We start from the raw sequence: 56660 nt of genomic DNA on the forward strand, positions 1-56660 counted from the left end.
TCACATGCTGTGCGTATTTCCGTTCGAAACCGCATTGCTGGAGAAAGCGGGCGTGGGGGGGGGGGTCGTGGGGGGTCGGCGGCGCCCCGCCCAACCCCCCCCCCCCCCGCTCCATGCAGGCTATCAATGTTCGCTCTTCGCCGATTCCTTCTTGTTTTCGGCCTTCGCTGCGCTTTTCTTTGCGGCCGGCTTGGCTTTCTTTGCGTCGAGCTTGGTGAATGTGACCTTATCGGTTTCCTTGTCGAAGCTCACGTCGACCGTATCGCCGGACTTCAGCTTGTCGCCGAGGATCTCTTTTGCAAGCCGCGTCTCCAGTTCCTGACGAATCTGGCGTTTCAATTCACGCGCGCCGAACTCGGGGCGATAACCGACATCGGCGAGATGATCGATAACCGATTCCTGAACCTTGAGCGTAATGTCTTGCGCCGCTGCGGTGCGCCTGACGCGATCGATCTGGATCTGCACGATCGAGCGGATGTTCTCGCGCGAAAGCCCATGAAACACGATGATTTCGTCGATACGGTTCAGGAACTCGGGACGGAAATGGCCTTTGAGCACGTCCATCAATTTCGCGCGCATCGCCTTTTCCGAGTCGCGTTCCTTGTCGCTCTTCTCGAGGTTATCCATGATGATGGACGCGCCGAGATTGCTCGTGGAAATGATGATCGTGTTGCTGAAATCGACGACGCGGCCTTTGCCATCGGTGAGCCGGCCATCGTCGAAAACTTGCAGCAGTACGTTGTTCACGTCGGGATGCGCTTTTTCGATTTCATCGAGCAGGATCACGCTATAGGGACGGCGGCGCACGCGCTCGGTCAATTGACCGCCTTCGTCATAACCGACATATCCCGGCGGCGCGCCGATGAGTCTCGCCACGGCATGCCGCTCCATGTACTCCGACATGTCGATGCGAATCACCGCCTGTTCGTCGCCGAACACGGTTTCCGCGAGCGCCTTCGCGAGCTCGGTCTTACCGACGCCGGTCGGCCCGAGGAAGAGGAACGTCGCGATCGGCCGATTCATCTGACCCATGCCCGCGCGCGACAGGCGCACCGCATCGCTGACGGCGACCACGGCTTCGTCCTGCCCGACGACGCGCTCACGCAGCTTGTTTTCCATGTCGAGCAGCTTCTGACGTTCTTCCTGCGTGAGCTCGGTGACGGGAATGCCCGTGAGACGCGACACGACTTCCGCAACCGATGCGACCGTCACTTCGAGCGTCTCCGACCCGGTCTTGCGCTGCCACGCTTCGGTCAATTCATCGAGCTTCGTCTGCTTCTCGTTGATGCGCTCCTCGAAGCCCTTCGCCTGATCGAAGCGCTTGCGCGACGCTGCATAATCCTGCTCGCGCTTCAATTGCGCGATCTCCGCTTCGAGTTCCTGAATCTCGGGCGGACGCGATTTCGAACGGATACGTACCCGCGCTGCGGCCTGATCGATAAGATCGATAGCCTTGTCCGGCAGATAACGCGACGTGATGTATCGATCCGATAACTCTGCGGCCGCGACGAACGCATCGTCGGCGAAAGTCACCTGATGATGTGCTTCGAGTTTGTCGCGCAAACCGCGCAGTATGACGATGGTCTGCTCGACCGTCGGCTCGGGCACGAGAACCGGTTGAAAGCGCCGCTCCAGCGCCGCGTCCTTCTCGATGTACTTTTGATATTCATTGAGCGTCGTTGCGCCGATCAAGCTCAACTCGCCGCGCGCGAGCGCCGGCTTCAGTACATTTGCGATATCGAGTCCGCCTTCGCCGCCGCCCTGACCCGCGCCGACGATCGTATGCAGTTCGTCGATGAACACGATCAACTCGTCCTGCTTGGCCGTGATCTCGTCGATGAGCTGCTTCGCGCGCTCCTCGAATTCGCCGCGATACTTCGCGCCCGCGACCATCGAGTTGATGTTGATCTCGACGAGCCGCTTGTTGCGCAGGTCCTCGGGCACGTCGTCATTGACGATGCGTTGCGCGAGGCCTTCGACGATCGCCGTCTTGCCGACACCCGGCTCGCCGATCAAAACAGGGTTGTTCTTCTTGCGACGCGCGAGCACTTCGATCGTGCTCTCGATCTCCTGCGCGCGTCCGAGCACCGGATCGAGCTTGCCTTGCCGCGCCATCGCGGTGAGATCGCGGCCGAACTTGTCGAGTGTCGGCGTGCCGGTGGGGGTATCGACTCGTCCGTCTTCAGCGCCCTTGCCGACGATCTTCACGACCTTCTGACGCAAAGCCTCGGACGTGACGCCGTATTTCTTCAGCAGCGTGCCCGCGATGCTGTCGGGCACGGACGCGAGACCGATCAGCACATGCTCGGGGCCGACATAAGAATGGCCGAGCTCGCGCGACGCCTGAAATGCATATTGGAACGCCTTCTTGAGGCGCGGCGAGATCGTCATCTTCTCGACGGGCGCGTCGGGATCCGCTTTGCCTTTCTGCGCGTGCTCGTCGATATAGCGCTTGATGTCGTCGGGCGATAGCTTCAGCTCTTTGAAGAGCGCCTGAACGACGTCCGTATCGGCGAGCACGTATAACACTTGTTCCGTGTCCAGCTCGGTCTTCTGCAGTTCGTGTGCTTTTTCCGCTGCGCGCTGCAGCAGTTCCATCGTCTGCTCGCTGAAGGCGTCGGTGACATCGACGGAATCGCGCGGCACCGAAGCCACCATGTCTTCTTCGTCGTCTTCATCGCCGGCATCGGGCATGCCGCCCATCAGGCGCGACAGGCCGCCGCCGCCCAATAGCGAATCGAACGGATTCAACATGCTTTGATGCCGCATCAACTGGCGGTAGTCGTATTCGCAGATCGACATCGACTTGCGTTGGCCATTCTGCACGACGGTCACCTGCGCAACCGCGGGCCGGGCACGACAAATTTCGCAAAGGGCAGCCATGATCGATTTTCTCCATGTTCAGGACGGTCGATGCCCGGCCTGAACGATCACGCGCCCTACGATGCAATCGTCGATTTCAGGCCGCACCACCGCCAGATGAGCAGTGCATTCCCCTCATAGGTCTTTTATTGGACTGTTCTTCTGATGCGGCTATTCGCCGGCCGCGATGGAAACGGAAGCCTCGCTCGTCAACATCAGGAACGTGAGCGTTTCTCGCAGATAGAGTTGTACCGCCGTGTCGGAATGGCTCGAATAGCCGATCGACAAATCTTGTCCGATATGCAGCTCGTAATCGCCGCCGCGCGTCGACAGCACGCAACCGCCCTGAAGCGCGGGTGCCCATACGAGATCGCCGCTCACGATGCGCTTGATGTGCTGAATGACCGGATAGCCTTGATCGCTTGCTTCGGCGAGCGCGGTATAGGCATCCGCGCCGAGCAGCACGGAGTAGGGACCGTCGACGCCGGCGAGGCGCAGCTTTTCGAGTGCCTGGCTGATCGCGGCGGGATAGTCGGCGACGTCCGTGGGCAGAAGCGTGGGGGCGTTCGAACTGCCTTCGCGAATGCCGGTGATGCCCGCGGCCGCGAAGCCGTCGAAGATCGCGCTATCTTCGGCGAGCGCGAGCTCGTTCGCGGCGGTCTTGGCCGGCTGCCAGTCGCCGTCGTTCGAGCCCCGCTCCACGCTGTCGATGGCTTCGCGCTGCAGCGTGAACGGCACCGTGAGTTGCACGAGCTGCTTCACGTCGTACAGATTTGCCTGGACGCCTTTCCTCGGCGCCGCGATGTTCGTCTGATGTCCCGTGCCGATGCCCGATAGCGCGACGCCGCCAGGACTCTTCACATCGACGACGCGGCGGCCCGCGAGGGCGCGCTTGAAAGTGCGCGCGACTTCCGATTCGATCTGCGACCACGCGGCGCCGGAAATAGGCGCAAGCTCTCGATGCAAGTTATTCATCTTGTGATGTTCCTTTGAGTGAGCCAATGTTCAGTGTGCCTTCGCGGCCATCCGCTTGCTGACTTTCGCCGATGGAAGCCGGCGCGGTGTCCGGGTTGCGATCGGGAAGCTCGTCGAGCAGATCGTTGGACGGCACGAAGAACAGGCCGCCCGTCACCGCGCGGCTGTAGTCGAGCAGCCGGTCGTAGTTGCCCGGCGGCCTGCCGACGAACATGTTCTCCATCATCTGTTCGATCGGCGCGGGCGAGCGCGCATAGCCGATGAAATACGTGCCGAACTCCTTCGACCCCGGGCGGCCGAAAGCCATGTTATGCCGGAGGATCTTCACTTCCTTGCCGTTATCGTCGATCGTCGTGAGCGAGCTGTGCGAGCAGGAAGGCTTGATCGATTCGTCGAGTTCGACATCGGATAACTTTTCGCGTCCGATGATCTTCTCTTGCTGTTCTACGGTGAGGCCGTTCCATGCATCCAGGTCATGCAAATACTTCTGCACGATCACATAACTTCCGCCGGCGAAATCCGTATCTTCTTCATCGACGATCGTGTAGTGCGCGGCGCTTTTGCCCGTGGGATTTTCGGTGCCGTCGACGAAGCCCACCATGTCGCGCAAATCGAAGTAGCGAAATCCATGCACTTCATCGACGACCGTGACCGCATCGCCCAGCTTGTTGAGCATCTGCGATGCAAGCTCGAAGCACAGGTCCATGTGATCGGCGCGGACATGCAGAAGGATGTCGCCGGGCGTCGCAATTGCGCGGCGATCGCCCTGGCCGAACTCGCGGAATGGATGCAGCGACGCGGGGCGCGGTGCGCCGAAGAGCAGATCCCACGCATCGGAACTGAAGCCGCATACGCAGGAGAGGTTCGCGGTCGGCGCGCGCGTGCCAACTGCGCGGACGAGCGCTGCAATTTCGCCGCACCATGAGCGCACGACATCGGCCTTGCCTTCGCCGCGTGCCACGGTTGCGACGATGAAAATCGCGCTTCGGGAAATCGGATTACAGACGGCTTGTGGTTCGGGTGTGTTGTTGGGCATCTGAAGAGTTCGATTGCATGAAGCGGTTGATCAAACCGAACGACGGGTCACGACAAGTGCCCGCGTTTTTTCTAAAGCGACTCGCGCATGATTCCCGAGCGGAGCGCGACAAAATGCCTTATTTGCCGGGCGTGAAAACGTGCCCGGACAGTCGTTCTGTTTCGGTGGTAAACCAGGTTTGTGCGTGACGTCGCGTTGCAACCCAGGAATGATTGGCGCCGTCGTTGAGGTGTTGTCGGATCACGCGGCGCGCTCGTTCGATGCCGTCGCGTATTGCTTCGTCCGGCGTGCGCCATTCTGGCTGAACGGTCTCGGGCCACGGAGCGAACGCGGCCTTGCCGTCGCGATTCACGGTGAGGTCCGCGACCCATGCGCCGCGTTCGTTGCGGCGCGTCGCGACTGAGATTTCGAATCCCGCATAGACGTCAAAGGCAGATTCCATCTGTTCCTCCGATGCGGATCAAGATAACTTGAAGTTTCATAAGATTATATGCTGGCGTATTCCTGATGCTTTGAGCGAAAGCATCGGACTGACGATACACCAACTCGATGCAACGAATACTCTTGAACGCACGGCTTTGTAACATCCTTATCGACCGACAGGAGCGACTGTGAAACTGACCGACTTCGACACGCTGACTTTCGACTGCTACGGCACGCTGATCGACTGGGAAACGGGAATCTTCGAAGCACTGCGCCCGTTGCTGGATCGCGTCGAGCCTGCATTGACACGCGATCAGGTTCTGGAAGCGCATGCGCGTCACGAGTCGTCGCAGCAGAAGTACACGCCCGGCAAACGCTATCAGGAGCTTCTGGCTATCGTCTATAAGCGGCTCGCCGAAGAGTGGGGCGTGTCATTCACTCAGGAAGATTGCACGGCTTATGGCCGCTCGATTCGAGATTGGCCCGCCTTTCCTGATTCAGCGGATTCGCTTCGATATCTGAAGCGGCATTACAAGCTCGTGATCCTGTCCAATGTCGATAACGAAAGCTTTGCGCATAGCAATGCAAGGCTACAGGTGGAATTCGACGCGATCATTACGGCCGAGGATGCCGGATCGTACAAGCCTTCGCCGCGCAATTTCGAATACATGCTGGAAAAGCTGGGCGAGCGCGGTATCCCGAAAGAGAAGATCCTGCACACGGCAGAAAGCCTTTTCCACGATCACAAACCGGCGAATGAATTTGGTCTCGCATCGTGCTGGATCTATCGCCGTCATTCGCAGCCCGGCTTCGGCGCGACGATGGACCCGGGTGCTCAGCCGAAGATCGACTTCCGCTTCAACAGTATGGCGGAATTGGCGGACGCGCATCGCGAGGCGATGGAGTTGAAGTAATCGTCTCCAATTTACAACGGATGCCTAACTATTATTGTAATGCAACTAACTGTCAACGTTTTTCGCCGCATTTCCAAGCTTCGCCATCAACCGCTAGCCTTCAGTCGAAGTCCACGCTGTTACCATGACGTAGTTCGTCGAGCCGTCGGATCTGCGCGGGCATGATCCGTCCGAGCGACAGCGGTGGAAGTCTATCGAGATCAAAGAACGCGACAGCATCCGTTTCCGCGCCGATAACTTCGCCCGCTCGCACGATCTCACCGAGGAAAACGAGCTTCCAGATATGGAACACCGATGGCGGATGAGGATGCTTCGCCGTATCCCACGCCGCGAGCAGTCGGACGATCTCGACCGTATAGCCGCTTTCCTCGCGCACTTCCTTGGCGGCATTTTCGGCGGGGGACAGCCCCACGTCGGCCCATCCTCCGGGAAGCGACCAGAGTCCATCGGCGGCTTCGCGCACGAGCAGAATCTGTCCGGCGTCATTGAATACGGCGCATCTGACATCGAGCTTCGGGTTGGCATAGCCCGATTCGAAGGCGAAGAGATCGGCGACCTTGCCCGTTTCCATCGACGTCATGTCGGCGATTTGCTCATGAGCGATCGCCGCTATTTCCTCGTATCGCTCCTTGTCGAAGACGCCGGTCGTGTAATGCAGTCCCGTTTGCGCGAGTGCGAGCAGGCGGCGCGCGTGTTCGAGTCGACGATTGGATGATGGTTTACCGGATTGCATGGTTGCGTTCACTTTTTAGTTTCGGGCCGCGGAGCGTAAGCTGCATTTTCCGCCTTTATCGCGCCATACATTTCCCTAGCGTTTGATTTTCTCGTCGTCAAGGGCGCAACAATGCCTATACTCGGAGCTATCCCCGCGTGCGTGACGGTCGGCATAATGTGGGCCATCAGATAACAGTCGCAATTCGATCGGCATCCGCAAACATATGAGCGAACAACGAGCAAAACGAGACCCCGAAGGCACGCGACGTCGCATTTTGGAAGCCGCCACCGATCAGTTCACCAAGTTCGGCCTCGCGGGCGCGCGGGTCGACGCCATCGCCACGGCGGCGGGCACGAACGAGCGCATGCTCTATTACTACTTCGCGAGCAAGGAAGGGCTGTACGTCGCCGTGCTCGAATCGATGTACGCGCAGTTCGCGGAGCGCGAGCAAAGCCTCGATCTCTCCGGCTTGCAGCCGACCGACGCGGTCCGCGCGCTGGCGCAATCCATCTGGACGCATCTGCGGGAAAATCCCCAATGGCTGAGCCTCATCAATAACGAGAACCTGCACGAAGGGCGCTATCTGGAGCGTTCGAGTCACTTGCGCGAGACCATCTCGCCGGTGGTCGATCTGCTGCGCGTCACGCTCGAACGTGGCGCGGCAGCGGGGCAGTTTCGTCAGGGCGTCGATCCGCTGGACTTCTACGTGACGGTGGTCGGCATGGGCTATTACATCGTGTCGAACAGATACACCATCGACATGTTCGTCGGCCGGAATTACGTCGAGCAAGGGCATCAGGCGTCGATATCCGCCATGCATCTCGACATGTTGCTCGCGTATCTGCGTCCGGCGAACTAGCACTTCAATGCACGGCCGCATTGCCGGGTGTGACGGGCGATTTCTGCGTGCGAGCCAATAAGAGCGTGAGCACGGCCGACAGCACGAGCAAGCCCGCGACGAAATAGAGCCCGCCGGAGAAGCTGCCGGTCTGATCCTTCACCCAGCCGATCATCGCCGGGCCGGCGAAGCCGCCGAGGTTGCCGATCGAATTGATGGTGGCGATGCCCGTCGCGGCCGCGGCGCCCGAGAGGAACATCGTCGGCATGGTCCACAAGGGCGGCTTCGCGCAACTGATGCCGATGTTCACCAGCGTCAACGCGGCAACGAGCCCGACGATGCTATTGGCCATTGCCGCGACCACGAGGCCGATCGCCGCCGCCACACAGGCCAGCGCGACGTGCCACGTTCGCTCGCCGGTGCGGTCTGAGTGGCGCGACCAGAAGATCATCGCGATCACGGATACGATCGGCGGAATCGCGTTGAGCAGGCCCGTCGTCATCGACGAAACGCCGAGTTGCCTGATGATCTGCGGCGCCCAGATGCCGAGCGTATAAAGGCCCGCAGACGTGCCGAAGTAGATCAGCGACAACGCCAGCACACGCGGATTCGCCAGGCCGCTGATGATGCCGTGCCCGGCGCTCGACGTGGCTCTGCTGGCGGTTTCCGCATTCATCACATTGACGAGCCACGCGCGTTCGTCGTCCTTCAGCCATTTCGCTTTTTCCGGCTTGTCGGTCATGTAGAAAAACACGACGACACCGAGAACGAGCGCGGGCACGGCTTCGAGAATGAACATCCATTGCCAGCCGCGCAGGCCCGTCACGCCGTTCATTTCGAGCAATGCGGCGGAGAGCGGCGAGCCGAGCGCCGTGGAGATCGGCGCGGCGGCCATGAAGAACGCTGTCACGCCCGCGCGATGCCGCGCCGGGAACCAGTAGCTGAGATACAGGATGATGCCGGGAAAGAAGCCCGCTTCCGCCGCGCCGAGCAGAAAGCGGATGACGTAGAAGCTCGTCGGCCCTTTGACGAAGGCCATCGTCGCGGAAATGATGCCCCACGTGACCATCACGCGGGCTATCCAGAGCCGCGCGCCGACCTTGTGAAGAATGATATTGGAGGGCACTTCGAACATGAAGTAGCCCCAGAAGAAGATGCCGGCGCCGAAGCCGAGCATCGAGGCCGTGAAGCCCAAGTCCGTCTTCATCGTGAGCGACGCGAAGCCGATATTGACGCGGTCGATATAAGCGACGAAGTACAGCAGCATGATGAACGGCACGATGCGCCAGGTGATCTTGCGCAGCGTGCGTTTTTCCAGATCCATATCCATGGAATGTCTCCTTGTTTCGATGACCGGTCGAATGTCGTAACCGTCTTGTGCGGCCTCGGGTCTAGTCGGAACCAAGGTTAGAACCGATGGAATCGCGTATGAATCGATCTAGACTTAATACATCCTTGCAAAAAATTCATGAATGAATATGGACTCGGAACTGAGCTTCTTTTGTCTGCTGGTGAAGCAGGGCAGTCTCGCCGCTACCGCGCGCGAACTGAATCTGACGCCGCCTGCGGTTTCGCGGCGGCTTTCGGCGATGGAGGATCGTCTGGGCGTGCGCCTGCTCAACCGCACGACGCGGCGCATCAGTCTGACCAGCGAAGGCGAGGTCTATTTCGCGAACGCGCAGCGCATCCTGAGCGATATCGACGATATGGAGCAACTCGTGTCCAGCAGCCGGGCCGCGCCTAAAGGACTGTTGCGGGTCAATGCGCCGCTGGGATTCGGGCGCTCGTATATCGGTCCGTCGATATCGGTGTTCAGTCAGCGTTATCCCGATGTCGAAGTGCAGTTGCATCTCACCGACCGGCCCGTCAGCCTGCCCGACGAGAGCATCGACGTCTCCGTGCGTTTCGGCGAGATGCCGGATTCGCGGCTCATCGCGAAGAAGATCGCGTCGAATCGGCGGCTACTGGTGTCGTCGCCCGGCTATCTTCGTGGCGCGGGTAATCCCGCTCATCCGCATGACCTGACGCATCATCAGTGCATCGTCTTGCGGCAGAACGAATCCGCCTATGGCAACTGGCGTCTGAGCCGCGCCGGGCGCACGGAGACGATCAAGGTGCACGGCAAGCTGAGCACCAACGACGGCGAAGTGGCGCTCAACTGGGCGCTGGAAGGGCACGGCATTTTGATGCGCGCGCAATGGGACGTCGCCAAATATCTTCGCAGCGGCCGTCTGGTGCAGGTTCTGAGCGATTACGACACGCCTCCCGCCGATATCTACGCCGTCTATCCCGAACGCCTGAACCTTTCCGCCAAGGTCGCATGCTTCGTCGATCACCTGCGCGACTATCTGGGCCAGCACGCGGACGGCCCGGCGCGCGTGGCTTCCAACTGGTGACGTCATTCGTGCATGAAACTTAATAATGCATTAAGTTTCGCGCCGGTTTTTGTCCCCGGATGTGGGTAAAGTCCAGTCAGACACATTCTGGAGGACGGAGACATGAAGACCTATCGCATCGCGACCATCCCTGGCGACGGCATCGGCAAGGAAGTCGTGCCCGCCGGGCAGCAAGTGCTCGAAGCGCTGGCACGCAGCACGCAAAATTTTGAATTCCAGTTTGAGAATTTCGACTGGGGCGCGGACTACTACCGCCAGCACGGCGTGATGATGCCCGCCGATGGCCTCGACGCCATCCGTGACAAGGACGCGATCCTGTTCGGCTCGGCGGGCGATCCGGACGTGCCCGATCACATCACGCTCTGGGGGCTGCGCCTGAAGATCTGCCAAGGACTCGACCAGTACGCCAACGTGCGCCCGACGCGCATCCTGCCGGGCATCGACGCGCCGCTCAAGCGCTGCAAGCCGGAAGACCTGAACTGGGTGATCGTGCGCGAGAACTCGGAAGGCGAGTATTCGGGCGTCGGCGGCCGCGTGCATCAGGGCCATCCGATCGAGGCCGCGACCGATGTATCGATCCTCACCCGCGCCGGTGTCGAACGCATTATGCGTTTTGCATTCAAACTCGCGCAGTCGCGTCCGCGCAAGCTGCTGACCGTCATCACGAAGAGCAATGCGCAGCGCCACGCGATGGTCATGTGGGACGAGATCGCGGCCGAAATCGCGAAGGAATTTCCCGACGTCAAGTGGGACAAGGAACTAGTCGATGCATCGACCGCGCGCATGGTCAACCGTCCGGAATCGCTCGATACGATCGTCGCGACCAACCTGCACGCCGACATTCTCAGCGACCTGGCCGCCGCGCTCGCGGGCAGCCTCGGCATCGCGCCGACGGGCAATATCGATCCCGAGCGCCGTTATCCGTCGATGTTCGAGCCAATTCACGGCTCCGCGTTCGACATCATGGGCAAGGGCCTGGCGAATCCGGTCGGCACGTTCTGGTCGGTCGTGATGCTGCTCGAACATCTCGGCGAATTCGACGCCGCGAAGCGCGTGATGCAGGCGATCGAAGCCGTGACCTCGGACAAGTCGCTGCATACGCGCGATCTCGGCGGTGTCGCGACGACCGCGCAAGTGACCGACGCCGTGTGCGCGATGATCGGCACGCGAGCGGCCCGCGCCGCCTGAAAGCAGCGACAAGATCGTCATCGCCAGCCGGAGTAAACTGCTTATGCGGTGTGTTTGCCGCGAAAGGAGGTTGCGATGAGATTCGCCGACATGTTCAAGCGCCCGAAACGCGGCGCCACGGCGCTTCACACCGGAGACGCGGAGCCTCATCACGAGGACCACGCGAAGTCGGTGCAGAAGCAGGCGCGCAAGCTGTGGGACGCGATCGGACGCAATCGCCATAGAAGCGCGAAGTGGTAGTAGCGAAGCGGGCCCGGGAACGAAAGTCCCGGGCCCGAATCGTTTTCAGGACATGATTCAGTTGGTGTGCATCGCGTCAAACTGCGCTTCAATCCCACACGGGCGCAAGACCTTCCGGGCTCACTTCACGGCCATTGCGTTCGAGTTCCGCGATCTGCGCCATGTCGTCGGCGGTCAGCTTGAGTTGTTGCGAGAGCAGATTGCTCGCGAGGTTCTCGCGTTTCGTCGACGACGGAATCACCGCATAGCCGAGCTGCAGCGCCCATGCTAGCGCGACTTGCGCGGGCGTTGCGTGATGCCGCTTCGCGATCTCGCCGATGACCGGATCCTTCAGCACCTTCCCATAAGCGAGCGTCATATACGACGTGACGTGAATGCCCTGTTCGCGCAGAAACGCGACCAGCTTGCGGTTCTGCAGATACGGGCTCAGCTCGATCTGATTGGTCGCAATGTTCTCGCGGCCGACAACATCGATCGCCTGCTTCGTCAATTCGATATTGAAGTTGGAGATGCCGATCTGCTTCGTGAGGCCTTGCGTCTTCGCATCGGCGAGCGCGCTCATGAATTCTTCGAGCGGCGTGCCGCTGTCCGGCGCGGGCCAATGAATCAGCGTGAGATCCACTTCATCGACGCGCAGCTTCGTCAGGCTTTCTTTCAGGCTCGGGACGAGCTTGCCGCGCGAGACGTTGTCGGTCCAGATTTTCGTGGTCAGAAAGATGTCGGAGCGGGGCACGCCCGATGCGGCGATCGCTTCGCCGACTTCGGCTTCGTTGTCGTAGATCTGCGCGGTATCGATGGCGCTGTACCCGAGCTCAAGGCCGTTACGCACCGAATCCATGACGACCTGATCTTTCAGGCGAAAAGTGCCGAGGCCGAAAGCGGGAATCCGGTTCATGGAATGTGTTCTCCAATAGCTTGATAGACGAACACAGTATGCCGGCTTTACTCTTGCGCAAAAACCGGGCTATAAAGGAAATACTCTTGAATTAAAGTCAATTATGAAAGTCACTCTCGACGAGCTTCAGACCTTTGCGACGGTAGTCGATACGGGCTCCATCACGGCGGCGGCGCAACAACTCGATCAGACGGTGTCCGGTGCGAGCCGCACGCTCGGACGGCTCGAAGAGAAGCTGCAAACGACCCTCTTGCGCAGAACCACGCGGCGTCTGGAGCTGACGGAGGAGGGCAAGAGCTTTCTGCAGGACGCGCGCGAGATCATCGGCGCGGTGGAAAGCGCCGAGGAACAGATCGCCGCGCGCCGCGAACGGCCTTCGGGGCTGTTGCGCGTCGATGCCGCGACGCCGTTCATGCTGCATGTGATCGTGCCGCTCGTCGCGGGGTATCGGGAGCGCTATCCGCATGTCGAGCTGGAATTGAACAGCAACGAAGGCGTGATCGATCTGCTGGAGCGCCGCACCGATGTCGCGATTCGCATCGGCAAACTGAAGGATTCGACGCTGCACAGCCGGCCGATCGGCAGCAGCCGCATTCGCGTGCTCGCGACGCCGAAGTACCTCGAGGCGCACGGTCTTCCGAAGCGCGTCGACGAACTCGCGAATCACTCGCTGCTCGGCTTCACGCAGCCGGAGTCGCTCAATGTCTGGCCGCTTGCGGGGCGAGACGACGAGCCGTACCGCATCAAGCCGAGCATCGCTTCATCGAGCGGCGAGACGCTGCGGCATCTCGCGCTGGAAAGTGCGGGCATCGTGTGTCTGTCCGACTTCATGACGCTGCGCGATCGGCGCGAGGGCACGCTCGTGCAGATCCTCGCGCGTCACACGCAGGAAGTGCGGCAACCGATCAGCGCCGTCTACTATCGCAACACGGCGATCTCCGCGCGCATCGCATCGTTCGTCGACTATCTTGCCGAAGCCGTGAAGACCACCGAATTCGCGCTGCCGGGCCATCGCTGACGCGTCGTCAACCTATGCCGAGAACATTGGCGCCGATGCACGGATCGACCGCGCGTTCGAGCCGCTTCTGATGAACCATCAGCGTGATTTCCATCGATCCGGTGCCCACTTCGAGATTCAGCAGATGGCCGCCGTACGCGTTGAAGTTGCTGTCGCCCGCCATGCCGTGCATGTGGATCGACGGCTTGCCTTCTTTCCATGCGACCGATCCTGTCAGGCTGCCCATCTCGACGTTGCGGAAAGTCTGCGCATCGAAATCCTTCTTCGCCGCGTTCCAGAAACCGAACGTCGGATGACCGAAGCCGATGCCCGTCAGGCTGACCGCGGGAATGTTCTCCGCAAGCGCGAACGTCGTCAGTTGCTCGAAGACGTTATCGCCCTTGCGCAGCACCATGAAATAACCCGTGGCCGTCTTGATGTATCTGCGCTGGACATCGGGGCCGCCTGCCGCGATCACGCCCGCTTCGCACTCCGCGGGCGATTGCGTTTGCGCCGATACTCCGCTCGGAATGATGGATGTCGCGAGTGCGCCCGCCGACAGCGCCGCGATGTTTTTGAAGAAGTGTCTGCGCAGATAAGTCTCGTCCATGAAGCTGTCTCCGTTGATGTTCTTGACCGTCGATTCGGCTGCGGCGGAGTGTAGACAAGACGTTCGAGGCGGAATACTGAGAGTTGCGACTACGGTTATAACCCGCGCTCATGGCTCACGAAACGTCCTCGGGTTGAGCGTGCTCTGCGAGCAGTTCCTCCATCAGAAGGCGCGCGCCCGCGGATACCGGCGCGCCTCGTCGCGTGACGAGTTCATAAGGCTCGCTCTTCGACGATAGCTTGAGCGGAAGCATGCCCGTCATGCCGTGTCGCGTGAAGAACTCGGCGACATCGATCGACACGAGCGCGACGAAAGTCGGATTGCTTTGCAATAGCGAAAGCGTCGCGAACGCCGACGTCGTTTCGACGAGATGCCTTGGAAAGCGGATTTCGGCTTCGCGGAATTCGCGTTCGAGCAACATGCGCATCGGCATGTTCGCGCGATAGACCACCCATCGCACATCGGCGAGATCTTTCAGACGCAGCTTGCGCGCGCTCTGAAACGGATGACTCAGGTTCGCGATGACAGCGAGCGTCTCTTCCTGAAGATTGACACTGTCGTAGAGAAAGGGCGTCTGGCTGATCGTCGTTCTACATACGGCGAGATCGAGGCGTCCCGCGTCGATGAGACTCAGCAATGCGGCGCTCGTATCTTCGACGATCTCGACCGACATCTCCGAATGCTTCGTGACGAGCGACGATATCGCTTCGATCACGCGCGGCACCGCGCCCATGATGACGCCCACCGACACGCGCCCTCCATGTCCCCGCATGATGCCGACGATTTCTTCCCGCAGATGCGCGACGTCGGTATGGATGAGCCGCGCATAGCGAATCACGCAATGACCGATGTCGTTCGGTTCGAGCCCTCGGCTCGTGCGGTTGAAAAGCGCCGTGCCGAAGGTCGTTTCGATTTCATGCAGCGCCTTGCTCGCGCCCGGTTGCGTGAGCGAAACCTGCTTGGCCGCGCTCAGAAGCGAACCATGATCCGCGAGCGCGATGAGCAGACGCAACTGCTTCAGATGCAGCCGGGAAATGATCGAGTTGAGGGAAGGAGTCATGTCGCGAGTTGAGGAATAGTTATACCCGTATTCATTATTGTCAATTCCGGCGGCATGGGCCGCTGCCTATACTGCCGCATCAAACCCGTATCGCGCAAAGCTCCGCGCCTAACGTTAACCCGCATCGATCAGGGTTCCTGCTATTCGGGTTTTCATGAATCTATAACTGTCGATCAACATGGCTCTCATCAATTACATCACGCAGATACAGTTCGAATTCGGTGCCTTGCGGTTGCTGAAGAGCGAATGCGAACGGGTTGGCATTGCGAGGCCGCTCATCGTGACGGATCGCGGCATCAAGGCGGCGGGCATCGTAGACAAGGTGTTGTCCGCATTGGGCGCGGATCACGACGTACCGGTCTATGACGGCACGCCGCCCAATCCGAACGAAGCGGCGGTGCGCGATGCGGTCGCCGTGTTCGTCGATGAACGATGCGACGGAATCATCGCGGTGGGCGGAGGATCGTCGATCGATCTCGCGAAGGGCGTCGCGGTGTGCGCGACGCACGATGGTCCGTTGCAGAGCTTCGCCGTGATCGAAGGCGGCGCGACGCGCATCACGTCGGCGACCGCGCCCGTCATCGCGATTCCGACGACGGCGGGCACCGGCAGCGAGGTCGGGCGCGGCGCAATCCTGATTCTCGACGACGGCAGAAAGGTCGGCGTGATATCGCCCTTCGTGGTGCCGAAGTCCGCGATCTGCGATCCCGAGCTCACGCTGAAGCTGCCCGCGACGATGACAGCCGCAACGGGCATGGATGCGATCGCGCATTGCATCGAGACGTTCATGGCGCCCGCATTCAATCCCGCGGCCGACGGCATCGCGCTCGACGGATTGTGGCGAGCATGGCGTCACATCGAACGTGCTACGAACCATCCCGACGACAAGATCGCGCGCTTGAACATGATGAGCGCATCGATGCAAGGCGCGCTCGCTTTTCAAAAAGGTCTGGGATGCGTGCACAGCCTCAGTCATTCGCTCGGCGGCATGAATCCGCGTCTGCATCACGGCACGCTCAACGCGATCTTTCTGCCCGCCGTGATCGCGTTCAATCAGGATGCGCCCACGGTTCGGGAAGAAGGCAAGCTCGCGCGGCTCGCGCAAGCGATGGGCCTCGAAAATGCCGCGAACGTCGGGCCTTCGATCAGGGAGATGACGCATCGTCTCGGTCTTCCCGCGACGCTATCGAGCGTCGGCGTTACGCACGACATGTTTCCCGGCATCGTCAAGGGCGCGTTGAAGGACCACAGTCATAAAACCAATCCGCGCGACGCATCCGAAAGCGACTATCGCGCGATGCTCGAAGCGTCGTTCTGAGCGGGAGAAGACATGGGAGACAAGCTCACCATCGGGCGCCACGGCGATATCGCCATCGTCACGCTCGATAACCCCGAGAAGATGAATGCGCTCACGCTCTCGATGTGGCGCGATCTCGGCGCGGCAATGACGCAGCTATCCGACGATGACAGCGTTCGATGCGTCGTCCTGCGCGGCGCGGGAACGAAGGCGTTCGCAGCGGGCGCGGATATCGGCGAGTTCGCCACGCTTCGATCGAATCGCGAACAGGCGCGTGCATATGCGCAGATCACGACCAACGCAATGGATGCGATCGCGCAGTGCCGCCATCCCGTCGTCGCGATGATTCACGGCGTATGCGTCGGCGGCGGGCTCGAAATCGCCTCGCTCTGCGACATCCGCATTTGCGGCGAATCGAGCCGCTTCGGCGCGCCCGTCGGACAACTCGGTCTCACGATGTCATACGCGGAATTCGGCGCGCTTATTCGTCTCGCGGGCCGTCCGGTAGCGATGGAGATCGTGCTCGAAGGACGCATCTTCGATGCACGCGAAGCGCTTGCGAAGGGACTGACATCGCGCGTCGTCGCCGACGATGCCGTCGAGGAAGAAGCCATCGCCACCGCGCGGCGTATTGCACGCAGCGCGCCGCTCGTCGCGCGCTGGCATAAGGCAGCGTCGAACACGTTGACGCCATCGCCCGCGCTCACGGATGCCGATATCGAATCCGCCTTCGATTGCTTCGATACCGAGGACTTTCGCATCGGCGCCGCCGCATTCAATGCAAAACAGAAGCCAGTCTTCAAGGGAAAGTGAAATGGGTCCGCTGAGTGGAATGAAAGTGGTTGAACTGGCGCACATCATGTCCGGGCCGGTGTGCGGCATGATGCTCGCCGACATGGGCGCGGATGTCGTCAAGGTCGAGAAAGTGCCCGACGGCGACGATTCGCGCCGCTTCTCGCCGATACTGCCGAGCGGCGAATCCGCGTCGTTCATGATCGTCAATCGCAACAAGCGCGGCATCGGTCTCAATCTGAAGAGCGAAGGCGGTCGCGAAGTATTGAAACGATTGTTATCGGATGCGGATGTCGTCACGGAGAACTATCGCGCCGGGACGATGGAGAAGTTCGGCCTCGGCTACGACACGCTCAAGGAACTCAATCCGGGACTCATCTATTGCGCTATCTCGGGCTTCGGCCGCACGGGGCCGTTCGGCGAGAAGGGCGGCTTCGATCTCATCGCGCAAGGCATGAGCGGCATGATGAGCATGACGGGCGAAGAGGGACGCGAGCCCGTCAAGGCCGGCTCGCCCGTCGCCGACATCAACTCGGGCATTCTCGCGGCGCTCGGCATTGCGGCGGCGTATGCGCAGAAGCTGCGCACGGGACGCGGCCAGATGGTCGACACGTCGCTCTTCGAAGCGGGCCTGCAGCAGATGTTCTGGCCCGCGGCGAGCTATCTCGCGGACGGCACCATTCTGCCGAAGATGGGTTCTGCGAATTCGACGAGCGCGCCATATCAGGTCTTCAAGACGAGCGATGGCTGGATCAACATCGGCGCGGCCAATCAGAGCAATTACGAGCGGCTGCTCGACGTGCTCGATGCGCCGCAACTCGCGAGCGATCCGCGCTTCGCGACGAACGCGCTGAGGCTTGAGCATCGCGAAGCGCTGGTTGCGATCCTCAATGAATTGCTCGTGCGCCGAAGCACGGATGAATGGATGGCGCAGTTCGACCGCATCGGTCTGCCTGCCGGTCCCGTGCTCGATATTGCAGCGGCGCTCGCGCATCCGCAGACGATCGCGCGCGAGATGGTCGTCGAGACCGATCATCCGCTGGCGGGCAAGGTCAGAGGCCTCGGTCTGCCGATTCACTTCTCCGATGCGAAGCGCTCGGGAAATCGTCCCGCGCCCTTGCTCGGCGAGCACACGCGAGAAGTGCTGATGGAGTCGGGTTATTCGGAAGCGGATGTCGACAAACTGATCGAAGAGAAAGCCGTAGTAGCGCTGCCGCATTAAAGACGCGATCGAAAACGCGCAAGACATAATTCAGGAGACAAACATGAGTGGAACCATCACGCGTCGGGATTTCCTGACGACGGCGGGACTAGCCGTGGCCGCGACGGCGGCGGGCATGAGCCTGCCGACACGCGCATTCGCGCAAACCGCGCCCATCGTTCTCAAATACGCGAGCAGCCTGCCGGACAGTCATCCGCTCAACGCGCACATGCGCGAGGCTTCCGCCGCGATCAAGAAGGAGACGAACGGCCGCGTCGATCTTCAGGTCTTCGCGAACGCGCAAATGGGCGGCGACACCGACATGCTTTCGCAAGTGCGCGCGGGCGGCGTCGATTTCATTCCGTTGCCGGGCGCGATCCTGTCGACGCTCGTGCCGGTTGCATCGATCGAAAGCGTGCCCTTCGCGTTCAAGAACTACGACGCCGTATGGGCCGCGATGGACGGCGATCTCGGCAAGCACGTGCGCGAGCAAGCCGCGAAAGCTGGGCTCATCGCGATGGATAAGGTCTGGAACAACGGCTTCAGGCAGATCACCAGTTCGACGCGTCCCATCACGACGCCCGCCGATCTCAAGGGCTTCAAGATCCGCGTGCTGGTCAGCCCGCTATGGACCTCGATGTTCAAGACCTTCGGCGCGGCGCCCACCGGCATCAGCATCAACGAGACGTACTCCGCGCTGCAAACGAAGGTCGTCGAGGGTCAGGAGAATCCGCTTGTCGTGGTGCAGTCCGCGCGCTTCTATGAAGTGCAAAAGTACTGCTCGCTGACGGGACATATCTGGAACGGCTTCTGGCTGCTCGCGAGCGGCAAGACCTGGCCGAAACTGCCCAAGGATGTGCAGGACGTCGTCGCGCGCAACATCAACGAAGCGGCGATGAAGCAGCGCGAAGAAGTTATCCGCCTCAATCAGAGCCTCGAGCCCATGCTCACGGCCAAAGGCGTCACCTTCAACAAGGTGGATCAACAGGCGTTCCGCGCGGACCTGCAGCAAAAGGGCTTCTATGCCGAATGGAAGAAGAAGCACGGTGATGCGGCATGGGGACTTCTCGAGAAGTATTCAGGGCAGCTTTCGTGAGCAAGGAGCGGATCATGAGCACCGACGTTTCTCTCGGAACCATGCCTGTTGCGGTTGCGAGCAAGCCCTCCGGGCCGGTTGCAAAGGCGGGTCATGTTCTCGATGCGTGCATCCGCTGGTCGACTGAATTGTGCGCGGCGGCGCTGGTGGTGGCCGAAGTGGTCCTGCTGTTCGCGAACGTATTCTTTCGCTATGTGCTGCACGATCCGCTGATCTGGGGCGACGAACTCGCGACGCTTCTGTTCATCTGGCTCGCGATGCTCGGCGCGGTCATCGCATTGCGCCGTCATGAGCACATGAGGCTCACGACATTCATCGCGCATCTGAATCCCGCGAGGCGCGCGTTCGTCGATACGTTCGGCGCCGTCATCGTCATCGCGTTCATCATGGCGCTGCTGTCGCCGGCGTGGGAGTACGTGTCGGAAGAGTGGGCCATCACGAGCGCGGCGCTGGAAATATCCAATGGTTATCGCGTTGCCGCGCTCGCGGTTGGCCTCACGCTGATGCTCGCGATTTCCGTCGCGCGTCTCATGGAACAGGCGCGTCCGTTGCACTTCGTGATCTCGGCGGTCGTGGTCGGCGGCATCGCGGCCGCGCTGATGACGTTCAAGATCGCGATGACCGCGCTCGGCAACTGGAACCTCGTGATTTTCTTCGTCGTCGCGGTCGTGTTCATGGTGGTGATCGGCGTGCCGATCATGGTGGCGTTCGGGTTATCGACCGTCGCGTATCTGAGCACGGTGACGCTCACACCGATGCTCGTCGTGATGGGCCGTATCGACGAAGGCATGTCGAGTCTGATCCTGCTCGCGATTCCGTTGTTCGTATTCCTCGGCGCGCTGATCGAAGCGATGGGCATGGCGCAGGCGATGATCCGCTTTCTCGCATCGCTGATCGGGCATTTCAAGGGCGGGCTGTCGTATGTGCTGATCGGCGCGATCTATCTCGTAAGCGGCATCTCGGGATCGAAGGCCGCGGATATGGCCGCTGTCGCGCCGGCGCTCTTTCCGGAGATGAAAAAACGCGGCGAGGACGAGAACGAGCTGGTCGCGATGTTGAGCGCATCGGGCGCGATGTCGGAGACCATTCCGCCGAGTCTCGTACTGATCACCATCGGATCGGTGACGGGCGTGTCGATCTCCGCATTGTTTACGGGCGGCTTCATGCCGGCAGTCGTGGGCGCGCTCGCGATGATCGCGGTCATCTGGTTGAAGAACCGCAAGCGCGAGCTGAAGGAAGTCGCACGCGCGAAACCGCGTGAAGTCGGCAGGGCGTTTTTGTTTGCGCTGCCGGCGCTGGCGTTGCCGTTCGTGATTCGCGCGGCGGTCGTCGAAGGGATCGCCACCGCGACCGAAGTCGCTTCCGTGGGCGTTGCTTATACGTTCGTCGTCGGCCTCGTGTTTTATCGCTCGTTCAAGTGGAATCGCCTGTATCCGATCATCGTCGGCACGGCTTCGTTGTCGGGGGCGATTCTGATCATTATCGGCTGCGCCACCGCGATGGCCTGGGCGTTGACGCAATCGGGCTTCTCGCGTCAGCTCGCGCAGTTGATGTCGACGGCGCCCGGCGGATCGATGGGCTTCCTGCTGATATCGGCGGCCGCGTTCGTGTTGCTCGGCAGTTTCCTCGAAGGCATTCCCGCGATCGTGCTGTTCGGGCCGCTGCTCTTTCCGGTCGCGCGTTCGCTCGGCATCAACGAGGTCCATTACGCGATGGTCGCCATCTTCGCGATGGGGCTCGGACTCTTCGCGCCGCCTTTCGGCGTGGGCTTCTATGCCGCGTGCGCGATTGCAAAGGTCGATCCTGATGGCGCGATGAAACGCGTGTGGCCGTATCTCGGCGCGCTCGCGGTTGCGCTGCTGTTGCTTGTCGCCGTGCCTTGGGTTTCCACGGGCTTTCTACCCGCGAATTGATTGGCGATCGACGTATGCATATGAAAGACATCGCGCCGGACGAGATCCGGATCATCGATGCGCATCATCATCTCTGGGATCTGTCGGAAGGGCGTTATCCGTGGTTGCAGGACGACTATCACGAAGCGTTTTTTCTCGGCGATTACCGCAGCATCTGCCGCGACTTTCTGCCCGAGGACTATCTTGCGACCGTCAGCGCGCAACCGGTTATAAGTACCGTGCATGTCGAAGCGGAACGCGCGCGAAATGAACAGGTTGCAGAAACGCGCTGGCTTCACGAAGTGCATGCCAGATACGGCTTTCCGGGCGCTGTGATCGCGCACGCATGGTTCGATAGGCCCGACACGGAAGAGATACTCGCGCAACACGCAGCCTATCCGCTCGTGCGTGGCATTCGTTCGAAGCCTGTGACGTCGCGTGGTCCGGACGAGCCGCTCGACAATCTTCGCGGAACGATGCGAGACCCGGCGTGGCTGGAAGGATTTTCTCTGCTCGACAAGTTCGACTTTTCGTGGGACTTGCGCGTGCCGCCGTGGCATCTCGCCGATGCCGCTGAAGTGGCGAGCGCGTTCCCGAACACGAAGATAGCGTTGAATCACACGGGTTTCCCATGGGATCGAAGCGATGAAGGTCTCGCACGATGGCGGCGGGGAATGGAACAGCTCGCGAGACAGCCGAACGTGTTCGTGAAGTTATCGGAATTCGGCCTGAAGGATGCGCCCTGGAACCATGAAGACAATCGGCAGATCGTCCTCGATGCGGTCTCGATCTTTGGGGTCGACCGTTGTATGTTCGCGAGCAATTTTCCGGTAGCGGGTTTGAGAGTGAGCTATGACGTTCTCGTCGATAGCATGAGAAAGATGCTCGAACCGCTTGGGCGTGATGCGTCGGAGAAGATTTTCTACCGCAACGCGTTGCAGTTTTATCGAATGATCGTTTAGAGAATTGCTCATGTCAGATGCTATGGAACTTCGCCGCCGATTCCTCGAAAGCGGCGCGGACGATGATTTGCCTATCGCCGATGCGCATCAACATTCTTCGATGTAGAGCGCAATTATTATCCGTGGCTTGCCGACAAGCCGGTGGAGAACTTTCGCTACGGCAATTACGACAAGATTCGGCGCACCTTTCTGCCCCATGATTATTTGCGCGCGGCGGGGCATCACAAGGTCGTGAAGACGGTGCTTATCGAAGGTGAGTGGAATCCGGCTGATCCGCTGGGCGAATTGCGCTGGGTCGAATCGCTACAGCGCGAACAGGGCTTTCCGCATGCAATGAGCGCTCAGGCGTGGCTCGATCGTGAAGACGTGGATGAAGTCCTCGCTGTCTATGGACGTCATCCGCTGGTCAAAGGCATTCGGCACAAGCCTGCCGCCGTGCCGCGTGCTCAATACCGGGACGACTTCGTTGCGCCGGGATCGATGCGCGATACGAAGTGGCGCGATGGTTACGCCAAACTGCATGCTCATGGGTTGTTGTTCGAACTGCAGGTGTTCTGGTGGCATTTCGGTGAAGCCGCTGAACTGGCCGGCGATTTTCCCGGCACGACGATCGTGATCAATCACACCGGGTTGCCGGCTGATCGTTCGGAAGAAGGCTTGCATGCATGGCGTGCAGCGCTCGAACGCGTGGCGCGTGAACCTAATGTGCATTTGAAAATCTCCGGGATTTGTATTCCGGGGCAGCGGTGGAGTGTGGCCGCGAATGGGCCGGTTGTGCGCACTGCCATCGATATGTTCGGCGCGCGGCGTTGCTCGTTCGCCAGTAACTATCCGGTCGACGGTGTCGTGGATCGTATGAGCGATATCTTCGATGGGTTTAAGGAGATCGTGCGGGGGTTTTCGGTGGAGGATCGGTTGAGGTTGTTCTACGACAATGCGGTGCGCGTTTATGGAATGTGAACGATGTCGTGATCTGCCATAGGCGACTATGACGCAGCGTGCCTTATTGTGGAACATATGATTTCGGTCCATTGTGCTCTGCGTTCCAATCCATCGGATTGGCGATGGTGAATTTGAAGCGCGGACGGAGCTCGCGTGCGCGGCTCCCAGGCTGAGCACCGCCAGTCCCCCGATTTGGTGCGGGACTTGATCAGTTATGCGCGAAGGATGGAGCATCACTTATTCAATTAAGTTTACATAATCTTTATGATCGATTTTTTGTAAGGCGCTTACATAAGATCGGCTCTTGCCAACCCATTCAACAACCAACTACCTCACATCAAAACATTTAATTTGCCGCTATCCACTGTCTCCGATATTTTCTACAGGTCCCCAAACCCCGGACCACGCACCACCGCCACAACGGTTCGTCGGTAAGCGAAAAGCAGCAACTGGCCCGCGCGCGTTCCATCGCCGAACGCGCCGATGCGCTGATCTATCAGCCCGCATCGTTCGGCACCGTTGCAACGCGCAGCCATTCCCGGCGATCGCGCATTACCGCCGTCCTGCGATTACGCGCGGCAGACGTGCGCGTCTTCATCGGCAACGACAACATCCAGGATGCCTTAGTGGCCGTACGGCAATGGCGACATGCTGCAACGAGCGATGCTCATCGTTATCGCTCCGGTTTCTATACTGACCATGAACTGCGCGTCGCGCTTCACGTGTCGACCGGCGTCGCCGCCGCCGCGGTGCTCGGCCTCGACGCTCACGGATCGAAGCCCGGTGACAACGCGACCTTCGTCATCGTAAAGGCGCTCAACGCCGCGGCAGCTGTTGCCGCCGTGCCAGCGGAGCGCACGATCGTGCGCAGTGGAAAGTTCGAGTCCGGTCACGCCGGACATCAACACGGCGTCGCCATCAATGCGACGGCGTGAACCCTAACGGAGACTTACGTATGTCAACCAATACCTACTATGCGCCTCACGGCGGTCATCCGTCGCAGAAGGAACTGCTGACCGATCGCGCAATGTTCACCGAAGCGTATGCCGTCATCCCTAAAGGCGTGATGCGCGATATCGTCACCAGTCATCTGCCGTTCTGGGACAAGACGCGTCTGTGGGTACTGGCGCGGCCGCTGTCCGGATTCGCCGAAACGTTCTCGCAATACATCATGGAAGTGGCGTCCGGCGGCGGCAGCGAGCATCCCGAACAGGATCCGAATGCCGAAGGCGTGCTCTTCGTCGTGGAAGGCGAGATCGAAGTGACGCTGCAAGGCATCCTGCACGTCCTGAAGACCGGCGGCTATGCGTTCATTCCACCGGGCACCAACTGGCAGTTGCGCAATCGTCATAAGGATACGGCTCGCTTTCACTGGGTTCGCAAGCACTATGAAGCCGTGGATGGCGTGCCGCTTCCCGAAGCCTTCGTGACGAACGAGCAGGACATCGAGCCGATTCCGATGCCCGGCACCGAGGGACGCTGGGTGACCACGCGCTTCGTCGATACCAGCGACATGCGTCACGACATGCACGTGAACATCGTCACGTTCCAGCCCGGCGGCGTCATCCCGTTCGCGGAAACGCACGTGATGGAGCATGGTCTCTACGTGCTGGAAGGCAAGGCGGTCTATCGGCTGAATCAGGACTGGGTCGAAGTGGAAGCAGGTGACTTCATGTGGCTGCGCGCGTTCTGCCCGCAAGCGTGTTATGCAGGCGGGCCGAGCCGCTTCCGCTATCTGCTGTACAAGGACGTCAACCGGCACATGAAGCTGACGCTCAACGCGCCGCGCTGAACTCCAAGCGATACGGCACGCCCTTCTAGTCAGGCGTGCCGCAAGGCTTCAATAGTGGCTGTGACCCCACAACGTTCGCGGCGCGTCCAGCAGATGGCGCAAGCCCGCGCGCTCGAACGTGCGATCCGCGATCTGCGAGACGCGTTCGAGTATCTCGCCTTCGTCGACCGACAGCACACGATAATCCTCCATCAAGATCTTTCCGCCGACTATCGTCATGCATACGTCGCCGGCATTCGCGAAACAGGTGATGCGATAGACGGGCATGTTGATCGGCATCAGATGCGGCTTGAAGAGGTCGACGAGGATGATGTCCGCCTGCTTCCCCGCTTCGAGCGAACCGAGCTCGTGATCGAGCGACAATGCCCGCGCGGCGTCGATCGTCACCATCTCCAGCACCTTGCCGTGCGGAAGCACACCCGGATCACGAAAGTGCCGCCGATGATAGTGCATGCACTGCCACATATGGCGGAACATGTCATAGCCCCGATCGGGCGCAGCGCCATCGGAGCCGATCGCCACCGTCACGCCCGCATCGATCAGCTCCGGCACCGGGCATCGTCCGATGATCGACATGATCGCGCTCGGGTTGTGCACGATCGAAGCGCCCGTCTCCACGCATGCCGCGATGTCGGCTTCCGTGAGATCGATCGCATGCGACATGAACGATCTTGCGTTCAGCAATCCCAACTCGCCATGCGCAAAATCGAGCGTGCCCGCGCGATGTCCGTCCTGCGTGAAACTCAAGTTTCGATCACGCGCCATCGACATGTAGCGCTCCGCTTCACGCCGATAGTCGCCTTCATATTGCGCGACTTCTGGATAATGCTCCGGCGCGAACACGGGCAATGTCAACGCGATCTGGATGCGGCCATCGGCATCGCCATGACAGGCATCGACGATGTCCTTGCATACGTCGAACATGCGTTCGAAACCGACGTCGTACGTTTCGCTGCCGTTTTCGCCGTGCCTTCTATACGACCGCGGCGCAGGCGGACGCGACGGACCGACCGCGACGATCGATCGCGTGCCTGTCCTCACCACCGCGTCGCAATGACGCCGCGCGTACACGGGATCGTCGACACGCATGATCGAATCTCCGCCGCCCAGCAGCGAGACGCCTGTCGTCACACCGGCCTTCAAACGCTCAAGTGACGCGAGATGCGACTCCGTTTCCCAGAAGGCTTCGTCCGAAGCGCGCGTATAGATCGCCTCGCACGCCGCCGTCCATGCATTGCCATCCGCACCGCCGATCGTTCTGAGCATCGCGTGCCCGGCATGCGCGTGCGCATCGATCAAACCGGGCAATACGGCCTTGCGGCGCGCATCGATCACGCGCCCTGCCCGGTATCGCCGCTTCAGCTCGTTCGTGTCGCCCACGGCGACGATGCGATCGCCTTTCATCGCCACCGCGCCGTCATCGATCACACGGCGCGAAGAATCCATCGTGATGACGCAGCCGTGTTCGATCAGTATGTCGACGTACTCAAGCTCGTTCATCACGTGAGCGCTCCATCGCGCGCGACGATGCGTCCGTTCGACACGACGAGCTTGCGCGCCGGCCGCGCGGCGACCGCATGCGCGACGCTCTGCGCATCGACCAGCACGAGATCCGCGCGTGCGCCTGCATGCAGGCCATAGTCGGCGAAACCACAGCCGCGCGCGGCGGCGTCGCTGACGCAATCGAATGCGATCATGAGATCGTCGTCGCGACGAAGGTCGTAGCGCATGCCGATCAGCATCGCACGTTCGAGCATGTCGGGAACGCCATATGGCGACCACGTGTCGCGAATGCCGTCGCTGCCGCCGAACATCGTGATGCCCTTCTCGCGGCAAAGCTTGAGCGGTGGAACCGTGCGCGAAGGCGGCGCACTCGTCAGCAACGCCACGCGCAGATGAGCGATGCGATCCAGCAACGCATCGCGTTCGCGCTCCGGCAACGCGCCCAGACAAAAGCCGTGACTGACGACCACTTTGCCCTGCATGCCCATCGCCTCGACGCGGTCGAGCAGAAGCCTCAGCGTGAATGCGCCTATCTCAGCGGGCTCGTGCAGATGGATATCGATCGGCTTGCCATGACGTTGCGCGAGCGCAAAGGTCGCATCGAGCGATGCAACGGGATCGCCGTCGATCAACGCGGGATCGAGCGCGCCGAGCACGTCGGCGCCTTCAGCGAGCGCGCTGTCGAGCAGTTCTACCGTGCCCGGACGAACCAGCATGCCCGACTGCGGAAACGCGACGATCTGCATCTCCAGCATGTCGCGCATCGTGTGCCGCGTTGCGAGCACGCCTTCGAGATAGCGCAGGCCTGCATCGGTATCGATATCGACATGCGTGCGCAAACGCGTAGTGCCCGCCTGCACGAATGCGCGCGACAGCGCGAGCGATTGCGCGCCCGCATCGTGCCCCGATGTCTTGCGCCACTCGCGTTCGTTATTGATGCGATCGGTGAGCAGCGGGCCGACTTCGTTGCGATACCACGGGCGTCCCCAGTTGCTCTTGTCGACGTGCGTATGGCCTTCGACGAAGCCCGGCAGCAGCAGCGCGCCGCCGCCATCTTCGACATGCGCGCCGTTTGGCGCCATGACATGCGCGCCGATCGCTTCGATACGGCCATCGACGATGGAAACGGAAACGCGTTGACCATCGGCCAGCCGCACATTGGAGAGATATAGAGAGCGAGTCATGATTGTCATGCCGATCCGACGGCAGTATCGATACGCGCGCGCAGCATGCGTTGGGCGGCGCTGATTGCAATGAAGACCACGGCGTTCGCGAACAGCGCGACGAGCCCCATGTTGATCGATGTGAACGCGAGCGGCGCGTTGGGGAACACGGACGCGAGCGTCATGCCGTCCCAGCTCGACAACCCTAGCACGACGCCGCCCGCCGCGATGCCGCCGAACGCCGCTTCGCGTGTACCGAACGGGCGTTTGAGAAAGCTCGACGCAAGCATCGGCACGAGTTGCGTGAGCAGGCTCGACGAGAAGATCGCGAGCGCGACGAACGTCGCCCCGCCACGCAACACGAAGAACACGACGACCAGTGTGAAGAGCGGCAGCGCTATACGGGCGACGCGTGCGACATCTCGATCGCTTGCCTGCGGCGCGAAGCCTTCGCGATAGATGTTGCGCGCGATCGTCGTCGATGCATTGAGCATGATGAGCGAGCCCGGCACCAGCGCCGTGAGCAGCCCTGCCCCGCCGACGATGCCGACGAACCACGATGGGAAAGTCTGTTTGACGAGCCGCAGCAGCGCGAGATCGGTTTGCGCGCCTTCGAGCCCGTGGACGGTGAGCACCGCAGCGAACCCGACGAGAAACAGGAACGCGATGAGCACCTGATAGATCGGCATCAGGACGACGTTCCTGCGCAACGCCGATGCGTCGCGCGCCACATAGACGGCGGTGAAGCCGTGCGGATACAGGTAATACCCGAGCGACGTGAGAAGCAACGTCGAGTTGTACCAGCTCAGATTGAAACCGTGCTCGGGCATGCGCAGCAGTTCCGGATGTACGGCATCGATGCGCGCGAACATTTCGCCGAAGCCGCCGAAATAATGCAGCGGCAAATACGTCCCGAGAAAGATCGCGAGGCCGAGGATCAGCACATCCTTGAAGATCGCGATGCTCGCGGAACCGTGAATGCCCGAGACCGTCATGTACGCCACCATCAGCAGCGCGCTTATCCAGATCGCGGTGTTCTGCGAGATCAGGCCATACGACATCTCGGAGACGATGATCCCGAGACCGCGCAACTGAATGATCAGGAGCGACACCATCGCGAACACGGCCACGATCGATACCAGCACGCCGATCGCGCGGCTGTCGTACTTCGATGCGAAGTAATCGGCGAACGATACGAGGTTGCGATCCTTCGCATAGCGCCAGATGGCGGGCAGCATCCAGTAGCCGAGCACATACGCGAGGCATCCGTACGACAGGATATAGAACGCCGGCACGCCCTTGCTATAGGTCCAGCCGCTCGCGCCGAGGAACGAGAACGTCGAGAAGGCCTCGCCCGCCATCAGCAGGAAGGTCAGCAGCGAACCGAAGCCGCGTCCGCCGACCGCCCATTGCTCCAGGCTGAGCTGTTTGCCGCGCCGCGCGTACAGGCCCACGGCGAGCGCGAAGAGCGCGAACAGAACGATGATGATCAGCGACGCGTTCATTGCGGACCTCCCGCGCGCGTGTTCACGCTCGCCGCTTCGTCGCGGCTATCGAGGTAATAGATGAGCGCGAGGATCGCTGCGGTCGCCGCCATCCAGAAGAGATTCCACACGAGCAGAAAAGGCATGCCGAAGAGAAGCGGCGTATGCGCGGCGAGCGAGCCGCCCGAATAGAGGCCGATGAACGGCAGCGCGGCAAGAAGAATCCGGAGTTTCATGGGGTTCCTCGCGCGGCGATGCCATCGATCCATGCTGTCTTCATTCTTTGTCTCCGGGCATTTGCGGCGTAACGCAAGCCATTTTGTCTGACGTCGAGTGCTATTCGCATCGACGTCGGATGATGTTATCCATCTCCCCTTATAGTCAAAAATTAAATGTTCGAATGGATGTCAGTTGAAAACCGAATAGCTGAGAACGCGCACGCGTGATAGAAATGGGCCGATGAAACACGCTCACAAAGCACGTACGCCGCTCTTCGACCTGGATCTGCTGAAGGCCATCGTCATGGTGGCTGATTGCGGCACCTTCACTGCGGCCTCAGCGCGGCTGCATTCGACGCAATCGACAGTGAGCCAGAAGGTGCGTCGTCTGGAGGAGATGGCGGGACACAAGCTGCTCGAGCGCGGCAGCCGCGACGTTCGTCCGACCGACGCCGGAGAAACCTTGCTCGCTTACGCGCGCCGGATGCTCGCGCTCAACGATGAAATGATCGAGGCGCTATCGGGCACGAACGTGGGCCTGACAGTGCGTCTCGGCGTGCCGGAAGACTTCGTCGGAGGACCGACGACGCACATGCTCGCGGTGTTCAATCGCAAGCATCCGCAGGTGAAGCTCGAAGTGACGAGCGGATTGAGCCGCGATCTCAGCAGCAGCTACGATCGCGGCGATCTCGATCTGATCCTCGTGAAGCAGCGGCGCAATAGCCGCGAGGCTGTCGCGAGCTGGCCCGAGCAACTGAGATGGATCGACAGCGCGAAGAATCCGTCGATCGACCTCGATCCGATTCCGCTCGTCGCGTTTCCGCCGCGCGGGCTGTATCGCGACGACATGACCAACGCGATCGAAAGCATCGGACGGCGCTGGCGTCTGAGCTTCATCAGTTCGAGTCTGAGCGGCATTCAGGCGGCCGTCGCCGATGGTCTCGGAATCAGCCTTCTGCCGGCGCGGGCCGTTTCGCCGGATCATGTCGTGTTGACGACGAAGAGCGGCTTGCCGGCCATCGAGACGATGGATATCGCGCTGCTGCATCGCCCGACCGCAGATGCCGTCGTCAAGGAACTCGCGCGGGCATTGTCGCGGATGTTCGGTTCGCAGCGTCGATAGTTGCAATGGTAAGTAATTTGCATCGGCAGACGATTAGTTGCATGGCTTAATGAACCCATCCTCGCTCGATGAGCGGCACGTCCCACGCCGGCTCCGGGCCCAGCCGCTCAGCGAGAAACTCGACCAGCGCTTTCACCTTGAGCCCCTGACGTTGCGTCGCCGGATACACGGCTGCAAAATTCATCGGCGAGAGCGCGTAGTCCGCGAGAATCGGCACGAGCGTCCCGTCCAGCAGCGACGCGCTCGCCACCAGCGTCGGCAGACACACGATCCCGCCGCCTGTCAGTGCGTAGTCGTGCAGCAGATGAACGGAATTGGAGCGGATGATGCCGGGCAACTCGATCTCGACGATCTCGTCGCCGCGCGTCATCGTCCAGCGATTACGCGACGGATAACCCGAATAGAGCGCCGTCCTGTGATCCAGCAACTCACGCGGATGCCGCGGCGCGCCATGTTCTTGCAGATACGCAGGTGCGGCGCAAAACAATCGACGGACCGTGAAGAGACGCCGCTCGATCAGCGATTCGGAGATCGCCGGGAAGATTTGAAAGGCGACGTCGAAGCCTTCCTCGATCGGATCGACGACGCGATCATTGACGATCACGTCGAGCTGAATGCCGGGGTAGCGCCGATTGAATTCGGCAAGCGATGCGCCGAAGTGACCCAGCGCGAAGCCCGGCAACATCTGGATGCGCAGCCGTCCCGTTGGCGTCGCGCGCAACTCGCGCATCTGGTCGGTCAGTTCGTTGACGCGCCCCACTACTTCAGCGCAATCCCGATAGAACGCCTCGCCGACATCGGACAGGCGCACGTGTCGCGTGCTGCGATGAAACAGCGGCACGTTGAGAAACTTCTCGAGTTGCTGAATGCGCGTCGTGACCACCGAACTCGCGACCCCGAGCTGTCGCGCCGCCTCCGCGAAGCTGCTGGTCTCCGCGACCCGCACGAAGGCCTCGATGCTGAGAAAACGATCCATGCTGGTCCCTTTCGATCGTGTCCAGCATGTCAGTGTATCCGCTGCGCGCGTGGCTCCGGGGCAGCCGCGCTTACTCGGGCTGCTCGCCTCCAATGAGCTCGACCGCGCGCGCATTCCGGCGCAGTTTGGCGGGGGCGGTTTCTTCGAGCAGCAGGCTCACGCCGATACCGAGCAGCACCGCGCAGATCGGCAGCCAAAGAATATTCTGGATTCCGAATCGTGTTGCGACGAACCCGGCAAGCGCCGGCGCCACGCCGCCGCCGAAGATCTCCCCCGCACCCACCACGATCCCGATTGCGGTCGACACCATGCCGACGGGAGCCGCCTCCGTCGCGACCGGCCCGGAGAGCAGCGAAACGAGGCCGAGCGTGAAGAAGGACGCGACGAACAGCACGACGAACAGAACGAGCGGCTGCGCACCGACGCCGCGAAACACGTACAGCATGACCGCCGTCCCCGCAAAACCTGCGATGCTCGCGAGCCGTCTGCCGACGAGATCGGAAAGTCCCGGCAAACCGAACTGGCCGACGAACCCGCCGAAGCCGATCGCCGACACCACGATGCCCATGCGCTGCGTGTCCAGCGCGAGGTATTCGGTGAGATAAAGCGGCAGCATCGCGCCGAGCACGAAGACACCTGTCATCGCACAGAACAGCGCGACCATCGCGACGGGAATGTTGCGCCGCTTCAGCACGTCGCGCCAGTTGCCCTGCGCGGCCTTCGCCTGCGAATCCACGGACGCCGGCTCGATCGCTCGCGGCTCGCGAATCACGAAGAACATCAGCAGCCCGAGAATCAGGCCGGGAATGGACACGAGCGCGAAGACCCAGCGCCACGAGACCACGTTGAGCAATTGCGTCGCGATGATCGGCGAAAGCGCGAGCCCGAAAAGCGCGAATCCGCTTTGCTGAAGCCCGAGATTGAAGCCGCGCCGCTTCGGATGAGAGGCGTCCGCAGTCGCGGCAAAGCTCGTCGGACAGAACGAGCCTTCGGCGACGCCCATCAGCGCGCGCACGGCGATCAGACTGGCGAGACCACCCGCGACGCCCGAGAAACCGGATAGCAGCGAGAACGCGATGATCGCGGGAATCAACACCTTGCGCCGCCCGATCTTGTCGGAGATGCCGCCCATCAGCGCGGCGAACACGCCCCATGAGAGACCCAGTATGCCGATGCAGTTGCCGACGTCCTGCGCGGTGAGATGCAAGTCCTTCATGATCGCCGGGAAGAGCGGCGCGATCAGCCAGCGGTCCAGTCCGACGAGGCCGAAGCCGAGCGCAAGCAGCGTCACCGCTTTCCATTCGTAGGACGTATCCCATCGTTTCGAGGTCATCTTTGTCTCCTGAGTCGATGAAACCGAGAGTGACCCAGAGCTCTTCTGAAAAAAACGGCCGAACCGCCGAATGCGAGATTTGCGAAATGCGAACAATGGCGCAGCGGCAGTCCTCGCCGGGTACGGACGATGCGCGCCGAGCCGCATCAGGGATACTTCGGATGGACGCCCCGTGCATGCAGTAACCTTCACACACGGGCAGAAGGAGCACGCGACATGAGCAAACTATTGAATATCCGATCGACGGTCTCGGCACTGACGCTCTCGCTAGCCGCCTGCGCCATGAGCGGCGGCGGCATGCAGCAAAACACGACAAACCTGAGCGCCACGCAATGCCGCGATCTCACCGCACTCAGAAACCACGCGCCTCTCACGCGCGAGCGCAACCTCAGCGAACTGGCGGCGCTGGAGCGGGCGGGATACGACCCGTCGAAGTTTTACGATCCGTACTATCCCGACGATCTGCACGCCGCGCAGCGTCAGGTCGATCGCTGGTATCAGGCGGAATGTCCGCAGGCGCGATCGGATTGAGGCGGGAACGCTGCCGATATAATCGGCGTTCCGTCCAAAGAGGTTATCGCATGAAAACAGTCATCGCCTTGCTCGCAGCATCGGCCATCGCATCGAGCGCGTTTGCCGCCAACGCCGTCGACAAATTGCCGTCGGGTGTGGTCGTCGAGCACATCAAACAGGGCACGGGCCCGCAACCGAAAGCCGACGACGTGGTGAGCGTCAACTATCGCGGCACGCTCGCCAACGGCACCGAGTTCGACAGTTCGAGCAAGCACGGCGGCCCCGCGACCTTCCCGCTCAACCGTGTGATCCCGTGCTGGACGCAAGGCGTGCAGAAGATCAAGGTCGGCGGCAAGGCGAAGCTGAGCTGCCCCGCGGCAACCGCCTACGGTGATCGTGGCGTCGGCGCAATCCCGCCGAACAGCGACCTGACGTTCGAGGTCGAACTGCTCGGCATCCAGAAGTAAGCCGGCTGGCGAAGGCGCGTTCGAGTCACTCGCCGCCTTCGTCCCGCAACTGCGCGAGCGATGTACGTTGCTTGCCGTTCGCGTCGAAGTTGTCGTCGGCGAGCCAGCGCTCGAATGCGCGACGAATGCGCGGCCAGTCCTTGTCGATGATCGCGTACCACGCGGTATCGCGATTGCGTCCCTTGTAGACGATCGCCTGTCTGAAAATCCCTTCGAACTCGAAGCCGAGCCGCAGCGCTGTCTTGCGCGAAGGCGCGTTCAGGCTGTCGCACTTCCATTCATAACGCCGATAACCCAAGTCTTCGAAGACATAACGCATCAACAGATACTGCGCTTCAGTCGATATGCGCGTCTGCTTGAGCAAGGGCGAAAACGTGACGCTGCCCATTTCGATGACCCCATGCGCAGGCTCGATGCGCATCAGCGCGAGCGTGCCGATCGCCTTGCCGCTCGCGGAATCGACGACGGTGTAGTGAAGCGGATCGGCCGACGCCGCGGCTTTCGTGAGGTAGTCGCGAAATGCGTCGAAGTCCGTGAACGGTCCGACGAAGAGATAGGTCCAGTCGCTGCCATCCGGGGCCCGACCATAGGCGTCGAAGAGATCGGCCGCGTGGCGATCCACGTCGAGCGGCTCGATGCGGCAATGCCTGCCGTCGATGCCGACGCGCGCGGGCCGCTCGCGCGGCGTCCAGTCGATCACCGCTTCGCCGATGGGCTGCTGATATTCGTTGGTTCTCGTCATGCGTGAAGGCACTCCGGTTGCGTGAAAAGGATGAGTTCACAGTCTAAAACCTCAGCCATCAAAACGGACAGATTCTGAAATCTCAGAACGGCGCGCGACAGACCGCTTCCGTCGCCAAAAAATCTTCATGAAATCAGTGACTTGAAACGTCGTGTGCGCACGTCCCGCTTGGCACAGCCCTTGCCTTGTAATGAGCATAGACCCCGCCGCGACCACGCTTTGCGGATGAGGGCCAGCCAACAACGGAGACGACATCTTGACCCTGCCATTGCCTCAGCGCGCATCCGCATTCTTCCGATAGCAAGCCGCCCCCGCTTTCCCCGACGCTTTCCCAATCATCCGCCCGGCGACGCGATGGACACGCGCGCCCGCCGTCCGGATCGCAGCACACGCATCGCCCATATCAGCAAGGAGACATTCGTGCACATCACATCCCAACCCGCGCCGCACGACGACGCGCATCAGACATCGACGAACAAGCAACGCTTCTGGCCCGAGGGCTGGTGGAAGCTGATGGAAACGCGCATCGGCATCATCCCGTTGCCGGTGTATCTGCTGCTGCTCGGCCTGATCACGGGATTCGCGGTGACGGGCAAGGTGCCGGGCGAAATCTCGATGGCCATCGCCGTGCTCGCCTTCTTCGGCTTCACGTGCGCCGAAATCGGCAAGCGCATGCCGCTCGTGCGCAACATCGGCGCGGCGGCGATCTTCGCGACTTTCATTCCGTCGGCGCTCACTTATTATCATCTGTTGCCGAAGCCGATCCTGAACCTCACGACCGAGTTCACGAAGCAGACCAACTTCCTGTATCTCTTCATTGCGTCGATCATCGTCGGCAGCATTCTGAGCATGGACCGGCGCGTGCTCATCAAAGGCTTCATCAAGATCTTCATTCCGCTCGCGGTCGGCTCGATCGCGGCGGCGGTCGTCGGCACGCTGGTCGGCACGGCGCTCGGGCTCGGCGCGCGCCACACGCTGCTCTACATCGTCGTGCCGATCATGGCGGGCGGCGTGGGCGAAGGTGCGATTCCGCTTTCCATCGGCTATTCGGAGATCATGCATCTGCCGCAAGGTGAACTTTTCGCGCAGGTGTTGCCGCCCGTGATGCTCGGCAGCCTCACCGCGATCGTGCTGTCCGGCGTGCTCGACATGATCGGCCGCCGCTATCCGCATCTGACGGGCCAGGGCCGTTTGCAGGTCGGCGAGCAGGACGAAATGGACCCGGTGAAGGAAGAGATCAGCGGGCATATCGACGTGACGCACATCGCGGCGGCGGGCATCACCGCGATCACGCTGTATCTGCTCGGCCTGATGTGCAGAAACATGTTCGGCCTGCCCGCGCCGGTGGCCATGCTGTTTCTGGCGGTACTGGTGAAGCTCGCGCGCGCGGTGTCGCCGCAGCTTCAGGAAGGCGCGTTCGTGGTCTACAAGTTCTTTTCGACGGCGGTGACCTATCCGCTGCTGTTCGCGATCGGCGTGGCGATGACGCCGTGGGACAAGCTGATGGCCGCGTTCACGGTGGCGAACATCGTGACGATCGTGGTCACCGTGGCGACGCTCATGGGCACGGGCTTCGTGGTCGGACGGCTGATGAAGATGTACCCTATCGACACCGCGATCGTGAACGCATGCCACAGCGGACAAGGCGGCACCGGCGACGTCGCGATCCTGACGGCCGCCAACCGGATGACGCTGATGCCCTTTGCGCAGATCGCGACGCGCATCGGCGGTGCGATCGTCGTCACGTTGACCTTGCTGGTGCTGGCGAATTTCGGATGACCATGTATGACGATGTTGGGCGTTCCCCTTTGGGCCGTGGCGGCAAGCGTGGTGCTTTATCTCGCCGCGGCGGCCGCCGCCGTGGAAGTGGCCTGGCATCGCGGACTGGACGCACTGACCGAAGCGGGCGCCCACCGGCTGGATCTGTACGCCGCGAGCCTGACGAGCGAATTGGGCCGCTATGAGATCCTTCCGGCCGTCGCCGCGCGCCAGGACAGCATCAAGCGCCTGCTCGAAGCGCCGCCCGGCGCGCGGCGCGCGCTGCTGCCCGCCGTCAACGGCTATCTCGAAGCGGTCAACAAGGACGCGGGCAGCGTCGCGGTGGATGTCATCGATCTGAATGGCGATGTCATCGCCGCGAGCAACTGGAATGAGCGGGTGAGCTTCGTCGGAACGAACGTCGCGTATCGCCCGTATTTCGCCGATTCAATCGCGGGCGGCAGCGGCCGCTTCTTCGGCATCGGCACGAACACGGGCCAGCCGGGGCTGTACTTCGCGAGCGCGGTGCGCGGCGCGGGCAAGGTGCTCGGCGCGACGGCCGTCAAGATCAGCGTCGATCCGCTCGAAGCCGCGTGGCGCGTGCCGAACGAAGCCGCGATGGTCGTCGACGGCAACGGCGTGGTCGTGATCTCGACCGTGCCCGCGTGGAAGTTCACCGCGCTCGCGCCCATTGCCGCGCACAAGCAGGAGCAGATCGAGGCATCGCGCCAGTACGCGGGCCGCAAGGTCGACAAGCTCGGCTACGAACGGCTCGACGACTGGCGCAACGGCGCGTGGTTCGCGCGCCTGCCCGACTGGTCGCATCCGGGGCGCGAGCGGCGCTATCTCGTGATGTCGCGCACTGCGCCGCAAGCGGGCGACGCGATCATGGTCGCCCTCGATCTCTCGACGGCGCGGCGGCAGCAACAGCTCGCCTTCGCGTTCGTGACGGGCGCGTTTCTAATCGCGGCACTCTATGGCCTTTACGCCGTGCAGCGGCGCCGCGTGATCGTCGAGCGGCTGAAGGCGCAGGACGCGCTGCAGCGCGCGAACGACCATCTCGAAGCGACCGTGCAGCAGCGCACGGCGGCGTTGCAACTGGAGATCGAAGAGCGTGTGCTCACCGAACAAAAGCTGCGCGATTCGCAACAGGAACTCGTGCACGCCGGCAAGCTCGCGGTGCTCGGTCAAATGGCGGCCGGCCTGACGCACGAAATCAATCAGCCGCTTGTCGCTATCCGCACGCTTTGCGATAACGCGCGCACGTTCTTCGAGCGCGGCCAGCCTGCGCAGGCCGTCGCCAATCTCGAACGCGTGGGCAGGCTCACCGAGAACATGGCGCAGCTCACGGCCGAGCTGAAGGCCTTCGCGAGAAAGCCCGAGGCGCATACCGTGCCGGTTGCGCTCGCCGACGCGGTGGCGCATGCGCGACTCATCTACGACGCGCGCATCCGCGACGAACGCGTCCAACTCGATATCGACATCGCGCCGGACATGCTCGTGGAAGCCGAGCCGGGGCGTCTGCAACAGGTGATCGTCAATCTGCTGGGCAATGCGCTCGATGCGCTGGCGGGACGCGAAGCGCCGCGCATCCGCATCGGTGCGAGCCGTGCCGACGACCCCGCGCGCGTGCTCTTCTTCATCGCCGACAACGGACCCGGCATCGATCCGCACGTGCTCGCGCATTTGTTCGAACCGTTCGTGACGACCAAGCCGCGCGGACATGGCCTCGGCCTCGGACTCGCGATCACCGCGCGCATCGTCGAGGGCTTCGGCGCGCGGATCGCGGCTGTCAATCTCGAAGGCGGTGGCGCACAATTCACCATCGAATTCTTAGCGGCGAACGGCAGGAGCGCTGACAGTGACTAAAAGCCCGATCCGGCAGACAGGCGACGACATCCGCGTGGTGATCGTCGAGGACGACGAGAACGTGCGCCTCGGCGTCGAACAGGCCGTGGCGCTCGCGGGCTTCCCGGTGGAATCGCACGCATCGGCGGCGAGCGCGCTGGCTGCGGCGGTGCCCGGCGCGCCTGTCGTGTTCGTGTCGGACCTGCGCATGCCGGGCATGGACGGCATGCAACTGCTTCAACACGTGCGCGCCATCGATGCGCAGATTCCCGTCGTGCTCATCAGCGGCCACGCCGACATCTCGACGGCCGTCGGCGCAATGCGCGTCGGCGCCTACGATTTCATCGAGAAGCCGTTTTCGTCCGAGCACATTGCGGGACGCGTCGCGCGGGCCGTCGAGAAGCGCCGGCTCACGCTGGAGGTCGAAGGCCTGCGCGCCGCGCTGCAAAACGGGCGCGGCATCGAGGCGCTCGTGCTCGGCAAGTCGCCGGCCATCGCCGATGTGCGCAAGAAGATCCTGCGGCTCGCGGACACGTCGGTGTCGGTGCTCATCACGGGCGAGACGGGCACGGGCAAGGAGCTTATCGCGAGGGCGCTGCATGACTATGGCCGCCGGCGCGAACATCACTTCGTCGCGCTCAATTGCGGCGGCTTGCCGGAGCAGCTTTTCGAGAGCGAGCTTTTCGGGCACGAGGCCGGCGCGTTTACCGGAGCGACGAAGAACCGCATCGGCAAGATCGAGTGGAGCGACGGCGGCACGCTCTTCCTCGACGAGATCGAGACCATGCCGGTCGCGCTGCAGATCAAGCTGTTGCGCGTGTTGCAGGAACGGCGCGTGGAACGGCTCGGCACGAATGAATCGATTGCCGTCGATTGCCGGGTGGTGGCGGCTTCAAAGGCCGATCTCGCCCTGCTCTCATCCGAAGGACGCTTTCGCGCGGACTTGCTGTATCGGCTGAACGTCGCGCTGATCGATTTGCCGCCCTTGCGCGAGCGTCGCGAGGATGTGCCGCTGCTGTTCGAGCATTTCGTGCTCGCGGCGGCGCAGCGCTTCGGACAGGATGCGCCGACGGTCACGGCGGCGCAGGTATCCGAGCTGACGGCGCACCGATGGCCGGGCAACGTGCGTGAGTTGCAGAACGTGGCGGATCGCTTTGTGCTCGGACTTTCCGGCGATCAGTTGATTCCTTCCGAGGACCGGCCTCGGGGCGGGGCGCCGCTGAACGAGCAGCTTGCGTATATCGAGCGCGTTCTTATCGACGATATGCTGCGGCGGCACAACGGCAATGTCGGTGCGACGAGCGAAGCGCTCGGGATGCCGCGTAAGACGCTGTATCACAAGTTGCGGCAGTTTAATATCTCTGCGCGGGATGTGCAGGCGGAGCGTGATGACGATTGTTAGCGGGCTTGCTTTCGCCACAAGCGTGTCAACCTAGCGCGCCGCCGCGCCCGCCGCCTTAACACTCCCATCAGCCTGAGGAACTTCAATAGGCTTGACCTCGACAGCCGCAACGCCATCCTTCTTGATCCCAAGCTTATCCGCCGTCTTAGGCGACACATCGACGATGCGATCTTTCACATACGGACCGCGGTCGCGAATCTCCACCACTTCGCTGTTCCCGTTCTCGAGATTCGTAACACGCGCTTTGGTCCCGAGCGGAAGCGTCTTGCTGGCGGCCGCGTCGGATTGCGGATTCATCTGCGTGCCGTCGGCCATTTTCTTCTTATAGAACTTGTGGCCGTAGTACGACGCCTTGCCCTTGCGCGGTTTGCCGGAGCGGTCGACACCGCGTTCATGAGCCGATGTGGTCTTCGCGTGATGGCCGCTCGCGGGCGCCGCACACGCCATACTCACGCAGCACGACAACATCACGCATACGAATGCACGAAGCCGCTTCATGTTCCTTTCCTCTCGAACTCGACGCACCTTGACTTCGCAGTAGCAGGGATCGATCCGTTTCCGTCTGCTCAATGGATCGATCCTCCACACATGCCGGATGACAGCTTGTATAGTGCGAGAGCCTACGAACTATCGATCACGGGAACCCTATGAACCACAAGAACAAAAGGCGTCTCTTGTTGGCCGGCGGCATTGCAGCGGCGGCGTTATGCGTGACCGGTTGCACGACCACGGGACCATCGTCCGGTGAAACCGCAGCGGGCACCGCCGATCGCGACCGCGCCATCGATGCCGCCGTCGATGCCACCCTGCAGCGGCTCTATGCCTCCGTGAACGGCTCGCGCGAACTCGTGAACAAGGCGCGCGGCGTGCTCGTTTTTCCACGCGTGATCGCAGCGGGCTTCTGGCTCGGCGCGCAATACGGCGAAGGCGCGCTACGAGTCGATGGCCGCACGGACGGCTACTACAACACGGCGGGCGGTTCGTTCGGCTTGCAGATCGGCGCGCAGTCGAAAGCGCTCATCTACGTGTTCCTGACCGACGACGCACTCGCGCAATTCCGTCGACGGGACGGCTGGGCCGTCGGCACCGATGCGACCGTCGCCGTCATGAAGCTGGGCGCGAACGGCCAGCTCGATACGACGACGGCGACCAACCCCGTCGAAGTTTTCGTGCTGACGAATGCGGGGTTCATGGCCGGCGTGTCGCTCGAAGGGACGAAGGTCAGCCGCTTGAGTCCGTGAGCGGCTATTGCTCCGGGGCGGACAACGGCCTCGTCGCTATCGCGCGCGTCAGACCGTGGACCGGGCGGCGCACGGCCATATCGAACGGATTGATCTGCGGTCCGATCGTCGCGGCCTGACCACCATCGGCAGGCGACGCAGGCGAAGATGACGCCGGAAATGGAGAAGAATCTCGGCGACCTGAACGCGCTCGTGAAGAGAGTGACCGTCGTGGACTGGGACACGACCACGCGAATTGCACGCAGTGGGATCAGCGCCGGAATCAGCAGATCGAGAAGTAACGCTTACAGATCCTTCACGAGACGGAGCGCATCGTAGACGGCGGCGTGCGTGTTGCGCGCCGACACCGCATCGCCGATTCTAAATAGCTGAAAGCGTCCTTCCGGATTTCGTTCGACGACTTGCGGCTTGCCGTCGATGAGCCGATCGTAATCGACCGCGCCGAGGTTGGACGACAACGGCTTGAGCTCGAAGTACAGTTCGTCCATCGGAATCGTGCCGTGATTCACGACGATCTGATCGTGGCGCTGCTCCTTCGCAACGCCGCCGTAATCGCTGCCGATCGTCGCCACCAGTTCGCTGCCTTCGCGGCGCACGGACTCGAGGCGAAACGTCACCGTGAACGTCGTCGCGAGCTTCTGCAGCGAGCGCATGTAGGGCACGAGATTCATGCTCATCACTTCGGGCGAGAACGAGCGGTCGGGCGTCATCACTTCCACTTTGCCGCCCGCCTGCGCGATCGTTTCGGCGGCCTGAAGCGCGGCGTGATCGCCGGCGTCGTCGAAGATCAGGACATTCGCGCCGGGCTTCACATCGCCGGAAATGATGTCCCACGACGAGACGACGTGCTCGTTGCCTTCCGAGCAGACCTCCGTGTGCGGCATGCCGCCGGTCGCGACGATCACCACATCCGGATTTTCCGCGAGCACCGTCTCGTTGTCGGCCCACGTATTGAACCTGAACCGCACGCCGAGCCGTTCGCACTGCGCCATGCGCCAATCGATGATGCCCATCATCTCCTTGCGGCGAACGTTCTGCGCGGTGAGGCGGATCTGGCCGCCGGGATCGTTCATCGCTTCCAGCACGACGACATCGTGCCCGCGCTCGCCCGCGACGCGCGCCGCTTCGAGACCTGCGGGCCCCGCGCCGACGATGACGATCCTGCGCTTCGTCGCGGCGGGTTCGATCGTATGCGGCATCTCCAGTTCGCGGCCCGTCGCGGCGTTATGGATGCACAGCGCCATGCCGCCCTGATAGATGCGATCGAGGCAGTAATTGGCGCCCACGCAAGGGCGAATATCGTCTTCCCTGCGCTCGATGATCTTGCGCACGATATGCGGATCGGTCATATGCGCGCGCGTCATGCCGACCATGTCGATCTTGCCCGACTCGATCGCATGGCGCGCGGTCGCCACGTCCTGAATGCGCGCCGCATGGAACGTGGGGAAGTCCGTCGCGTGCCGGATCTCGCCCGCGAAATCGAGGTGCGGGGCGCTCTTCATCCCCATGATAGGAATGACGTCGGTAAGCCCGGCGTCGGTTTCCAGATGCCCGCGAACGATGTTCAGGAAATCGACGAGGCCGCTGTTTTTCAGGCGCTTCGAAATCTCGATGCCTTCTTCCTTCGTGATGCCGCCCGCGAGCATTTCATCGGCCGTATAACGAATGCCGACGAGAAAGCGCTCGCCGACGCGCTCGCGCATCGCGCGCAGCACGTCGAACGTGAAGCGCATGCGGTTGTCCAGCGAGCCGCCATATGGACCTTCGAGCGTGTTCGTCAAAGGCGACCAGAACTGATCCATCAAGTGACCATACGATTCGATTTCCAGCCCGTCGAGCCCGGCGGCCTTCATGCGCTCGGCCGTGTCCGCGAAGTCGCGAACGATGCGCTCGATATCCCAGTCCTCCAGCTTCTTCGGGAAAGCCCGGTGCGCGGGCTCGCGGCTGTGCGACGGCGAAACGGCGGGCAGCCAGTCGCCCTTGTCCCAGCGCGTGCGGCGGCCGAGATGAGTCAACTGGATCATCACCTTCGCGCCGTGCTCGTGGCATTCGTCGACGAGATCCTTCATCCATGGCACGACTTCGTCCTTGTACGCGAGGATGTTGTCGAACACCGGCGGGCTGTCCTTCGACACCGCTGCGGAGCCTGCCGTCATTGTCAACGCGATGCCCGCCTTCGCCCGCTCGACGTGATAAGCGCGATACCGCTCCTTCGGCATTCCGTCCTCGGCGTACGCCGGCTCATGCGATGTCGTCATGATCCGGTTTCGAAAGACGACGTGTTTCAGCGTGTAAGGCTGCAGCAGCGGATCCGTGGACATGGATGCCTCATCGAAGCGAGTGGGAACGAAACGGCTGTCGTGAACCAAGAGTAGAAGCTCTGTACACATGTGTCAAGTAGGGAGACAATGGTGTACATTGGCGGAGACGCATGATCGATAAGGGAAAAACCGAAATGGACGAGACGCTCGACATCGTGCGCGGCTCCGCCGACATGTGGGTGGACGCGGCATATGAAGGCCTGCTCGAAGGCGGCGTGGACGCGGTTCGCATCCTGCCGCTTGCAAAAAAGCTGAATCTTTCGCGAACGAGTTTTTACTGGTTCTTCAAGGATCGCGAGGAATTGCTCGCCGCGCTGCTCGACCGATGGAAACAGAAGAACACCGGCAACTGGATCGAACGAACGGAAGCATATGCGGACAGCGTCTGCGAAGCGATGTTGAACGTCTTCGACTGCTGGTTCGACGACACGATCTTCGACTCGCGCTTCGAGGCCGCGATCAGGAACTGGGCGCAGCAATCGCCGGAGATCGCGGAGCACATGGCGCAGGACGATGCGCAGCGCATCGCCGCACTGACTGCGCTGTTCGAGCGATTCGACTATGAACCTCGCGCCGCCGACGTCCGCGCACGCGTGGCGTACTTCACGCAGGCAGGTTATGTTTCGACGAAGCCCGACGAAGACATCGCCGTCCGCATGATGCGCATTCCGGAATATGTCGAAGTCTTCACGGGCGTGCGTCCGAAGAAGCACGAGCTTCAGCGCTTCTACGCGCGGCGCAACTTCGAGTTCGAGTAAGCGATCGCAGTCGCGTGTTACTTCGCGGTCAGTTGCTCGAACACGTGCTCGCATGCGGCTTTCCATGCCGCGTTGGCACCAAGCTTGTCCAGCACATCGAGTCCTTGCGCCGTATAGGTGCCCGCCGTCGCGATGGATGAACCGATATCGCCGATCCCGGACGATGCCTTGTATCGCGAGTACGCGACGCAATCTTCGACGCCGCTGAGCACGAGTTGTCTCGCGTCTTCGGGTGCGAAGCCCTTCTGCACGAACCATTGCTGCAAGTCGTGAAGCAGGAAATAGAACCATCCGTTCATGCACGCGCCGACCGTGGCGAGCTCGAATTCGCGTTCGGTGGCGAGAAGGACCGGATTGCCCAGCGCGCCGAGCAATGGCGCCATCGGCGAACTGGCGGGATAGACCGCGACCGTCGACCGGTTGATCTCCGCAGCAAGAGACAACATGGCGCGCGTGCATTCGCGAGCGCCGAACATCCGCTGCAAATCGCCGACGGGCACGCCGCTGACGACGGAAATAAGCGGAACGCCGGGTTTCAAATTAATTTGCTGCGCGAGCTCGTCGAGTTGTCCCGGACGAACGCCGATGAGAATGGCGTCAGCGGCATCCACGACTTCCTGGTTATCGCGCATCGATCCGCAACCGATATCTTTCACGAGACTTTCCGCCCTTGCGCGGCTTCTGGGCGAGAGAAGAAACGTGACATCGCTGCCGCTACGATGCAATCCTCGAACCATCTTCTCGGTCAGATCGCCGACGCCGAGTATCCCGAGCTTCGTCATGAGTTTCGCTGCTCCACGCTGGGCTTAGACTATGCAAACTGCATGAAGCACTATATCCGGAGGCACTTCATGCGTGAAGACCGCATTCGCGAAGCCGTGAATGCGCCTTGACTCGCATTGGCTCGCATCGGCAATTGGCGATCTCGGCGCGGAGCACGACATCTACGATGACGACGTTATCTGCGACTATCCGCAATCCGCCGAACGTATCCATGGACGGACGAACGTGCAGGCGCCGCAAAGTCATCATCCGGGCAAGCCGTCCGGTTTCGATGTCAAACGGATTCAGGGAGAAGGCCATCTCTGGATCACGGAATACGCGATCGCTTACGAGGGGCAGTCAGCCTGTACCTTAAGCATCATGGAACTCCGCGACTGCGAAGTGGTTCACGAAACCCGATACTTTGCTTCATTCGAAGCGCCGGACTGGCGAAGTCAGTGGGTTCAACAATGAATCGATCGGCAATTGTCTGTTTATCGCCGACAGCAAGCGATCGACCTGTTGCTCTCGAGCCGTCGTGTGATACGCACGAAGCCGATAACTAAAGCCTTTCGCGCTCGTTGGCACGCCGCGTGCAAATGAATGAGTGGCGATTTGCATAACGCCATTCACTTTACCTTTGCCAGGAGACCAGCCATGACTACTCTGACCATCATCGATCTGCCCCGCGTCGATACGATCGATCGCGATGCGATGTCCGCCGTACGCGGAGGCATCGCGTATGTAACGCTGCCGGGCGGCGGGAACTTGCTTCCCGCGTCGCCGGCATCGCCGCCAACGTCATGGCCCAGCGCCGCCGCGATCCTGAAGGAGCTGCACATTCCGTTGCCGTTGACGGTTACGCCGCAACCCGTGGCGCAGGACCCGCGTCTGCTTTAATGCGAGTCGACGCTCGCTCGACGCGCCTTCATCGTTCGAAATAGATCGCGAGCCACACGGTTTGTTCGCCGGCATGCGTCCACGCGACGCGATGCCGGCAATGCGGCTCGATCAGCACGTAGTCGCCCGGACGCATGTCGTGCCGCGTCGAGTTCTCTTCGAACTCGAGCACCGCCGCGCCCGTCAGCAGCACGACCCATTCGGCGCGCGAGTCGTCGTACCAGAAGCCTTCGGGACTCGCGTGCCCCATCGACACGATGCGCTCCACGTTCACGCGCTGCCCCGTGACGAGCATGTCGATGCGCTCTTTAATGCCGTGTTTGGCTTCGAAGCCGAACAGGTTACCCGTTTGCAGTTGCATGGATCGACCTCACGTCAGGATATAAATCGCCGATATCGATTATGTCCTCGCTCAACTTCGATGCGGCATTGCCGTTATACAGGGTCAGCCCGTCCGCCAACGTCGTCGACCCGAGTAAGCAATGCCCAGGATTCATCTTTGGAAAGAAACCACGCCTGTCGCCAGAGTGCGCTTCTATCTGGCAACGGCGCTCGTGGTGGCCCTTCTGTCGTTGCTCGTCGCACCGCGTCCGCTGGCCTTTCCGCTCGATGATCCCTACATCACGATTCATAACGCCGACGTGCTTCTCGCCGGTGTGGATCACAACTACAGCACATCGCCGCTGACGGGTGCGACCAGCGAGATTCATTTGCTGCTCGTCGCGTTCGCGAGGCTCTTCCTGCCTTCGACGGTCGCGCTGTTCATGATCTGCATGGCGAGCGCGTGTCTCTATGCGGCCGGACTCGCGCGCATCGCGTTCCAGCTCGGGGCTTCGCGCATGATGGCCGCGCTCTTCGTCGCGCTCGGCGTGCTGTGCGGCTCGACGCCCTTTCAATTGCTCAACGGACTGGAGACCGGTCTCGCGATGGCAGCGGTCACTTGGGCGCTGTCTTTCTCGCTCGAGAGGTCGCGCTCCATGCGCCTTCCGTTGCTGTGCGGTCTCATGCCCTTCGTGCGCCCGGAACTGGCCGCGCTGTCCTTCGTGCTGATGACGCGACAGCTATGGATGCGCTTCAGAGCCGGCGAACATGCGCCGGCGATCCGCGACGTGTTGATCGCGGTAGGCATCGCGCTGCCCTTTCTGATGTGGACATGGTTATCCATCGGCTCGCTGATTCCGACCACCGCCACGGCGAAGCAACTGTACTTCGCCGATCAGCATGCGCCCTGGCAAAAGAAGCTGCAAATGCTGACATTCGGATTCGTGCTGTCCGGGCTCTTGCCGCTCGCGGCGCTCGCCGCGCTCGCATGGCGCTCGAAGCTGTGGACGCCGCTCTTGCTGTATGTCGTTTCGTTTCTGCTCGCCTTGTGGGCGACGTTCCCCGGCGGCTTCATCCACAATTACGGCCGTTACTTCTTCGTGCTGATGCCGGTGTTTCTTTATCTGACGCTGGATTACCTGAAGGCATCGCGGCTGGGCGGGATGGGGTTCGTCGTATTGGCCGGATGGACGGCGCTGATGCTGCCCGTCGCGATGAACGAGTATTACGCGGACGAGAATCTCACCGCACGCGAGTACGTGTCGCTGGCGAAGTGGATCAACACGAACCTTCCGCCTGATGCAACCCTGCTGATCCACGATGCCGGTTATCTCTCCTACGCCACATCGTTCCGGCTGGTCGATGTCGTCGGGCTTAAGACGCCGCGCAGCATCGTCTATCACCGCGCCTGCACCGCGCCCACGGAAGGCAAGGATCGGCGGCTCGCGGTGTCGTCCATCGCGATGACATCGGGCGCGACATATGCGGTCATCATGCAGGATAAGGCCGGCTTCTGGTCCTCGATCGTCCAGGATCTTGCAACGACCGGATGGCATCTGCGCGAAGTTCGCTCGCCGGCGATCAGCCGCGGCTATGCGGTCTATGCCCTGACGCCGCCCGCCGATGCGAGCATCGCATGTCGTATCGCCGGACCGACGCTGACAGCGCAGCATCGCTAGTCGTTATCCGCCCCGCTCACCAGCAGATCGCGCATCGCGTTGAGCGCCGCCGAGAAGTGCCCTTTGCGCCACACGAGCAACGTGTCGATACGGCCGAATTCACCCATCGGATGCAGGTCCACTTCGTCATCCAGCCGCGCGAGCGCGAGCACCGAACGCGGCGCCACCGCGACGCCCGCGCCCGCCGCCACGCACGCGACGATCGCGTGATACGAACCCAGTTCCAGCACGCGCGCCGGCCTGATGCCCTGTTGCTCGTACCAGCGCATTGCGTATGAGCGGTAAGCGCAGCCGCGCTCGAACGCCACTAGCGTCATGCCTGCGGCCTCGTGCGCCATCGTCGATGGTTGCTGTCCGCGCGGCGTGACCAGCGTTAGTTCCTCCTCGAACACCGGCACGAACTCGAACTGCTCGGCGGGAAGCGCGTCGGGCTCGATCGGACGCGCCATCACCGCCGCGTCCACTTCGAAGCTGCGCACGCTTTCGATAAGCGCGCGTGTCACGCCCGTCGCCAGTTCGAGCGTCACTTGCGGCCAGCGCCGATGGTAAGCCGCCAACACGCGCGGCAGACGGCTCGCTGCGGTGCTTTCCATCGTCCCGAGCCGCAGACGGCCTTGCGGACGATTCTCGCTGACCGCGTGACGCGCTTCCTCGGCGAGCGCGAGCAGGCGTTCCGCGTAAGGCAGCAAGGTCTCGCCGGCGGGCGTCAGCACGAGACGCCGGCCATCGCGAATGAAAAGGTCCGTGCCGAGCGTCTCCTCCAACTGACGGATGCGCGTCGTCACGTTCGACTGAACGCGGTTGAGCTTCGCCGCCGCCCGCGTCACGCCGTTCTCGCGCACGACGGCCCGGAAAATCGTCAATGCCGACAAGTCCATGATCTTTCCCGAAGATTGATTCCATCTCGATTATTCATTTTTAAAGATATATCGGTCAAGTTACGATGGGCTCATCACCGCTTCGCCGATCGACTCATGGCTTCGCCTGCTCACGCTTCGTCGCTACCCGCTCATCACGCGCGATACGCCGCGCTCGCGTGCGCCGTCGTGCTCGCGGTGGCGCTCGGCGTTGGGCGATTCGCCTTCACGCCGCTGCTCCCGCTGATGCTGAAAAGCGGTGCGCTCGATATCCGTCACGGCGGCTGGCTCGCATCGGCCAACTACGCGGGCTATCTGATCGGCGCGTTGTCGTGCGCGGCGATCCGTATCGATCACGCGCGCATGGTGCGCCTCGCGCTCGCGTGGACCGTCGTGCTGACGCTCGCGATGGGCCTCGTCCATCTCTTCTGGCTGTGGGCCGCGATACGCTTCGCGGCGGGCGTCGTCAGCGCGTGGGCGTTCGTGTTCGCGTCGCAATGGGGCTTGCGGCGGCTCGCCGAACTCGACGCGCACGGCCTGGGCGGCGTGATCTACGCGGGGCCGGGCGTCGGCATTGTCGCGACCGGTTTGCTCGGTGCGGCGGCGGCGGCGCTCGGCGTGCCGGCGCCGTGGGTATGGATCGGCTTCGCGGTCTGCTCGGCAGTGGCGGGCGCGCTCGTATGGAAGACGCTCGCGCATCACGCACCGCCGACGCGCGCCCGCGCACATCTCGCCGATAACGCGCCGCACGCTTCGGCGCGCGCCGATTCGATCGGGCTCGTCGTCCTCTACAGCCTCGCGGGATTCGGCTACATCATCACGGCGACGTTTCTTCCCGTCATCGCGCGACAGGCGTTGCCGGGCTCGCCGTGGCCCGACCTGTTCTGGCCGGCGTTCGGCCTCGCGCTGATAGCGGGCGCATTGATCGCCGCGCGACTGCCGCTGTCGTGGGATAACCGGCTGCTGTCGGCGGCATGCTATCTGATCCAGGCGCTCGGCATCTTGCTGGGCATCGTGTTTCCGAGCGCGCTCGGCTTCGGTATCGGCAGTGCGCTGCTCGGCTTGCCGTTCACGGCGATCACCTTGTTCGCGATGCGCGAGGCTCGCCGATTGCGCGGTGAAGCCGCGGCAGGCCTCATGGGCTACGCGACCGCCGCGTACGGGCTGGGACAGATCGCCGGACCGCTCGTCGCTGCGCCGATCGCGGCGCACACCGGCACCTTCTCAATCGCGTTATGGACCGCGGCGGCGGCGTTGGCCCTCGGCGCGGCGGGACTGCTATGGCTCGGGATGCGCGGGCGCGCCACGAGCGCCTGACGCAACAGGATCGTCCTATCCGCGCAGCGGGGCCGCGTGTCAAAGTGGCAGGCATCCTCTTTCGTGGAGCATGCCGTGTCCGCCGCCGAAACATCCGCACTTCTCTTTCGCCCCTTCACCGCCGACGACATCGCCGCGGCGCATGCGCTTTCGGTCGAAGTCAAATGGCCGCATCGCGCCGATGACTGGCGCTTCGTGCTCGACGCCGGCGCGGGTTTCATCGCGCAGGACGGCGAGCGCGTGGTCGGCACCGCGCTGTGCTGGCAGTATGGCGACGACGGCGGATCGCTCGGCATGGTGATCGTTGCGCCGGATTGCCAGGGCAAGGGCATCGGCCGCAAGTTGATGGAACTGCTGCTCGAAGCGCTCGGCAACCGCATCACCGTGCTGCATGCGACGCCCGCGGGCGAGCCGCTTTACGCCAAGCTCGGGTTTAGACGCATCGGCGCGATCCATCAGCATCAATCCGCCGATTTCGACGTGCCCGCAGTCGATATGCAGCAAGGCGAACGGCTGCGTGAGATCGAACCGCGCGATACGCGGACCATCGTCGATCTCGCGTCGCGCGCGAGCGGACTCGACCGAAGCGCGCTGCTGCCCGCGCTGTTGAAAGTCGCGCGAGGCGTCGTGCTCGAACGCGACGGCGAAGTGCTCGGCTTCTCGCTCATCCGCGAGTTCGGGCGCGGTCACGCGATCGGGCCGGTGGTCGCCGTCACCGCCGATCAGCAGCATGCGCGCCGTGCGCGGGCGCTCATCGCGCATGCGCTCGCTTCACGTGAAGGCACGTTCACGCGCCTCGATACGCCGGATGAAAGCGGTCTGTCGGACTGGCTCGAAAGCATCGGGCTCAAGCGCGTGGATACGGTCATCAAGATGGCGCGCAACGGCACGCCGCCGCAGGATGCATCCGTCGCGCAATTCGCGATCATCAATCAGGCGATCGGCTGATACCCATGACGATTCTCTATAAAGCCGATCCCGAACGCGGCCGGCAATGGGCGCGGCATTTCGCGCAAAAAGCGCCGGACGTGACGTTTCGCGTGTGGCCCGACATCGGCGACCCCGCCGCAGTTCGCTATCTCGCAGCATGGCAGCCGCCCGCCGATGTCATGCAGACGTTCCCGAATCTCGAAGCGATCTTTTCGGTGGGCGCGGGCATCGATCAATTCGATCTGTCGGGCGTGCCGCCGCATGTCGCCGTCGTGCGCATGACCGAGCCGGGCATCGTCGAAGGCATGGTCGAATACGTGACGCAGGCGGTGCTGACCATTCATCGCGATCTCTTCGATTACGCCGCGCAGCAACGCGAGCGCGTATGGCGCGAGATGCCCGTGCGCGCGGCATCGACGCGGCGCGTTGGCGTGCTCGGCCTCGGCATGCTCGGCACCGCCGTGCTGAAAACGCTGCGTCTTTTCGGCTTCGATTGCGCGGGCTGGAGCCGTTCGCCGCACGAGATAGAAGGCGTCGAATGTCATGCGGGCGTCGAATCGCTCGATGCGTTCCTCGCCCGCACCGATATCCTCGTGTGCCTGCTGCCGCTCACGGATGCGACGCGCGGACTCATCGGCAAATACGTGTTCGAGGCGCTGCCGAAAGGCGCGTCGTTCATCAACGTCGGGCGCGGCCCGCAAGTGATCCAGCAGGATCTGCTCGATGCGCTCGACAGCGGCCATCTCCATGCCGCGATTCTCGATGTCACCGATCCCGAGCCCTTGCCGCCGACGCATCCGTTCTGGACGCATCCGCGCGTGCGTCTGACGCCGCATATCGCGAGCGCGACGCGGCCCGAATCCGCCGTCGACGTGGTGCTGGAAAATCTGCGACGCCATCGCGCGGGCGAGCGCATGATCGGCGAAATCGACCGCACACGCGGCTACTGAACCCGTCTTCCGGCGCGCGCAGCACAAAATGCTGCGCGCCCCTGAAAAACGCCGCGAATTTGCTTTTTTGCGATTTTTTTGACGATGCGCGCGATACGGTTCTGCCGATAGTATGAAACGGTCCAGCGCCATTCCGACCCCTTCGCGAAAAGAGAACCGCATCATGCCGATCAAGTCGCTCGTCGAGTCCGACCGTCAACATCTGATTCATCCCGTCGTCAGCTATCGCGCGCACGAAGCACGCGGCGTCACCGTACTCGATTCCGCCGAAGGCGTGTTCCTGCGCGATATCGAAGGCAAGCAATTGCTCGACGCATTCTCCGGCCTGTGGTGCGTGAACACGGGTTATGGGCACGCGAGCATCGTCGAGGCCGCCGCGAAGCAGATGGCGAAACTGCCCTACGCCACGGGCTATTTTCACTTCGGCTCCGAACCCGCGATCGAACTGGCCGCAAAGCTCGTCGAGTTCGCGCCCGCGTCGCTGCAACACGTGTACTTCACGCTCGGCGGCTCGGATGCCGTCGATTCCGCGCTGCGCTTCATCACGCACTACTACAACGCGACGGGCCGTCCGTCGAAGAAGCATTGCATCGCGCTGCAACGCGGCTATCACGGTTCGTCGTCGATCGGCGCGGGCCTGACCGCGTTGCCCGCGTTCCATCGCAACTTCGATCTGCCGCTCTCGACGCAGCATCACATTCCTTCGCCGTATGCCTATCGCAACGATTACGCCGATGACGCCGCGCTCATCGCGGCATCGGTGCAAGCGCTCGAAGCGAAGGTCGCGGAACTCGGCGCGGACAACGTCGCCGCATTCTTCTGCGAGCCGATTCAAGGCTCGGGCGGCGTGATCGTGCCGCCCACGGGCTGGCTGAAAGCGATGCGCGATGCGTGCCGCAAGCTCGATATCCTCTTCGTCGCCGATGAAGTGATCACCGGTTTCGGCCGCACGGGTCCGCTCTTCGCGTGCGAAGGAGAAGGCGTCGAGCCGGACCTGATGACGGTCGCGAAGGGCTTGACCGCAGGCTATGCGCCGATGGGCGCGGTGCTCATGTCCGATGCGGTCTATCGCGGCATCGCCGATGGCGCCGATGCGTCCGCGGTCATCGGTCATGGTCACACGTATTCGGCGCATCCGGTGAGCGCGGCCATCGGCCTCGAAGTGATGCGGCTCTATCATGAAGGCGGCTTGCTCGCGAACGGCCAGGCGCAGGCGCCGCGTTTCGCGCAAGGGCTCGACGCGTTGCTCGATCATCCGCTCGTCGGCGATTCGCGTCATCGCGGCTTGCTCGGCGCGCTCGAACTCGTCGCCGACAAGGACAGCAAGCGCGGCTTCGATGCGTCGCTCAAGCTGCCCGATCGCATCGCCGCCGCGGCCTATGCAAGCGGCCTCGTGTTTCGCGCATTCGGCGACAACATTCTCGGCTTCGCACCGGCGCTGTGCTACACGCAAGCGGACTTCGACATGTTGTTCGAGCGCCTCGCGAAAACGCTCGACGGCGTGCTCGCGCAAGGCGACGTGCGCGATGCGCTGAAAGGCGGATCGGGCTTCAGGTCCCGCGCGGCTGCGTGATAACATCGATCGACCGCCGACATGCGAGACCGACCCCGCCGCGATGAGCACCGAAAGCAAGCTGGACCGAATCGATCTGCGTATCCTCGCGCAACTGCAGAAGCGCGGGCGCATCACGAATGTCGAGCTCGCCGATGCGGTCGGTCTGTCGCCCAGCCCTTGCCTGATTCGTGTGAAGCGGCTGGAAAAAGCGGGTTATATCGTCGGCTATGGCGCGCAGATTCAACTCGAGAAGCTCGGCGACGTGCAGGTGGTCTTCACCGAAGTCACGCTCGCCGATCATCGCCGCGAAGACTTCATCAACTTCGTGAATGCCGTGAAAGATGTCGACGAGATCGTCGAATGTCATCTCGCGAGCGGCGGTTACGACTATCTGCTCAAGTTCGTCACGCGCAGCGTGAGCCATTATCAGAGCATCATAGAAGGGCTGCTGGAGCGCGGCATCGGCATCGAGAAGTACTTCAGCTACGTCATCATCAAGACGTCGTTCGTGAAGACGCACTACCCGCTCGAAACACTCTTCTCGCAGCATCATCATTGAGGCGCGCGCCTCGTTCTCTTTCAGCACGAAAGCACGCATGCGCCTTTTGCACGCGCGTGCTTTTTATCGTCGATCATCTTCATGCGGAGTAGCACATGTCCAGCAAATATCGTATTGCCGTGATTCCGGGCGACGGCATCGGCAAGGAAGTGATGCCCGAAGCATTGCGCGCGCTCGATGCCGTGAGCAAGCGCTTCAATATCGAGCTGGAATACCGGCATATCGAATGGGCGAGTTGCGACTACCATGCGCAGCACGGCCAGATGATGCCCGACGACTGGAAGGCGCAGCTTCAAGACGCCGATGCGATTCTGTTCGGCGCGGTCGGATGGCCGGACACGGTGCCCGATCACATCTCGCTGTGGGGCTCGCTGCTCAAGTTTCGCCGCGAGTTCGATCAATACATCAACCTGCGTCCCGCGCGTCTTTTCGACGGCGTGCCCTCGCCGCTCGCCAACCGCAAGGCAGGCGACATCGACTTCATGATCGTGCGCGAAAACACCGAGGGCGAGTATTCGTCGGTCGGCGGCACGATGTTCGAAGGCACGGAGCGCGAATTCGTCTCGCAGACATCGATCTTCACGAGAAAGGGCGCGGAACGCGTGTTGAAGTTCGCGTTCGATCTCGCGCAAAAGCGTGAAAAGACACTGACGGTCGCCACCAAGAGCAACGGCATTTCGATCAGCATGCCGTGGTGGGATGCGCGCGCCGCCGAAATCGCCGCGCAGTATCCCGAGATCAAATGGGATAAGCAGCACATCGACATTCTGTGTGCGCGCTTCGTGTTGAACCCGGATCGCTTCGACGTGGTCGTCGCGACGAATCTCTTCGGAGACATTCTTTCGGACCTCGGCCCGGCATGCACGGGCACGATCGGCATCGCGCCTTCGGCGAACATGAATCCGGAGCGCAACTTTCCGTCCTTGTTCGAGCCGGTGCACGGTTCCGCGCCGGATATCGCGGGCAAGAACATCGCCAATCCGGTCGCGATGATCTGGTCGGCGGCGATGATGCTCGAATTCCTCGGCGAACGCGACGCGCACGACGCGATGCTCTCCGCCATCGAAACCGTGCTGAAGCAGGGGCCGCATACCGGCGATCTCGGCGGCCGCGCGAACACGACGGAAGTCGGCACGGCCATCGCGCATCTGCTCGCCTGAACTTTACCTGAGACCATCATGACCCAACGCTACGAGTTGAGCGATCTGATTCGCGCCGACAATTTCATCGACGGAAAATGGATGCCCGCCGCGAGCCGCAAGCGCTTCGCCGTCACCGATCCAGCGACGGGCGAAGTCATCGCGCAAGTGGCCGACAGCGGCCCCGCCGACGCCCGTGCCGCCACCGATGCAGCCGCGCGCGCCTTTCCCGCCTGGCGCGATACGCTGCCGAAAGATCGCGCGGCCGTGCTGCATCGCTGGCATGCGCTGATCGTCGAGAACGCGGATGCGCTCGGGCGTCTCATCTCGCTTGAACAAGGCAAGCCGTTCGCGGAAGGTCGAGGCGAAGTGATGTACGGCGCGTCGTATGTCGCATGGTTCGCGGATGAAGCCACGCGCATCTACGGCGACATCATTCCGCAGCAGCAGCGCGGCAAGCGCATGAGCGCGGTGAAGGAACCGGTGGGCATAGTCGCTGCAATCACGCCGTGGAATTTCCCGCTCGCGATGATCGCGCGCAAGATCGCGCCCGCGCTCGCGGCGGGTTGCACGGTCGTCGGCAAGCCCGCGGAAGACACGCCGCTCACGGCGCTTGCGCTCGTGATGCTCGCGCATGAAGCGGGCGTGCCGGCGGGTGCGTTGAATCTGATCAGCGCATCGCGTGAGAACGCGCAAGACGCGGTCGCCGACTGGCTCGAAGATGGCCGCGTGCGCAAGATCACCTTCACCGGCTCAACGCCGGTGGGCAAGTATCTCGCGCGCGAATCGGCGGGCACGTTGAAGAAGTTGTCGCTGGAACTCGGCGGCAATGCGCCTTTCATCGTGTTCGACGACGCCGACCTCGATGCCGCGGTCACGGGACTCATGGCATCGAAGTTCCGCAATGGCGGACAGACCTGCGTGTGCCCGAATCGCGTGTACGTGCAGTCGTCCGTGTACGACAAGTTCGCCGATCTGCTGGCGACGCGCGTCGCTGCATTGAAGGTCGCGCCCGCAACCGACGCCGACGCGCAGATCGGCCCGATGATCAACGTGCGCGCGGTCGAGAAGATCGAGCGTCATGTGAAAGACGCGCTCGCACGCGGCGCACGCGCGCTCACCGGCGGCAAGCGTCTCGTCGAACTCGGCCCGCACTACTACGCACCGACCGTGCTCGCCGATGCCACGCCCGACATGCAACTGAGCTGCGAGGAAACCTTCGGCCCGGTCGTGCCGCTCTTCCGTTTCGACGACGAAGCCGAAGCGATCCGCGCCGCGAACGACACGCCTTTCGGCCTCGCCGCGTACTTCTATAGCCAGAACCTGAAGCGCATCGATCGCGTGTCGCGCCTGCTCGAAGCGGGCCTCGTCGGCATCAACGAAGGCGCGATATCGAGCGAAGCCGCGCCGTTCGGCGGCGTGAAGGAATCGGGCTATGGACGGGAAGGCTCGAAGTACGGGCTCGACGATTATCTGTCGATCAAATATCTCTGCCAGGGCGGTCTCGAATGAACGCTTATCCGATCGAGATCGCGTTTCCCGATATCAGCGCGCATGCACAGGGCAACGCGGGCGTGCCGTACGTGCATACGTTCGACTCGGGCATCGGCGGTCCGCATGTGATGATCAACGCGCTCACGCACGGCAACGAAGTATGCGGCGCGATCGTCGTCGATGCCTTGCTGCGCGCTCGCTTGAGACCGCGTCGCGGCAGGCTC

The 56660-nt window shown here is 62.1% G+C and carries 54 protein-coding genes and 1 pseudogene (1 of these 55 running past the window's edge); 34 read left to right on the top strand and 21 right to left on the bottom strand.

What is annotated here, in order from left to right:
• Positions 1-123: 123 nt before the first annotated feature.
• From NCS28_RS29095 to NCS28_RS29110, 4 genes are all read right to left on the bottom strand, one after another.
• Positions 124-2883 carry an ATP-dependent Clp protease ATP-binding subunit gene (locus NCS28_RS29095; protein WP_250517257.1) on the bottom strand — a complete coding sequence of 920 codons (2760 nt, stop codon included), beginning with the start codon at positions 2881-2883 and terminating at the stop codon, positions 124-126.
• A 150-nt stretch (positions 2884-3033) separates the two neighbouring features.
• Positions 3034-3837 (bottom strand): family 1 encapsulin nanocompartment shell protein, encoded by an 804-nt coding sequence (locus NCS28_RS29100; protein ID WP_250517258.1) that lies wholly within the window; start codon positions 3835-3837, stop codon positions 3034-3036.
• Positions 3830-4873 carry a Dyp-type peroxidase gene (locus tag NCS28_RS29105; RefSeq protein WP_250517259.1) on the bottom strand — a complete coding sequence of 348 codons (1044 nt, stop codon included), beginning with the start codon at positions 4871-4873 and terminating at the stop codon, positions 3830-3832. Before NCS28_RS29105 ends, NCS28_RS29100 begins: the two co-directional genes overlap by 8 nt.
• A gap of 118 nt (positions 4874-4991) precedes the next feature.
• Positions 4992-5315 carry a DUF6566 family protein gene (locus tag NCS28_RS29110; protein WP_250517260.1) on the bottom strand — a complete coding sequence of 108 codons (324 nt, stop codon included), beginning with the start codon at positions 5313-5315 and terminating at the stop codon, positions 4992-4994.
• A gap of 169 nt (positions 5316-5484) precedes the next feature.
• Here NCS28_RS29110 and NCS28_RS29115 point away from each other — a divergent pair, with 169 nt between their 5' ends.
• Positions 5485-6210, top strand: coding sequence for a haloacid dehalogenase type II (locus NCS28_RS29115; protein ID WP_250517261.1), 726 nt, complete (start codon positions 5485-5487; stop codon positions 6208-6210).
• 100 nt (positions 6211-6310) lie between these two features.
• Here NCS28_RS29115 and NCS28_RS29120 read toward each other — a convergent pair whose 3' ends face one another.
• Positions 6311-6943 carry an NUDIX hydrolase gene (locus NCS28_RS29120; RefSeq protein ID WP_250517262.1) on the bottom strand — a complete coding sequence of 211 codons (633 nt, stop codon included), beginning with the start codon at positions 6941-6943 and terminating at the stop codon, positions 6311-6313.
• 205 nt (positions 6944-7148) lie between these two features.
• Here NCS28_RS29120 and NCS28_RS29125 point away from each other — a divergent pair, with 205 nt between their 5' ends.
• Positions 7149-7784, top strand: coding sequence for a TetR/AcrR family transcriptional regulator (locus NCS28_RS29125; RefSeq protein WP_250517263.1), 636 nt, complete (start codon positions 7149-7151; stop codon positions 7782-7784).
• A gap of 4 nt (positions 7785-7788) precedes the next feature.
• Here NCS28_RS29125 and NCS28_RS29130 read toward each other — a convergent pair whose 3' ends face one another.
• A complete protein-coding gene (locus tag NCS28_RS29130) occupies positions 7789-9093 on the bottom strand; it encodes an MFS transporter (RefSeq protein ID WP_250517264.1) in 1305 nt (434 codons plus the stop codon).
• A 142-nt stretch (positions 9094-9235) separates the two neighbouring features.
• On the opposite strand from NCS28_RS29130, the gene NCS28_RS29135 reads away from it, so the two are divergent.
• The 3 genes from NCS28_RS29135 (at position 9236) to NCS28_RS29145 (ending at position 11587) form a co-directional block, all read left to right on the top strand.
• The gene (locus NCS28_RS29135) at positions 9236-10159 is read left to right on the top strand and encodes a LysR family transcriptional regulator (RefSeq protein WP_250517265.1); all 924 of its coding nucleotides are present in this window, start codon (positions 9236-9238) and stop codon (positions 10157-10159) included.
• Between the two features lie 102 nt (positions 10160-10261).
• Positions 10262-11347 (top strand): tartrate dehydrogenase, encoded by a 1086-nt coding sequence (locus NCS28_RS29140; protein ID WP_250517266.1) that lies wholly within the window; start codon positions 10262-10264, stop codon positions 11345-11347.
• A gap of 75 nt (positions 11348-11422) precedes the next feature.
• On the top strand, positions 11423-11587 hold the full coding sequence (locus tag NCS28_RS29145) for a hypothetical protein (protein ID WP_250517267.1): 165 nt from the start codon (positions 11423-11425) through the stop codon (positions 11585-11587).
• A gap of 88 nt (positions 11588-11675) precedes the next feature.
• Here NCS28_RS29145 and dkgB read toward each other — a convergent pair whose 3' ends face one another.
• Entirely contained in the window at positions 11676-12482 is an 807-nt protein-coding gene (dkgB, locus tag NCS28_RS29150) for a 2,5-didehydrogluconate reductase DkgB (RefSeq protein ID WP_250517268.1), read from the bottom strand.
• Positions 12483-12585: 103 nt separating this feature from the next.
• Between dkgB and NCS28_RS29155 the strand changes: the two genes are divergently transcribed.
• Positions 12586-13500 carry a LysR family transcriptional regulator gene (locus NCS28_RS29155; RefSeq protein WP_250517269.1) on the top strand — a complete coding sequence of 305 codons (915 nt, stop codon included), beginning with the start codon at positions 12586-12588 and terminating at the stop codon, positions 13498-13500.
• 7 nt (positions 13501-13507) lie between these two features.
• Here NCS28_RS29155 and NCS28_RS29160 read toward each other — a convergent pair whose 3' ends face one another.
• Positions 13508-14089 carry a PPC domain-containing DNA-binding protein gene (locus NCS28_RS29160; RefSeq protein WP_250517270.1) on the bottom strand — a complete coding sequence of 194 codons (582 nt, stop codon included), beginning with the start codon at positions 14087-14089 and terminating at the stop codon, positions 13508-13510.
• Positions 14090-14204: 115 nt separating this feature from the next.
• Entirely contained in the window at positions 14205-15149 is a 945-nt protein-coding gene (locus tag NCS28_RS29165) for a LysR substrate-binding domain-containing protein (protein WP_250517271.1), read from the bottom strand.
• Positions 15150-15327: 178 nt separating this feature from the next.
• Here NCS28_RS29165 and gbd point away from each other — a divergent pair, with 178 nt between their 5' ends.
• From gbd to NCS28_RS29210, 9 genes are all read left to right on the top strand, one after another.
• Positions 15328-16467: a 4-hydroxybutyrate dehydrogenase gene (gene gbd, locus NCS28_RS29170; protein WP_250517272.1), complete on the top strand. Its 1140-nt coding sequence runs from the start codon at positions 15328-15330 to the stop codon at positions 16465-16467.
• A gap of 12 nt (positions 16468-16479) precedes the next feature.
• Positions 16480-17259 (top strand): enoyl-CoA hydratase-related protein, encoded by a 780-nt coding sequence (locus tag NCS28_RS29175; protein ID WP_250517273.1) that lies wholly within the window; start codon positions 16480-16482, stop codon positions 17257-17259.
• 19 nt (positions 17260-17278) lie between these two features.
• Positions 17279-18460 carry a CaiB/BaiF CoA transferase family protein gene (locus NCS28_RS29180; RefSeq protein WP_250517274.1) on the top strand — a complete coding sequence of 394 codons (1182 nt, stop codon included), beginning with the start codon at positions 17279-17281 and terminating at the stop codon, positions 18458-18460.
• 43 nt (positions 18461-18503) lie between these two features.
• The gene (locus NCS28_RS29185; protein WP_250517275.1) at positions 18504-19535 is read left to right on the top strand and encodes a TRAP transporter substrate-binding protein; all 1032 of its coding nucleotides are present in this window, start codon (positions 18504-18506) and stop codon (positions 19533-19535) included.
• 14 nt (positions 19536-19549) lie between these two features.
• Positions 19550-21448 (top strand): TRAP transporter large permease, encoded by a 1899-nt coding sequence (locus NCS28_RS29190; RefSeq protein WP_250517276.1) that lies wholly within the window; start codon positions 19550-19552, stop codon positions 21446-21448.
• A 14-nt stretch (positions 21449-21462) separates the two neighbouring features.
• Complete coding sequence (locus NCS28_RS29195; RefSeq protein WP_250517277.1) at positions 21463-22389, top strand: amidohydrolase family protein; 927 nt, start codon at positions 21463-21465, stop codon at positions 22387-22389.
• Positions 22390-22530: 141 nt separating this feature from the next.
• Positions 22531-23349 (top strand): amidohydrolase family protein, encoded by an 819-nt coding sequence (locus tag NCS28_RS29200; protein ID WP_250517278.1) that lies wholly within the window; start codon positions 22531-22533, stop codon positions 23347-23349.
• Positions 23350-23915: 566 nt separating this feature from the next.
• Entirely contained in the window at positions 23916-24266 is a 351-nt protein-coding gene (locus tag NCS28_RS29205) for an amidohydrolase family protein (RefSeq protein ID WP_250517279.1), read from the top strand.
• 20 nt (positions 24267-24286) lie between these two features.
• The gene (locus NCS28_RS29210; RefSeq protein ID WP_250517280.1) at positions 24287-25123 is read left to right on the top strand and encodes a bifunctional allantoicase/(S)-ureidoglycine aminohydrolase; all 837 of its coding nucleotides are present in this window, start codon (positions 24287-24289) and stop codon (positions 25121-25123) included.
• A 48-nt stretch (positions 25124-25171) separates the two neighbouring features.
• Here the strand turns inward: NCS28_RS29210 and NCS28_RS29215 are convergent, their stop codons facing one another.
• From NCS28_RS29215 to NCS28_RS29230, 4 genes are read right to left on the bottom strand one after another with little or no spacing between them, the layout of a single operon-like run.
• Positions 25172-26623, bottom strand: a complete 1452-nt coding sequence (locus tag NCS28_RS29215) for an amidohydrolase family protein (RefSeq protein ID WP_250517281.1) — start codon at positions 26621-26623, stop codon at positions 25172-25174.
• Positions 26623-27810 (bottom strand): amidohydrolase family protein, encoded by a 1188-nt coding sequence (locus NCS28_RS29220; RefSeq protein WP_250517282.1) that lies wholly within the window; start codon positions 27808-27810, stop codon positions 26623-26625. Before NCS28_RS29220 ends, NCS28_RS29215 begins: the two co-directional genes overlap by 1 nt.
• A 5-nt stretch (positions 27811-27815) precedes the next feature.
• A complete protein-coding gene (locus NCS28_RS29225) occupies positions 27816-29294 on the bottom strand; it encodes a sodium:solute symporter family protein (protein WP_250517283.1) in 1479 nt (492 codons plus the stop codon).
• Positions 29291-29509, bottom strand: coding sequence for a DUF3311 domain-containing protein (locus NCS28_RS29230; RefSeq protein WP_250517284.1), 219 nt, complete (start codon positions 29507-29509; stop codon positions 29291-29293). The genes NCS28_RS29225 and NCS28_RS29230 overlap by 4 nt, the downstream gene beginning before the upstream one ends.
• 223 nt (positions 29510-29732) lie before the next feature.
• On the opposite strand from NCS28_RS29230, the gene NCS28_RS29235 reads away from it, so the two are divergent.
• On the top strand, positions 29733-30614 hold the full coding sequence (locus NCS28_RS29235) for a LysR family transcriptional regulator (RefSeq protein WP_250517285.1): 882 nt from the start codon (positions 29733-29735) through the stop codon (positions 30612-30614).
• 46 nt (positions 30615-30660) lie between these two features.
• Here the strand turns inward: NCS28_RS29235 and NCS28_RS29240 are convergent, their stop codons facing one another.
• On the bottom strand, positions 30661-31590 hold the full coding sequence (locus NCS28_RS29240; RefSeq protein ID WP_250517286.1) for a LysR family transcriptional regulator: 930 nt from the start codon (positions 31588-31590) through the stop codon (positions 30661-30663).
• A gap of 70 nt (positions 31591-31660) precedes the next feature.
• Positions 31661-32923: an MFS transporter gene (locus NCS28_RS29245; RefSeq protein ID WP_250517287.1), complete on the bottom strand. Its 1263-nt coding sequence runs from the start codon at positions 32921-32923 to the stop codon at positions 31661-31663.
• A gap of 216 nt (positions 32924-33139) precedes the next feature.
• On the opposite strand from NCS28_RS29245, the gene NCS28_RS29250 reads away from it, so the two are divergent.
• Together NCS28_RS29250 and NCS28_RS29255 are read left to right on the top strand one after the other, a co-directional pair.
• Positions 33140-33454, top strand: coding sequence for a DUF4148 domain-containing protein (locus NCS28_RS29250; RefSeq protein WP_250517288.1), 315 nt, complete (start codon positions 33140-33142; stop codon positions 33452-33454).
• Positions 33455-33504: 50 nt separating this feature from the next.
• On the top strand, positions 33505-33903 hold the full coding sequence (locus NCS28_RS29255; RefSeq protein ID WP_250517289.1) for an FKBP-type peptidyl-prolyl cis-trans isomerase: 399 nt from the start codon (positions 33505-33507) through the stop codon (positions 33901-33903).
• Between the two features lie 43 nt (positions 33904-33946).
• On the opposite strand, the pseudogene NCS28_RS29260 reads toward NCS28_RS29255, so the two are convergent.
• Positions 33947-34645, bottom strand: a pseudogene (locus NCS28_RS29260) (GNAT family N-acetyltransferase); the annotation flags it as partial.
• A gap of 420 nt (positions 34646-35065) precedes the next feature.
• On the opposite strand from NCS28_RS29260, the gene NCS28_RS29265 reads away from it, so the two are divergent.
• Genes NCS28_RS29265 through NCS28_RS29275 form a run of 3 tightly spaced genes read left to right on the top strand, consistent with a single transcriptional unit; the run spans position 35066 to position 39653 of the window.
• Positions 35066-36424: a 2-hydroxycarboxylate transporter family protein gene (locus NCS28_RS29265; protein WP_502801252.1), complete on the top strand. Its 1359-nt coding sequence runs from the start codon at positions 35066-35068 to the stop codon at positions 36422-36424.
• Positions 36425-36430: 6 nt separating this feature from the next.
• Positions 36431-38272: a sensor histidine kinase gene (locus NCS28_RS29270; protein ID WP_250517290.1), complete on the top strand. Its 1842-nt coding sequence runs from the start codon at positions 36431-36433 to the stop codon at positions 38270-38272.
• Positions 38265-39653 carry a sigma-54-dependent transcriptional regulator gene (locus NCS28_RS29275; protein WP_250517291.1) on the top strand — a complete coding sequence of 463 codons (1389 nt, stop codon included), beginning with the start codon at positions 38265-38267 and terminating at the stop codon, positions 39651-39653. Before NCS28_RS29270 ends, NCS28_RS29275 begins: the two co-directional genes overlap by 8 nt.
• 30 nt (positions 39654-39683) lie before the next feature.
• Here NCS28_RS29275 and NCS28_RS29280 read toward each other — a convergent pair whose 3' ends face one another.
• On the bottom strand, positions 39684-40151 hold the full coding sequence (locus tag NCS28_RS29280; protein WP_250517292.1) for a septal ring lytic transglycosylase RlpA family protein: 468 nt from the start codon (positions 40149-40151) through the stop codon (positions 39684-39686).
• Between the two features lie 149 nt (positions 40152-40300).
• On the opposite strand from NCS28_RS29280, the gene NCS28_RS29285 reads away from it, so the two are divergent.
• Positions 40301-40894, top strand: coding sequence for a BPSL1445 family SYLF domain-containing lipoprotein (locus NCS28_RS29285; RefSeq protein WP_250517293.1), 594 nt, complete (start codon positions 40301-40303; stop codon positions 40892-40894).
• A 284-nt stretch (positions 40895-41178) separates the two neighbouring features.
• On the opposite strand, the gene NCS28_RS29295 is transcribed toward NCS28_RS29285, so the two are convergent.
• Positions 41179-43215, bottom strand: a complete 2037-nt coding sequence (locus NCS28_RS29295; protein WP_250517294.1) for an NADH:flavin oxidoreductase — start codon at positions 43213-43215, stop codon at positions 41179-41181.
• Positions 43216-43325: 110 nt separating this feature from the next.
• Between NCS28_RS29295 and NCS28_RS29300 the strand changes: the two genes are divergently transcribed.
• Positions 43326-43973 carry a TetR/AcrR family transcriptional regulator gene (locus NCS28_RS29300; protein WP_250517295.1) on the top strand — a complete coding sequence of 216 codons (648 nt, stop codon included), beginning with the start codon at positions 43326-43328 and terminating at the stop codon, positions 43971-43973.
• A gap of 17 nt (positions 43974-43990) precedes the next feature.
• Here NCS28_RS29300 and NCS28_RS29305 read toward each other — a convergent pair whose 3' ends face one another.
• The gene (locus NCS28_RS29305; RefSeq protein WP_250517296.1) at positions 43991-44755 is read right to left on the bottom strand and encodes an NAD(P)-binding domain-containing protein; all 765 of its coding nucleotides are present in this window, start codon (positions 44753-44755) and stop codon (positions 43991-43993) included.
• Positions 44756-44855: 100 nt separating this feature from the next.
• Between NCS28_RS29305 and NCS28_RS29310 the strand changes: the two genes are divergently transcribed.
• Entirely contained in the window at positions 44856-45209 is a 354-nt protein-coding gene (locus tag NCS28_RS29310) for a nuclear transport factor 2 family protein (protein WP_502801253.1), read from the top strand.
• A 183-nt stretch (positions 45210-45392) separates the two neighbouring features.
• On the top strand, positions 45393-45635 hold the full coding sequence (locus NCS28_RS29315) for a hypothetical protein (protein ID WP_250517297.1): 243 nt from the start codon (positions 45393-45395) through the stop codon (positions 45633-45635).
• Between the two features lie 28 nt (positions 45636-45663).
• Here the strand turns inward: NCS28_RS29315 and NCS28_RS29320 are convergent, their stop codons facing one another.
• A complete protein-coding gene (locus tag NCS28_RS29320; RefSeq protein ID WP_250517298.1) occupies positions 45664-45996 on the bottom strand; it encodes a cupin domain-containing protein in 333 nt (110 codons plus the stop codon).
• A gap of 121 nt (positions 45997-46117) precedes the next feature.
• Between NCS28_RS29320 and NCS28_RS29325 the strand changes: the two genes are divergently transcribed.
• Positions 46118-47635 carry a DUF8728 domain-containing protein gene (locus tag NCS28_RS29325; protein ID WP_250517299.1) on the top strand — a complete coding sequence of 506 codons (1518 nt, stop codon included), beginning with the start codon at positions 46118-46120 and terminating at the stop codon, positions 47633-47635.
• On the opposite strand, the gene NCS28_RS29330 is transcribed toward NCS28_RS29325, so the two are convergent.
• A complete protein-coding gene (locus tag NCS28_RS29330) occupies positions 47632-48513 on the bottom strand; it encodes a LysR family transcriptional regulator (RefSeq protein ID WP_250517300.1) in 882 nt (293 codons plus the stop codon). The two genes, NCS28_RS29325 and NCS28_RS29330, sit on opposite strands and share 4 nt — an antisense overlap.
• A 96-nt stretch (positions 48514-48609) precedes the next feature.
• Between NCS28_RS29330 and NCS28_RS29335 the strand changes: the two genes are divergently transcribed.
• The 8 genes from NCS28_RS29335 to NCS28_RS29370 all read left to right on the top strand — a co-directional run.
• Positions 48610-49809, top strand: coding sequence for a YbfB/YjiJ family MFS transporter (locus NCS28_RS29335; protein ID WP_250517301.1), 1200 nt, complete (start codon positions 48610-48612; stop codon positions 49807-49809).
• A gap of 75 nt (positions 49810-49884) precedes the next feature.
• Positions 49885-50757 carry a GNAT family N-acetyltransferase gene (locus NCS28_RS29340; RefSeq protein WP_250517302.1) on the top strand — a complete coding sequence of 291 codons (873 nt, stop codon included), beginning with the start codon at positions 49885-49887 and terminating at the stop codon, positions 50755-50757.
• Positions 50758-50762: 5 nt separating this feature from the next.
• A complete protein-coding gene (locus tag NCS28_RS29345; protein WP_250517303.1) occupies positions 50763-51689 on the top strand; it encodes a 2-hydroxyacid dehydrogenase in 927 nt (308 codons plus the stop codon).
• Between the two features lie 163 nt (positions 51690-51852).
• Positions 51853-53262 carry an aspartate aminotransferase family protein gene (locus tag NCS28_RS29350; protein WP_250517304.1) on the top strand — a complete coding sequence of 470 codons (1410 nt, stop codon included), beginning with the start codon at positions 51853-51855 and terminating at the stop codon, positions 53260-53262.
• A gap of 43 nt (positions 53263-53305) precedes the next feature.
• The gene (locus NCS28_RS29355; RefSeq protein ID WP_250517305.1) at positions 53306-53803 is read left to right on the top strand and encodes an Lrp/AsnC family transcriptional regulator; all 498 of its coding nucleotides are present in this window, start codon (positions 53306-53308) and stop codon (positions 53801-53803) included.
• A gap of 95 nt (positions 53804-53898) precedes the next feature.
• Complete coding sequence (locus NCS28_RS29360; protein ID WP_250517306.1) at positions 53899-54963, top strand: tartrate dehydrogenase; 1065 nt, start codon at positions 53899-53901, stop codon at positions 54961-54963.
• Positions 54964-54981: 18 nt separating this feature from the next.
• Positions 54982-56454 (top strand): NAD-dependent succinate-semialdehyde dehydrogenase, encoded by a 1473-nt coding sequence (locus NCS28_RS29365; protein ID WP_250517307.1) that lies wholly within the window; start codon positions 54982-54984, stop codon positions 56452-56454.
• Positions 56451-56660: the beginning of a M14 family metallopeptidase gene (locus tag NCS28_RS29370; protein ID WP_250517308.1), read on the top strand. Its footprint extends 759 nt past the window's final position; the window shows 210 of its 969 coding nt (coding positions 1-210); it begins with the start codon at positions 56451-56453; its stop codon lies beyond the right edge, outside the window. The genes NCS28_RS29365 and NCS28_RS29370 overlap by 4 nt, the downstream gene beginning before the upstream one ends.

The organism is Caballeronia sp. INDeC2 (assembly GCF_023631325.1).
In the GTDB taxonomy this organism is placed as follows: Bacteria; Pseudomonadota; Gammaproteobacteria; order Burkholderiales; family Burkholderiaceae; genus Caballeronia.

Bases quoted from the DNA above. Each gene is read 5' to 3' on its own strand.
- NCS28_RS29235 (WP_250517285.1), top strand. From the start codon at position 29,733: ATGAAACACGCTCACAAAGCACGTACGCCGCTCTTCGACCTGGATCTG.
- NCS28_RS29105 (WP_250517259.1), bottom strand. From the start codon at position 4,873: ATGCCCAACAACACACCCGAACCACAAGCCGTCTGTAATCCGATTTCC.
- NCS28_RS29100 (WP_250517258.1), bottom strand. From the start codon at position 3,837: ATGAATAACTTGCATCGAGAGCTTGCGCCTATTTCCGGCGCCGCGTGG.
- NCS28_RS29335 (WP_250517301.1), top strand. From the start codon at position 48,610: ATGGCTTCGCCTGCTCACGCTTCGTCGCTACCCGCTCATCACGCGCGA.
- NCS28_RS29280 (WP_250517292.1), bottom strand. From the start codon at position 40,151: ATGAAGCGGCTTCGTGCATTCGTATGCGTGATGTTGTCGTGCTGCGTG.
- NCS28_RS29185 (WP_250517275.1), top strand. From the start codon at position 18,504: ATGAGTGGAACCATCACGCGTCGGGATTTCCTGACGACGGCGGGACTA.
- NCS28_RS29330 (WP_250517300.1), bottom strand. From the start codon at position 48,513: ATGGACTTGTCGGCATTGACGATTTTCCGGGCCGTCGTGCGCGAGAAC.
- NCS28_RS29215 (WP_250517281.1), bottom strand. From the start codon at position 26,623: ATGAACGAGCTTGAGTACGTCGACATACTGATCGAACACGGCTGCGTC.
- NCS28_RS29300 (WP_250517295.1), top strand. From the start codon at position 43,326: ATGATCGATAAGGGAAAAACCGAAATGGACGAGACGCTCGACATCGTG.
- NCS28_RS29125 (WP_250517263.1), top strand. From the start codon at position 7,149: ATGAGCGAACAACGAGCAAAACGAGACCCCGAAGGCACGCGACGTCGC.
- NCS28_RS29365 (WP_250517307.1), top strand. From the start codon at position 54,982: ATGACCCAACGCTACGAGTTGAGCGATCTGATTCGCGCCGACAATTTC.
- NCS28_RS29255 (WP_250517289.1), top strand. From the start codon at position 33,505: ATGAAAACAGTCATCGCCTTGCTCGCAGCATCGGCCATCGCATCGAGC.
- NCS28_RS29310 (WP_502801253.1), top strand. From the start codon at position 44,856: ATGCGCCTTGACTCGCATTGGCTCGCATCGGCAATTGGCGATCTCGGC.
- NCS28_RS29110 (WP_250517260.1), bottom strand. From the start codon at position 5,315: ATGGAATCTGCCTTTGACGTCTATGCGGGATTCGAAATCTCAGTCGCG.
- NCS28_RS29130 (WP_250517264.1), bottom strand. From the start codon at position 9,093: ATGGATATGGATCTGGAAAAACGCACGCTGCGCAAGATCACCTGGCGC.
- NCS28_RS29230 (WP_250517284.1), bottom strand. From the start codon at position 29,509: ATGAAACTCCGGATTCTTCTTGCCGCGCTGCCGTTCATCGGCCTCTAT.
- NCS28_RS29355 (WP_250517305.1), top strand. From the start codon at position 53,306: ATGAGCACCGAAAGCAAGCTGGACCGAATCGATCTGCGTATCCTCGCG.
- NCS28_RS29250 (WP_250517288.1), top strand. From the start codon at position 33,140: ATGAGCAAACTATTGAATATCCGATCGACGGTCTCGGCACTGACGCTC.
- NCS28_RS29345 (WP_250517303.1), top strand. From the start codon at position 50,763: ATGACGATTCTCTATAAAGCCGATCCCGAACGCGGCCGGCAATGGGCG.
- NCS28_RS29155 (WP_250517269.1), top strand. From the start codon at position 12,586: ATGAAAGTCACTCTCGACGAGCTTCAGACCTTTGCGACGGTAGTCGAT.
- NCS28_RS29270 (WP_250517290.1), top strand. From the start codon at position 36,431: ATGACGATGTTGGGCGTTCCCCTTTGGGCCGTGGCGGCAAGCGTGGTG.
- dkgB (WP_250517268.1), bottom strand. From the start codon at position 12,482: ATGAACCGGATTCCCGCTTTCGGCCTCGGCACTTTTCGCCTGAAAGAT.
- NCS28_RS29190 (WP_250517276.1), top strand. From the start codon at position 19,550: ATGAGCACCGACGTTTCTCTCGGAACCATGCCTGTTGCGGTTGCGAGC.
- NCS28_RS29165 (WP_250517271.1), bottom strand. From the start codon at position 15,149: ATGACTCCTTCCCTCAACTCGATCATTTCCCGGCTGCATCTGAAGCAG.
- NCS28_RS29210 (WP_250517280.1), top strand. From the start codon at position 24,287: ATGTCAACCAATACCTACTATGCGCCTCACGGCGGTCATCCGTCGCAG.
- NCS28_RS29305 (WP_250517296.1), bottom strand. From the start codon at position 44,755: ATGACGAAGCTCGGGATACTCGGCGTCGGCGATCTGACCGAGAAGATG.
- NCS28_RS29180 (WP_250517274.1), top strand. From the start codon at position 17,279: ATGAAAGTGGTTGAACTGGCGCACATCATGTCCGGGCCGGTGTGCGGC.
- NCS28_RS29315 (WP_250517297.1), top strand. From the start codon at position 45,393: ATGACTACTCTGACCATCATCGATCTGCCCCGCGTCGATACGATCGAT.
- NCS28_RS29320 (WP_250517298.1), bottom strand. From the start codon at position 45,996: ATGCAACTGCAAACGGGTAACCTGTTCGGCTTCGAAGCCAAACACGGC.
- NCS28_RS29175 (WP_250517273.1), top strand. From the start codon at position 16,480: ATGGGAGACAAGCTCACCATCGGGCGCCACGGCGATATCGCCATCGTC.
- NCS28_RS29095 (WP_250517257.1), bottom strand. From the start codon at position 2,883: ATGGCTGCCCTTTGCGAAATTTGTCGTGCCCGGCCCGCGGTTGCGCAG.
- NCS28_RS29195 (WP_250517277.1), top strand. From the start codon at position 21,463: ATGCATATGAAAGACATCGCGCCGGACGAGATCCGGATCATCGATGCG.
- NCS28_RS29160 (WP_250517270.1), bottom strand. From the start codon at position 14,089: ATGGACGAGACTTATCTGCGCAGACACTTCTTCAAAAACATCGCGGCG.
- NCS28_RS29135 (WP_250517265.1), top strand. From the start codon at position 9,236: ATGAATATGGACTCGGAACTGAGCTTCTTTTGTCTGCTGGTGAAGCAG.
- NCS28_RS29350 (WP_250517304.1), top strand. From the start codon at position 51,853: ATGCCGATCAAGTCGCTCGTCGAGTCCGACCGTCAACATCTGATTCAT.
- NCS28_RS29225 (WP_250517283.1), bottom strand. From the start codon at position 29,294: ATGAACGCGTCGCTGATCATCATCGTTCTGTTCGCGCTCTTCGCGCTC.
- gbd (WP_250517272.1), top strand. From the start codon at position 15,328: ATGGCTCTCATCAATTACATCACGCAGATACAGTTCGAATTCGGTGCC.
- NCS28_RS29360 (WP_250517306.1), top strand. From the start codon at position 53,899: ATGTCCAGCAAATATCGTATTGCCGTGATTCCGGGCGACGGCATCGGC.
- NCS28_RS29285 (WP_250517293.1), top strand. From the start codon at position 40,301: ATGAACCACAAGAACAAAAGGCGTCTCTTGTTGGCCGGCGGCATTGCA.
- NCS28_RS29240 (WP_250517286.1), bottom strand. From the start codon at position 31,590: ATGGATCGTTTTCTCAGCATCGAGGCCTTCGTGCGGGTCGCGGAGACC.
- NCS28_RS29140 (WP_250517266.1), top strand. From the start codon at position 10,262: ATGAAGACCTATCGCATCGCGACCATCCCTGGCGACGGCATCGGCAAG.
- NCS28_RS29120 (WP_250517262.1), bottom strand. From the start codon at position 6,943: ATGCAATCCGGTAAACCATCATCCAATCGTCGACTCGAACACGCGCGC.
- NCS28_RS29245 (WP_250517287.1), bottom strand. From the start codon at position 32,923: ATGACCTCGAAACGATGGGATACGTCCTACGAATGGAAAGCGGTGACG.
- NCS28_RS29220 (WP_250517282.1), bottom strand. From the start codon at position 27,810: ATGACTCGCTCTCTATATCTCTCCAATGTGCGGCTGGCCGATGGTCAA.
- NCS28_RS29145 (WP_250517267.1), top strand. From the start codon at position 11,423: ATGAGATTCGCCGACATGTTCAAGCGCCCGAAACGCGGCGCCACGGCG.
- NCS28_RS29325 (WP_250517299.1), top strand. From the start codon at position 46,118: ATGCCCAGGATTCATCTTTGGAAAGAAACCACGCCTGTCGCCAGAGTG.
- NCS28_RS29295 (WP_250517294.1), bottom strand. From the start codon at position 43,215: ATGTCCACGGATCCGCTGCTGCAGCCTTACACGCTGAAACACGTCGTC.